Origin of the sequence: Bifidobacterium cebidarum, assembly GCF_009193305.1 — a bacterium.
Classification (GTDB): domain Bacteria; phylum Actinomycetota; class Actinomycetes; order Actinomycetales; family Bifidobacteriaceae; genus Bifidobacterium; species Bifidobacterium cebidarum.
In genome coordinates this window covers 1-57,671 of sequence record NZ_WBVS01000009.1, presented here as the reverse complement: position 1 = coordinate 57,671, position 57,671 = coordinate 1, and the positions used below count along the sequence as shown (strand labels likewise).

Here is a 57,671-nt window from a genome sequence, read left to right as displayed (position 1 = left end):
GCCGGAGACCGCGGCTGCGTAGCCCTTGGCGCGGAACAGCTCGATCAGTTCGGATGACGGCAGCATCAGCGGCGTGCGGTATGGCTGGTGCAGTCGATCCTGCGTGGCCGTGAACAGCAGCGCGTTGGCCTGTGCCGCCGCAGTGGCGAAGGCGGCAGGGGTCACCTGAGCCGCGCCGGTAGCACCGCCGCCCAACGCATCGGCGCCGCCCTGGGCCTCGGCTTGCGCCAGCGCCACCGGGTTCATCGCGGCCGGCAGCAGTCCAACGCGGGACACGTTGTATACGGCGTCCTTATGCGGCACCTCCTTAGGCAGCGCCTGGCGGGCCTTCTCGGTGGACAGCTCGTAGTCCGGCACGAACACGGCCGCGGTGATGGCCGGGTCGACCGGATAGTTGACCGTGTGGAAGCCGCCGTGCAGCGGCTCGCCGCCGGGGATGGCCACCGAGCCGACGCCCTCGGCCGTGGCGAAGTCCCAGGAGACGGTCAGGCCGCCGAACACGGCCGGCGCCACATTGTCCGGATGGCCTTCGATCTGCGCGGCCATGTCGAAGATGGCCGGACGGTTGAGCTCACCGGGCTGGGCGAAGGCAGCGGCGGCCGCGATACCGGCCACGATGGCCTCGGCGGAGGAACCCATGCCACGAGCCTGAGGGATGTTGTTGGTGGCTTCGAGTGTGAAGCCGATGCGGCCCAGACCGAATGTGGCGCAGGCGCGGCGGAAGGTGGAGACCACCAGATGTGTTTCGTCGCGCGGCAATGTGTCTTCGCCCTCGCCGTGAATGAACACGTGGGCGATGCCGTCGGTGGGGTCCGGGTTCAGCGTGAACGTGAGCTCGTCATGGTAGTCGAGCGCCAAGCCCACGGTGTCGAAACCGGAGCCGAGGTTGGCGGACGTGGCCGGCACGCGTACGCGCACCTGAGTACAAATCGGATTCATATTTGTCTCCATTTTCGGCTCCCTCTGACGAGGGAGCTGTCGAGCATAAGCGAGACTGAGGGGAGAGACAGTCAACTACTGCTACTGAAAAGCCCACTGGGCTTTTAGTCAGTCCAGTACGCGCAGGATGGACGGCTCGCCAGTCACGAAGTCGAGCGCCTGCACGGCCTTGACGGTTGCGCGCAGCGTCTCTTCGTCGGTCAGGTGGGTCACCACACGCAGCTGCTGAATCTCGCCGTCGTAGCCAGGGTCAATCATCGTGGGCTTCAGATCCTGGTTCACGCCGTTGATGGAGACGCCGTTCTTGGCGAATTCGGCGGCGATGGCGGCCAGCACACCCGGCTTGTCGTGAATCAGGAATCGCACGGCGAATGCGGCCTTGGACGCATTGATCGGAGCCTTGGGCAGATCCTTGTACAGCGGAATGGAGGGACCAGTGCAGCCGGCTGCGATATGGCGGGCCTCGGTCACCACGTCGCCGACCACTGCGGAGGCGGTCGGAGCGCCGCCGGCGCCGCGGCCGTAAAACATCAGATCGTCGGCGGCCTCGGCCTTGACGAAGATCGCGTTGAAGGATCCATGCACCGAGGCAAGCGGGTGGGATTCCGGAATCAGCGCCGGGTAGACGCGTGCGGAGACGCCGGCTTCGCCGTTCTCCACCACGGCGAGCAGCTTGATGACCTTGCCTTCAGCGGTGGCTGCGGCGATGTCGTCGGCAGTGATCTTGGTGATGCCTTCGACGGACACATCGTCGATGGTCACCGGCGTGTGGAAGCCGAGGGTCGCCATGATGGCGGCCTTGTTCGCGGCATCATATCCCTCGATGTCGCCGGTCGGATCGGCTTCGGCGTAGCCCTTGGCCTGGGCATCCTTCAGCACATCGTCGAACTGGAGACCCTTGGTGGTCATCTCGTCGAGGATGTAGTTGGTGGTGCCGTTGACGATGCCGAGCATGCTGGTCACCTTGTCGCCCACAAGGGATTCGCGCAGCGGGCGCAGGAACGGAATCGCACCGCCCACAGCGGCCTCGAAGTAGATGTCGACGCCCTTGGCTTCGGCGGCAGCATAAATCTCCGGGCCGTACTTGGCCAGCAACGCCTTGTTCGCGGTGACCACGGAGGCGCCGGATTCGATGGCGGCGAGCACGAACTTACGGGCCACGGTGGTGCCGCCGATCAGCTCGATGACGATGTCCGAGTTGGTGGCCACGCTCATCGTGTCGGTGGTGACGATGGACTGGTCGATCCACGGGAACTTTTCGGTCTCCTTCGGATCAAGGCAAGCCACGCCGGTCAGTTCAATCGGGCGGCCGATGCGAGCGGAAAGCTCATCCTGCTGCTCAACGATCAGTCGGGCGGTCTGGGAGCCGACCGTGCCTGCGCCCAGCAGGCCTACGCGGATCGGGGTTTCGTTCAGTTCTGCCACTTCAAATCCTTCCAAAACAAGCTTGTTATCCCACGGCCATTGTACGGAGTGATTCCTACAGCGGCCGGGAATCGTCCATTCGCTTCAGGCCCACGGGGCCTTGCTCAGAAGCTCACTCGCTGACGTCGAGGTCCAACAGGTCATCGATGGTCTGGCGGCGCATCATCACATGCGCACCGGCTTCGCTCACGGTCACGACGGCCGGAATCAGCGCCTGGTTGTAGTTGGACGCCATCGTACGGCCGTACGCACCGGTCACCGGCACGGCGAGCACATCACCGCGCTTCAAATCGGCGGGCAGACGCACCTCGTGCACCACGATGTCGCCGGACTCGCAGTGCATGCCGCACACACGGGCCAGCATCGTCTCATCGGAGCCCTTGCGGTTCGCCAAACGAGCGGTGTAGTCGGCACCGTAGAGGGCCGGGCGGATGTTATCGGACATGCCGCCGTCCACGGACACGTACACGCGTTCGCTGATCGGGTTGCCGGCGGAATCCTTGGCGTCGCTCAGGTGCACATGCTTGATGGTGCCCACGCGGTACAGGGTCACGCCGGCCGGGGCCACGATATAGCGGCCCGGCTCAAAGCTGATGGCGGGCGCCGGCATGCCGAGCGCACGGTTGGTGGAGGCCACGGCGTCGGCGAGACGGGCGAGCTCCACATCGATATCCATCGAGTCTTCGCCGTCCGTGTATGCCACGGAGTAGCCGCCGCCCAGATCGATTTCCGGCAGCGTGAATGCATCGGTGGCGTACAGGGTCTTGCGCAGCAGCATCATGCGCTTGCCGGCCTGGATAAAGGCATCGGCATCGTGGATGTTGGAGCCGATATGCGAATGCGCGCCCACCAGTTCGAGTACGTCCTGATTTGCCAGGATGGTCTTCAAGACGGCGATGGCCGGGCCGTCCGCAATCGCGGTCATTGCTTCGGCCAGCGCCTTGTCCTTCTCGGAAACCTGCTCGTGGGAGAGGTCGTACGGGTACTTCAGGTCGTACTGCAGCTTGCGTTCGCCCTTGTGACCGACTGCGCCGGCTTCCTCAGTGGATTCGGCAGCGTCGGCGGCAGCATCCGCATGCTCAGCGAATCGCGCATTGGTAACCGCAGGGGTCACATCCGCAAGATTCTTCAGCGCAGTATCCAGTACCGCGGCATCCGCACCGGCCGGCAGCAGCGGTACACCGAACTTCTGGTCCTCATGCGCAGTGGAGATGTACTCATGACCGCCCGCGTGCACGCCTACGGTGACGCGCAGCATCACACGCGCACGCTTGCCGAGCTTTCGTGCGATGGCAGCGATGCGCGCAGGCTCCTCGGGCTCATCGACCACGATTTTTGCGAAGCCCTGCTCAATGGCCAGTGCGATTTCCTCATCCGACTTGTTGTTGCCGTGCAGCACCAGTCGGCGGCCGGGAGCACCGGCGGCGAGAGCAATTTTCATTTCGCCCATCGTGCAGGTGTCCACATACATGCCGGCGGCGAGCACAAGGCGCACGATTTCCTTGGAAAGGAACGCCTTGCCCGCGAAGCTCACATGCGTGGTGGAGTTGTTGAATGCGTTGGCCGCCGCGCGCACGAAGTGATGCGCGCGCGCGTTGACCTCGTCGGTGTCGATAAGGTAGAGCGGCGAACCGAATTCATCCAACAAGGATTCGGCGGTACGACCATGGAATTCAATGGCACCGTCAGCGTTGATGGCCGTAGCAGCCGGCCAAATCGGAGTAATAGGCATAATTATTCATCACATTTTCTCGGGACGGACAGTCCAGTGGACTGTCCGTAGCAGCGAACAGCGATAGCGTCGCGAGCGTCGCGAAATACTGCGATGGCCGTAAGGCCATCACATTTTCTCTGGGGAGGACACACCGAGCAGGTCGAGGCCGGCGGCGATCACGTTGCGCACGGCATCGTTGAGCTTCAAGCGGGCCGCGGCACGAGCAGGCTCCGGGTTCTTGGCAATCTCCAGGGCCTTGCGAGCCTCCTCATCACCGCGGGTTTCCGGATCGGTCAGGGCCATCGGCACCACGCGCTCGACGTTGTACCACTTGTGGTATGCGGCGGCCAGATCCTCAAGGTAGTGGGCCACGCGGTGCGGAGCGCGGGCATCGCCAGCCAAGGTAACCAGGGCCGGCCACTGGGCGAGCGCGGCGAGCACTTCGCCGTCAGCCTCAGTGTCGAGCAGCGAGAGGTCGGCACCTTCGTACGAGATGCCTGCGGCCTCGGCATTGCGGTCCACGTTGCAGGAGCGGGCGTGCGCGTACTGCACGTAGTACACCGGGTTGTCGTTGGAGTGGGAGGCGAGCAGGTTCAGGTCGATGTCCACCGGGGAGTTGTAGTCGGTACGAGCCAGCGAGTAGCGGGAGGCGTCCACGCCGATGGCTTCGACCAGATCGTCGATGGTCACCACGTTGCCGGCGCGCTTCGACATGCGCACGGCTCTGCCGTCCTTCAGCACGTTGACCAGCTGGCCGATCAGGATCTGCATGTTCTCGCCGGGCTTGTCGCCGAAGGCGGCGCACATGGCCATCATGCGGCCGATGTAGCCGTGGTGGTCGGCGCCGAGCATGTAGATCGCCACGTCGGCCGGGTCGGTGGCGCGGTGGCGCTTGTTCCAGTAGTAGGCGATATCGGCGGCGAAGTAGGCGAATTCGCCGTTGGACTTCAAGATCACGCGGTCCTTATCGTCGCCGTGCTTGGTGGATTCGAACCAGGTGGCACCATCCTTCTCGTAGATATCGCCACGCTCGCGCAGCACTTCGATGGCGCGGTCAACTTCGCCATCCTGGTACAGGCTGTTCTCGTGGAACCACACGTCGAAGTTCACACGGAAGTCCTTCATGGACTTGCGAATCTCATCGAACATCATCGGCACAGCACGCTTGCGGAATTCCTCGCGCACTTCGGAATCGGACTCGCCAATCGGCTCGCCGTCGGCGTTCAGGCCCTGATCCTCATGCTGCAGGGCGGTGAGGTCCACGCCGTCGGCCTTGGCCTCGGCCTCAACACGGCGGGCGATCTCGTCGATGTAGGCGCCCTTGTAGCCGTCGAACGGGGTTTCGGTCTGATAGCCGGCATCGCCAAGGTTGTTGTCATGCGCCCAGGCGGCGACCAGCGACTTGGCGAAGCGGTTGATCTGCTCGCCGTGATCGTTGAAGTAGTATTCACGCACCACTTTGGCACCATTGGCTTCAAGCACACGGGCCATCGAGTCGCCGGTGGCGGCCCAACGGGTGCCGCCGATGTGAATCGGGCCGGTGGGGTTGGCGGAGACGAACTCAAGGTTCAGGGTCTTGCCGGCCAGATGAGTGTTACGACCGTAAGTGGAGATGCCGTGCTCGTCGGCGGGAGCGTTCAGCACCTGATCGACCACGGCCGCGGCGGATGCGGAATCAAGGGTGATGTTGATGAAGCCGGGACCGGCCACTTCCACGGACTTGATGCCATCCGCTTCGGTGAGCGCCGCGGCGAACGGCTCGGCCAGGTCGCGCGGTTTCATGCCGGCCTTCTTGGCCAGCTGCATGGCGATGTTGGAGGCCCAGTCGCCGTGCGCGCGATCCTTCGGGCGCATCACGGTCAGCTTGTCGACGGGCGGAATCAGCTCGTCGGTCAAGGTGCCGGCCTGACCGGCTGCGACGAGGTTATGGGCAATCTTGGAAATCAGTTCACTTAACGCTTCAGGGCTCATTCTTCTAAGGATACCGAGAACACCGACAGTACCTGCGGCACTCGTCGGGTGGTTAACCGTCAAGTACAACTCAATATTTCCCATATGTACGGTATGGGCCAAGGCGATGCTTCAGACATTAGGCCTGCAAGCGTGCATTGCTGCGTCACCTATAAATCAATACTCCGTAGAGCCGCCCAATCATACATACCGCCGCATCATGGCGCCCGCTCACTCGTTGCGCCGTACATGGGCTCGCCGCACACCTATACATACCGACCGACGGTATGTATAGTGCGAGCCAAGCAGGGCAGGCAGCCCGCGGAAAGGACGTCGCACATGGCACGCAACGCACATCCGGAAATCACCGAGCGGCGCATTCTCGAGGCAGCGCGCGACCTTTTCATGGAAAAAGGCTACGAGAGAACCTCCATCCAAAACATCGTGGACCGGCTCGGCGATCTTTCCAAAGGCGCGATCTATCATCACTTCAAATCCAAGGAAGCCATTCTCGACCGGCTCAACAGCGCAGATTGGGACTACAGCCAGGGCGAGCGCGAGCGCATCATGACCCGCAACGATCTCACCGGACTGCAGAAGTTGCGCGCGCTCTTTACCCTCGCCATCGGCAACGAGGAGCATCAAAAGCTCAATGAAGTCGGCCTTCCTTTCCTTGACGACCCCACCACGCTCGCATCAAACCTGAATTTCTGGGCCACCGAACTGCCCAAGCATTGGCTGCCCATCATCGAGGAAGGCATGCGAGACGGTTCCATCCCCACCGAATACCCGCAGGAAGCCGCAGAACTTATTTCCCTGCTTGCCAACTACTGGCTGCTTACCCGTTTCTACCCGGCCAATCGCACCCAACTCAGACATCGCATCCAGTGCCTCGCCACAATGCTCGACGCCATCAACATCCCGGTGTTCGACGATGAGCTCATTGACCTCACCGCCGACTTTTACGCCCAGCTCGACGAACAGTCCGACGAACAAGGTCCCTATGACTGATCCAACATGATCCAGACCATCCCCAAACCACCCCACACTGATCCAACATGACCCACACCACCCCCACACACTGATTCAACATGACCCACACCACCCCAAACCACCCCTCACTGATCCCAACATCTCCATTTCCCCCCACTCCCACTCCTCCCAATACGTCTTCCTTCCCTCCTCCCATATCCTTGTCTTTTCCCCCACTCCTCCCAAATTTCTTGCACTCAGGAACACTCAGTGCAAGAAATTCAGGAAATCAGGGCATATTTCCCGAATTCTTTGCACTGGCATCCTCTCAGTGCAAGAAATTCGGGATGATGCGGCTGCTCTCCCGAATTTCTTGCGATAACGGTCGAGATAGGCCGCGTCCCCACCAAAGTCGCTTATTCTATCCACCCAACTGCCACCGGAGAAGCCACCATGCCACTTCATTTACCCCACACCCAGTCTCGACAGCCTCAAGTCGCTCACACTCCACTCGCAAGCCGCGACTTCATCCTCCTCGTCGCCGGCCAGGGCATCTCCCTATTCGGCAACCTGATGCTGCGCTTCGCGATGGCCATGTGGGTTCTGGATGAAACCGGTTCCGCAACCGTATTTGCCTCGATTCTGGCCATATCCATCGTGCCGACCATCATTCTCTCCCCGTTCGGCGGCGTGCTGGCCGACCGCGTGAACCGCCGCACCATCATGGTGGCGCTTGACGCCATTTCAGCCGTGCTCGTGCTGGCGAGCGCGCTCGTCTTCGCCACCATCGGTTTCAGCCTCGCCGCCATCGGCACCATGCAAGTCCTGCTCGCCGTGCTGGGCGCGTTCGAAACCCCAACCGTGCAGGCCGCACTCCCCCAAATGTTCCGCGAACATGGGCAAAGCACATTGCGGCAGGCGATGGCCGTCGTCAATCAGGTGCAGCAGGTGGGCTCGCTGTTGCCGAGTTTCCTTGGCGGTGTGCTCTATTCACTGACCGGCATCCAGCCGATGTTGGTCATCGCCATGATGAGCTTCGCCGGTGCCGCCACGCTCGAATGTTTCATTCGGCTGGCCCCGCCCGACCGTGGCGACGAGGCACTGCCGACGCCAATCGAGGATCTCAAGGCAGGCATCCGGTTCCTGATCAAAGACCGTCCGAATGTGTTTGCGCTGTTGCTGTTCGCCGCCGGACTGAACTTTGTGATTATCGGTAATGCCGCCGTCGGATTCCCCTATGTGATTCGCACGGTGCTGGGTTTTGATGCCACCGTCTATGGCATCGCCGATGGTCTGGTCGGCGTTTCCGGGGTAGTTGGCGCGTTTGTTGCCGGCTGCTTTGCTGCAAAGCTCACGATGCGCAAGTTCCCGATTTCGATGGTCGCTCTGGCACTGTCGCTGCTGCCGCAAGGCTTGGTATTCCTACTGCCGGTGTCCGCTTGGACGAAGCTGATTGTGCTGGTCGGCTGTACATTCGGCACGATGATTGCCAGCTGTTTCTCGAATCTGATCGCGCTGCCCACCATTCAGCTCAATACGCCGGATGCGATGACCGGCAAAGTGATGGCGATGGTGGCGGCCATCAGCATGTGGGCGCAACCACTCGGGCAGATGGCATACGGCTGGACATTCGATCATATGCCGGTAGCCACGGTATTGCTGATTTCAGCGGGGCTGCTTGGACTTGGCGCGGTAGTATCCGCACGGCTCGCCAAACGATTCGAGGATTAAATACAATGGTGGCTCCCTTCCGAAGAGGGGAGCCACCATCCATAACCAACAGGGATCAAGCCGATATATATATCAGCTCAATCCCAACGTATTAGTCGAAGTCGGCGCCGAGGGCTTCAAGCTTGCCGCGGAAGTCAGCGTAGCCACGGTCAATCAGGCTGATGCCTTGCACGTTGGACGGACCCTTGGCGGCGAGCGCCGCAATCAGATGGCTGAAGCCGCCGCGCAGATCCGGCACATCGATGTCTCGGCCGGTCAGCGGAGTCGGTCCGAAGATCACGGCGGAGTGCTTGTAGTTACGCTGCTGGAAGCGGCACGGCAGGGAGCCGAGGCACTCACGGTAGAGCTGGATGGTGGCGCCCATCTGCACAAGCGGCTTGGTGAAGCCGAAACGATTCTCATACACGGTCTCGTGCACGATCGACAAGCCGTTCGCCTGGGTCAGGGCCACGACGAGCGGCTGCTGCCAATCGGTCATGAAGCCGGGGTGCACGTCGGTTTCGATGGCCACCGGGTGCAGATCGCCGCCCGGATGCCAGAAGCGGATGCCCTTGTCGGTCACGTCGAATTCGCCTCCGACCTTGCGGAACACGTTGAGGAAGGTCATCATCTCCGGCTGGGTGGCACCCTTGACGAAGATGTCACCGTGCGTGGCGAGCGCGGCGGACGCCCAGGAGGCGGCCTCGATGCGGTCGGTCAGCGAGGTGTGGGTGAAGCCCTTGAGCTCCTTGACGCCTTCGATGCGGAACGTACGGTCCACGTCCACGGAGATGATCGCACCCATCTTCTGCAGCACGGCCACCAGATCCATGATCTCAGGCTCGATGGCGGCGCCGGACAGCTCGGTCTTGCCCTCGGCGAGCACGGCGGCGAGCAGCGTCTGCTCAGTGGCGCCCACGGACGGGTACGGCAGGTGGATCTTCGCACCATGCAGGCCGTCGGGAGCGGTGATGTGAATGCCGTCCTTATGCTCCTTGTCCACCGTGGCACCGAGCTTGCGCAGGGTCTCCAGGTGGAAGTCGATCGGGCGCCCGCCGATCGCGCAGCCGCCGAGCGCCGGGATGAACGCCTCGCCCAGACGGTGCACCAGCGGACCGGAGAACAGAATCGGAATACGGGAGGAGCCGGAGAGCGTATCCACGTCGGCCACGTCGGCCAGCTGCACATGGGAGGCATCGATGGTCACGATGCCGTTCGCGCCGTCCACGTCCACGTCCACGCCGTGCAGGCGCAGCAAGTCGGACACCACATGCACATCGCGAATCTCCGGCACGTTCTTCAGCACGGACTTGCCCGGCGCAAGCAGAGCGGCCACCATGGCCTTGCTCACGAAGTTCTTCGCACCACGGACCTTGATAGTGCCGTTCAGCGGCTTGCCGCCTTCAACATGCAGCACATCATTCGTATTCTCAGCCACGCCACTCTCCTATGCAATAACTTCAATCATGCGAGTCAAAAACGCTAGAGTCTAGTTTGCCATAACCCATGTGCGCACTCGGTGAAATGCGCCTGGAGCCAAACTTTGCAAAGCTTTGGTGAGCATTCAGCCCCATTGTCGTCGGCAGCCCACAGCACATCCAATGTAATCTACGTCACATTTTCGACTACGACATTCTCCAGCCCCCTACGCTACGATTCGAGGCAGGGCAATTGACGCCTAGGCCACAAGCAAAGGAGCATTTATGACCACCGTCGCCGTCATCGGCTGCACGCACGCCGGCACGTTCGCCGCCACGTCCATTCTCGCCGAACATCCGGATTGGACCGTCCATGTCTTTGAGCGCAATGGCACGCTCTCCTTCCTCTCCTGCGGCATCGCGCTGTGGGTTGGCGACCATGTCTCCGACCCGAAGAAGATGTTCTACTCCTCCCCCGAAGCTCTGGCACAGGCCGGCGCGACCATGCACATGCGCACCGACGTGACTTCCGTGGACCCGGTGGGCAAGACCCTCACCTACCGCTCGCTCGAGAACGGCACCGATGGCACCGACGCCCCCGAGGAGACGCTCGCCTTCGACAAGCTCGTCGTGACCACCGGTTCCCGACCGGTGATTCCGCCGATCCCCGGCATCGACAGCCCGCATGTGCTGCTGTGCAAGAACTGGGATCACGCCATCGCCATCAAGGAAAAGGCGAAGCTCGCCAAGTCCGCAGTCGTGATCGGCTCCGGCTACATTGGCGCGGAGATCGCCGAACAGTTCAGCTTGACCGGTGTCAAGACCACGCTGGTGGACGGCTTGGACCGCCCGTTGGCCAACAACTTCGATAAGTCCATCACCGATCAGGTGGCCGCTGCATTCGAAGAGCACGGCGTGACGCTGGCGCTCGGCCAGAAAGTGGTGGAATTCCGCGATAATCCGGACAATACCGTGACCGTGGTCACCGAAAAGGGTGAGTACACGGCTGAGATGGCGATTCTGGCCGTGGGCTTCCTGCCGAACACCGACCTGCTCAAGGGCAAGGTGGACATGTTACCGAACGGCGCCATCATCGTTGATGATTACATGCAGGCATCCGTGCCGGATGTGTACGCCGCCGGCGACTCCGCCACCGTGTTCTACAACCCGACCGGCAAGCATGACTACATTCCGCTGGCCACCAATGCAGTTCGCCAAGGTCTGCTCGTGGGCCGCAATATCGAAAAGCCCACCGTGAAGTACATGGGCACACAAGCCACGTCCGCCGTGCAGCTTTATGACCTGTCGCTGGCTGCTTCGGGCCTTACCAAGGCCGGCGCCGAACGTCGTGGCCTTACCGTGAACGAAACCGAGCTCACAGAGGATTACCGACCGGACTTCATGCTCACCACCACCCCGGTCACTTCGATTCTGACCTGGGATCCCGAGACGCGTAAGGTCAAGGGCGGCCAGTTCTGCTCCAAGGCGGATATCTCGGGTGCCGCGAACGTGATTTCCATGGCGATTCAGGCCGGCTTCACCGTCGACCAGTTGGCCAATGTGGACTTCCTGTTCCAGCCGAACTTCGACAAGCCGGTGTATTACGTCGGCGCCGTGGCCATGAAGGCCGCCGCCGAAGCGTAACACGCAATATGATGAGCACCCACCGCCCCCGTGCTGCCCATACATTTCGATGTATCTCGCTTACAAGGGGTGGTTTTTCATCTTCCGGAACATCTATCTGCGTTACGAGGGGTTGGTGAGGGCTTGTACATGCCGTATACAAGCCCTCGCCACACCGTCATTCCGCCATTCTTGAGGCCTGTCTACTTAGCAAGGAACCCCTCGTAACGCAGATAGACCTCCCGAACGGCCCAAATCAACCCCTTGTAAACGAGTTTGCCTTGGCTGAAGCAATTTTCAGCCAAGGCAAACATGAATTACGCCTATAAACTCGCCTTAATCTTGTGGGCCAATTCGGCATCCCACATGGCTCCGGTTGCGGACATCACCGAATCCGCACCAGCTGCCTTATAGGCCGCATAATCGGCGGCTGACACCACACCGCCCACGCCATTGATGGCGAAATCCAGTCCAAGACGATCACGCAAGGCCGCCAAACGGCGCACCATCTCAAGACCAGCCCCACGAATTGCGCTGCCGCACACACCCGAGCGATCGCGACCGGCACCGGGCAGTGCCTGATTGCCATCCTTATCCACAAGACGAGCGGAAATCGTGTTGATGGTGCTGAAGCCCTGAACTGTGCCACGTCTCACGGTGGAACGCACCATGAGTTCCAAATCATCGTCGCTCGGAATGAACGCCAGCTTAATCATCAACGGCGTATCACCAATCTCATTCTTCACCGCCTCAGTAATACGGCCTACGAGCAGTGGATTGTGGCACAGCAAACGATTGTGCCCTTCGTTCGGGCAGCTGGTGTTCATCACCATCAGCTTCGCGCCGGTCTCCTTGACCAGACGTGCAGTGGTGGCGTGATCGGCGATGTAATCCTCTTCGCTCATGCCGTCCACGCGCGAACCTTGGAAGCTCGGCACTAACACCTGTCCCGGGCCTGCGGCCGCAATGGCGGCGCGCATGTCTGGCTGCCATACATCAGGTTCCTTCGAGGGAACACCGAAACTATTGGAGATGGAAATCGGCTGCTCGTAATTGGTATCGGCCAGCACGCCTTCGTCCAATTCCGCACTGCCTGGGGTCAACGAGCCGTCTGCGGAGGCGGGGTGCACGGCCAGTACGTTCGGGAACGGGTTGCAGCCCCATGCACGCGAGCGCACGGTCTTGTAGGTAGCCAGATCAAAGCCCATGCGGAAGGCCGCCGTGGTGTAACGGCTGTTGAGCAACGGACCGGCAGGAATGCCAAACGCCAGACGCACCGGCTGGCCAAGGAAGGACTCACCTGTCTTCCCGGGCTCCCCCTCGCCTGCGATATCGGATTTCAGCGCTTCGGCAAACGCCCCAAACGGCCCTTGGGCATAGTTGTCTTCATAGGTGCGGTTCACATCATAGAACGGCTCAAAATCACTCATGTTCCAACGATAAGCCATACCGCGAACGTCCCTTATCCGTCGCGATCATTTGACTGTAGGTTTTTCAACACTGACTGTAGGAATTTGAACGAAATATGTTGAAAAACCTACAGTCAGCGTTCGGATTCCTACAGTCCGAGTCCAAAACCCGACAGCCAATTAGCGGCGATTGAGTCTTGGCGCCGCAAGCAGTCCATACTACGAGGCCATCGCTTCCGCAAGCAGCAGCGCGGCCATGCCAAGGTTCACTATCACAAAGGCAATAAACACCGGTGATGACCATCCGGCATACGTATCCGGAATGCTGCGATTCTGCATGCGGTATTGCTTGAGTCCGCGACCGTAAAGCGACAGCGCCACCACAGCTCCAACTATGCCGATCGCCGTGAGCACCATTGTGTACACCGCGTATTGCGCATCATTGAGCTGACCGGCGAACCATGTATCGATCACGCCGGAAAGAACAGCGTTGTTGAAAATGTGCAGCGCAATCGACCAAACCAGCGAATATTCCATGGCGATAAAACCAAGAATCAAACCGAACAGGAAAGCAAACACGCCTTGCACGAAGTCATCGTGGAACAGGCCAAACGCGAATGCCGAGGTGACGATGGCGAAATTCTTGCCGAGCGGCTTGAGTTCCTTCATCAGCACGCCGCGGAACATGACCTCCTCGCAAATCGGCCCGAACAAGCCGACGTACAGCCACATGGTCACCGTATTGGAGGATTCGCTGAGGCTTTCGGATGTGGGTGAAATCAGGTCGCCGCCGAGCATGGAAACACCCATTTGCGCCAACGTCACCACGCTTTGCACGCCAAGGCCAAGCAGGATGAATATCAGGAACCACTGCGCCCGCATGCGTCCGCCACCATATTGGCTGATTCGTCCAAGCTGATTCGGCTCGCCATACGTATCCCGATGCGGTCCGCTTAGCCAGAATTCACGGGTCAGAATGTCGCGGTTGCGCATGATGAGCAGAAAACCCATGGCGAACACGAGCGAAACAAGGCTGATGAGGCCGTCTCCTTTTGTGGAATCCGACCAACTGGGCATGATGACGCCGATCGCGATGGCGGCCACGATACTGCCCACATACATCATGGCTTCATAAATGAAGGCGAGTCCCATCGCACGGTTAACCACGCGTCTACGCCAGGTTTTCCATAATTGACGTGGATTGATTGCCATGACCGGAGGCTGCGGAGGCACGTATGCATATGGCTGCGGCCCCGACTGCATCAAAGGCTGTGGCGCAACATATTGTGGGGCAACGGGCTGCGCGGCGATCGGCTGAGGCTGGGACTGTTGCCACATCTGCTGATACTGCGGCTGCTGTACAGACCGGTACTGCGACTGCGGAACTGCATAATATGACGATGGCTGAGATTGCGGCACCTGCTGCGGTACGCCTAACTGGGATGGCGCAGCATATGGGTGAAGATGTGATGTCTGCTGGTACTGCGGCTCCGGAGCTGTGTAATACTGCGACGGCGGCACCTGTGGCTGTTGGAACGGATACCGGGGAGCCGGAGCCATGGGCACCGGAGGCATCGGCATCGCCGGAGATGCCTCATACTGTGTTTGCGACTGCAGCATCTGTGGCTGTGACTGAGGTACCTTCGCCTGCTGATTGTCGTACCGCGGCTGCGATTGCGACTGAGACACCTGCTCATATGGCTGTTCCCCAAGCGGCTGATGCCCCTGTGGCCGTCCTGGCTGCTGCTCATTTATGCTCATGCTGCTCAACCTATTCGCCGTTTCTGAACAATTCGTGACTATGTCCACAAATATTGACGAATGCCGCTTGCCACCCGAATTACGCACAAGTGCATGAGGCGAATACACGCATATACAACGAATGAGGCGGGTTGCCATTCGAACTGTTTTCGAATGGCAACCCGCCTCATGTTGGGCGTACGACAGTCATGCACTCATAGCGCAATGACCACCATAGATTCAAGCGCTTCGAGCGTTCACTGCAAAGTACGCTTGTTCTTAGAGATAACCAACATACCTACAGCCAGAGCAAGAAGCACAACTACGGCTACAGCAACAATTGCGATATTCGACCCGGTATTGGTCAACTTGTTCTTGTTGGAATTCTTGTCAGCAGTATTGGTCTTGTCCTGCTCAACAGTCGTCTGCTTCGCGGATACCGTCACCTTGGCGACAACCGTGTATGCCACGTCATCGGTCGGGTTCACCTTGCCGGCAATCTTGAAGGAGCCGACCTTGTTGAGCAGCTTGGCGTCATAGCTATCCCAAGTCACGACAGTGGCAACCTTGTCGCCATTGGACCACACCACGTCCAGCTGTTCGGGAAGGTCAAGCTTGCCTCCCACCTGAATAGCCTGGATGACGGTATCGTCCACCACCTTGACTGGTGTGGCCGGGTTTACAGTCACCTGAACAGTGACGGTCTTGCCCTTCACCGTGCCGTTGACAGTGAACAGGCCACCTTCGCGCTTGGTGTAACCGGTGAACTTCTCCCATGCAATGGACTCGGTGGAATCTGCCCCATCGTCGCTCCAGGTGAGCTTGGCGTTCTTCGGGAACTGAGCGGACGGATCCTTACCGGAATCCGTAGTGACAGTGGTCTTACCGTCGACCACAGCATTGGTGACTACAGCGCTGTGCACAGTGACGGTAGTTTCCACACCGTCATTCCAGCCCTGTACCGCGCCCTTGACCTTCACGGTCTTGTCGGCACCGGAGCGGTTGGAGAAGTCCACGCCGTCGGTCTTCCAGGTCACAGCAACCTGAGAAGTGGAGCCATTGGACCAATGAGCGGTGGCAGTGGACGGAAGCGCCGCAGCGGTACCCGCTTCAGTGGAAACACCTTCCGGAGCGTCCACCCCAGTGAGCGTTGCCGCGACTACATACACACGCACGCTGACAGGCATGCCCTTTACCGTACCGTTGACCACGATAGGAGCATTTTCTGCAGTGACCTGACCATACACGGAATCATCCGGCTTGGTCCAAGAAACCTGTTCGTTCGTGGTCTGGCCATTGCTCCATGTGACTTTGACAGTAGTCGGAAGCGTAGGCACAAGTTTGACCGGAGTGCTGAGATCGGCAGGATTTTCAGCTGTTTCCGCAGTAGCTGCTTCAACAGTGACGGAGAAAGGAATGTCCTTTGCCCACCCCTCGGTACGACCGGTAGCTGTAACTGTATGCTCGGCGATGTCATGGTTCCACCCGTCAGGCAAAGTCAGTGCTACATCGCGAGCCTCGGTTGCACCGTCGTTCCAAGTCACAGTTACCTTGCCGGTAACACTTGGCGTAGAATCAGTGTCTTTTGCAGTCGGAATGCTGATTGCGTCCGTTAATGGAGTAACGGCAGTAATCGCGCGCGGCTTGACGGTAACGTTCAGCGTTACGGTAGCAGCCTTGCCATCAATGCTGACACCCTGGACCATACCGGTCACCGGCACGGTAGCAGCCTTGCTGACATCGATATCGGCAGGCCAATCGACGTCCACGATCTTGGTGGAACCGTTGGAGTACGTGACGGTAGCCTTCACGCCGCTGAGATCCGGCGCATGCGTGGCGATGGTCTCGATCTCAGTCTTGGTCGGGGCAGCCTTAACCGCAACAGGATCGGTCACAGTGACCGGAACCGTTACCGTACCGGTCTGACCGTCCACATTCACCGTGCCGGTAGCGTTGAATGCACCAACTTCGGCATATGCGGAATCAGCGATCTTGCTCCATTGGACTGCCACATTGCCCTTGGTGCCAGTGTTGTTGGACCACGTGATGGTTACAGTCTTCGGCAGCTTGTTCGTGGGGTTCACACCCGCCGGAACGGATACACCGGTAAGCGTCTGCGGCTCAATGGTGGCGTGCTTCACGGCAATGGTGAGCGTTACGCGCTTATCGGCCTGACCGTTCACGGTGCCCTTCAGCGTGATAGTGCCACCCTGGTAGTTCTTCCAAGTGTCCGGCAGAGCATCCCATGCCACGGATACATTCTGTTTCTTCTGGCCATTGTCGAGATCAGCCTGAACCGTGCTGGGCAGCTTATCAGTCGGGTCAACACCAGCCTCGGTAGTCATCGGAGCCGGGTCGTAAGCCTTCTCGACCTTTGCGGCCACGACTTCGACTTCCCAAGTCACCGGTTTGCCTTCAGCAGTACCGGCGAAGGTTTGCTTGCCGACAGCGCCAAAGGATGCATCAGCGGGGTTCTTGCCGTTATCCCAATAGATAGTGGCATCAGTGGTATCGCCATTGGACCAGTGGGCCTTGACCGTAGTCGGAATCGTCGGCTTGGTCCCCTTGCTGATGGAAGCCTTGGCGGGCTGATCAATCGTGGAAACAGTGGCCGGTTCCACAGTGATGGTGGCGGTCACGGTCTTGCCTGTGCTACCGATAGTGCCGGTAAGCGTGTATGGCCGGGGCGCACGCTGCTTGTAGGTGTCGTTGGATGCCCACTTGATGGCAACGTTCTTGTCCTCACTGCCGTTCGACCATGCAACGGTAGCGGTCTTCGGCAGCTTGCGCTCCGGGTTAGTGCCGGAAGGCGTAGTCACCGCAGTGGATCCATTGGCGGTGGCACTAGTAACGGTGGCGGCCTTAACGGTGAGATTCAGCGAAGCCTTCAAAGTAGTACCGGCCACCGTACCGGTCAGGGTCACAGTATGCTGATCGCGGTTCTTATTCCAGTCATTTGGAACATTCCACGTCACAGCAGCGCTGCCGGTAGTGCCATCGTCATACTTCACACCTACAGTGGTCGGCAGACCAGCAGGAGTTCCAGTGCTGGACTCCACCGTCTGCGCAGCTGGATTGGCGACCGACTGGATGCTGCGCAATCCAGCAAGAGCTTCTTGAACACTCTGAGTCGTACCCTTAGCATTCCAGCTGTTGCCGACCTCAAGCACGGAGACCAAAGCGCCTTTCCAACGACCGCTGGAAACCTTCGCCACACCGAATCCGGCGATATTAGCGTAAGGATTTACTTCTGTGAGGTAATGGCCATAGCCTTGCCGCTCTTGTGAAAGAATATCGGCATCCGTCCAGCCCGGATATTGCTTACGAAGCTCTTCAAGATTATTCTCAGCATTCAATTCGCTGTACCAAGCGGCAACCGGTGCCATATTGGAGTCATAATCAGGGTATCCAATTGCCAACGCCTCAGGACCAAAAGTAAATGTTCCCGGCTGAACTCCCGGCGCATTTGTCAAAGTATTAATCGCCCAGTCAGGGCGGCCATTAGCAGTATTCGCATGACCATCGAGCGGGCTTTCGGTATCGCTCACGCTTTCAGCGCGCTTCGCCAATTCATTGGCACGGGTCTGAGCCCAAGACATCAGCTGATCATTAACCTTCAGCGCCACAACTGCACTGCCATCGGCAGCTTTGGGATCGATATAGCTCGATGGATAATTGGCATGCTCATCAGCATTAATCGCGTCGATAATCTGCTGTGCAGTCAACGGACGGCGCTTCGTACTTGCACGTAGCGCATTCAAATCCTGCACGTATTCCAAAGCCTGAACCACGTTGGCCTTTGCTGCGGCGTCCGAGCCCACGGTGGAATAATCCACCGCCTGCGCAGGCAAAGCACAGAACAGCATGGCGAGGCTTGCCACGGCAGCTGCTACTCCAGCCAATCGTTGTGTGATGTTCTTCGACATCGTCTCTCTCCAACCTATGTCACGATTATCTCGGTCAGCATACCGAGGCATCTTTGCATACGGAGTTAAGTATAAGGCCAACTATTGATGCCTGGAAAAAATATTCCCTCCCTCGAGAAGTCCCTTATCCTAGAAAACAAAATCCTCTCATTGGACGTATTTATGTACCGTGCAGTGGACATATCGATGCAAGGGGGAATCACGATGGACGATCATCACACGGCTCGGCCGACGCTGCCTGGGGAGCAGCCCAATAGCGATTTACAAGAGGCCATAGTTGTTACCGATGTCTCCGGTGAATCACCCGCAAACGGCAATGCCGAAACAGCACTCCGCGCCGCTGATAATCAAGGCTGGCAACCACTGCCGCCACGCGTGCGTACGGTGTGGCTGATCAATGAAGCAATCCAGTGTGTCATTTGGCTGGCGGTATGCGCCGTGGTCGCAGCCGTATGCATGGCAAACGGCTGGTGGGGGTTCTGGCAACGGTTGATCGTCACGCTAGCCGCAGCATACTCGGTACTGGATCTGGCTTCGCAACCGCTACAGACCAAATATATATATGCGTTCACGCGGTTTCGCATCGGCGAGCGCGACCTTGCCACACGCAAAGGGTGGCTGTTCCGTCGCTCCACCACCACGCCGTATACGCGCGTGCAGCATGTGGACACCAAGCAGAATCCGGTGCAGCGACAGTTTGGACTGACCACCGTGGTGGTGCATACCGCAGCTGACGAGCATGAAATCGCGGCGCTAAGCGCCACCGAAGCCGAGCACTTGGTGGCGCTGATCACTGAGCGCGTAGCCATAGCCAAGGATGATCTGTGATGAACGCCGAAGCCACCAGTCGCTCAGACGGCACCACAACTGCGATCAGGACCGCGGTTAACACACCTACCAACACCGGCTGGCGCAGACTACACCCAGCTTCCCTGATCATCGGAATGATTGAAACCACTCGGGGAATTATCGGACTGTTCTTCGCACTGCTATTCATCGCGCGCAAAGAACTGTCAGTTTTAACCATCACATTGATATTGCTCAGTGTTATTGTCGTCGCGCTCTGCCAACCCATCATCAATTGGCTGACCACCCGATACCAACTGGAATCCGACAAACTTGCGTTCAAATCAGGCCTGTTCTTCCGCAAAAACAGAACAATCAGCTATGGCTCGATTCACGCCATCAATAGTTCGCAGCCCATCTATCTGCAGCCGTTCGGAGTGATACGACTGACTGTTTCAGCAGCCGGCGCAGCAGACACCGATATTCGGTTGGACGCGGTACCAGCCTTGCTACAACTCGAGTTGGAGGGTCTGCGCGCACGATCCCAGGCAGCAGCATATCCGAACATCACCCTATCAAGCGTTCCACAGGCTTCAGTGCCTTTAACAGCCTCAACACCTATAGATATCCCAAATACCTCATCACTGCCGCCATCACCACGCAGCCCATCGAAAACGCCTCTATTCCGCGCCTCCGTAAGCGATATCCTGCTGTTTGCCATTACGGATATCGGATTCCTGGCCGCCGCGCTCGTGGTGTATGGATTTGTGCAGCAAGTTCAGGATGTGTTGCCACGCAGCATGATGCACGAGGCCGAGCGCTCGGTGCGGAACGCGCTCACCGGTGGATTGGCCTCGGCAGCAGCACTGATATTAGCATGCGTGACGCTGCTGATGGCGGTGAGCATCGTCACCTCGCTGCTGAGGTTCTATGGATTCGAAGTATGGCGTCGCGGTGATGATTTGGTGGTGGTTCGCGGACTACTCACCCGGCATACCACGACCATTCCGGCCCGTCGCATCCAAACAGTGACCATCCGGCAATCGATGCTGCGCCGACCTTTTCACCTCTGTTCGGTTGGATTGGGGCTAAGCTCGTCAACCGCCAACAGCGGGAGCAAGGAAAACGGAACGTCGGCGGCGCGAATTCTACCGGTAATCGGCACCCGACGCGTGTACGCGGTGTTGCATGAGATATTACCTGAGTGGGGGCTGCAGGAAGTATCCACGGCGCTCGGGCAGCACCGAACTGCGTCGTCAATGTCGTCATCGTATGAATCGCATGAACCGAACGCCACGGGAGCATCTGAACATGCGCCGCAGCTGCACCATACCGGGCGCGGATTGTTGCGGTATTACCTCACACTGCCTGCGATTGCAACATTGGCAAGCACTCTTGCAGTGTGGCTGGGTTCTGATGCGCATGTCGCAGCGGCATTGCGCACTCGGTGTGCCATCCCGGACTTAGGTTGGCCCTGGTGGCTGTCGATTGTGCCTATCGCATTGGGATCGTGGTGGATGATGTGTCGTTTGCTCAAAGCGCAGGCTGAAGGCTTTGCATTGCTCGACGCTGATTCTGCCGCCCATTGCTCGTCGCGCATTCTTGTCACCGGTGCGATTCGGCTCACCAGATTTGTTGCGGTGACGCGGCGCGCAAGAGTGCAGTCGATTACACGATACACGGCATTATGGCGCGAATCGCGCGGCATCGAACGCGTGCAAATGTCGTTATTTGTGATGAACGGAATCGATGAATTGCGATTCATGTTCTTGCATCGCTGCGATGCCGAGGCTTTAGCCGGCTGGGTGGAGGGAACCTCCCTTCAGCCGCTAGAGACAAAAGCTCCCCTCAACGAGGGGAGCCTCAACGATGCTGCAGTCTGATCACGACTCAGATAATGCCTCGATCAGCCAACGGACCAGGTCCAGCAATTACAGACTCGCTCTGACGAGCGAGATTCAATGTTGGCCTCGCCGCTGTCGCAGCTCGGCGCGGGTCCTGTTGAGAGTCCACCGGACTCTCAACAGCCCGATCGAGGCTAGATAATGCCTCGATCAGCCAACGGACCAGCCCAATCAGAAGTCTCCGGCTCGCGGGCGGACTGGATTTGCTCTTCGGGCCAGTGCTTGGCGGGGATGGTCTTGGGCTTGAATGGGAACTTTTCGGCGCGCATCTTCTCGTAGGCGGCGATATCATCCTCGTGCTGCAGCGTCAGGTCGATGTCGTCGTAACCGTTCATCAGGCGCCAACGGGTGTAGTCGTTCACCTCGAACGGGAGGGTCACATCGCCACAGGTCACGGTGCGCGTCTCAAGCGACACGGTCATTTCACGGCCGGGTTCCTCTTCGAGCAGCTTCCACAACAGTTCCACGGATTCCTGCGGCATGATTGCGGCCAGCACGCCATTCTTGGCGGTGTTGCCGTAGAAGATGTCAGCGAAGCTCGGGGCAATCACTACGCGGAAGCCATAATCATGCAACGCCCACACGGCGTGCTCGCGGGAGGAACCGATGCCGAACTCCGGGCCAGCCACCAGAATCTGACCTTTGCCGGCATATTCCGGCTGGTTGAGCACAAAGTTCGGGTCGCGGCGCCAAGCATAGAACAGGGCGTCATCGAAGCCGGACTTGGTCACGCGCTTCAGGAACACTGCCGGAATGATCTGATCAGTATCCACATTGGAGCGGCGAAGCGGCACGCCCACGCCGGTCAAAGTAGTGAGTTTTTCCATAATCTAAAGTCCTTTACAGATCAGCCGGGCTGGAAATCGTGCCACGGATCGCGGTGGCGGCGGCAACGGCCGGAGAGGCCAGATGCGTGCGCGAACCCTTGCCCTGGCGGCCTTCGAAGTTACGGTTCGACGTTGAAATCGAGCGCTCGTTCGGCACCAGCTTGTCCGGGTTCATACCCAGGCACATCGAGCAGCCTGCGTTACGCCATTCGGCACCGAAGTCCTTGAACACCTTGTCAAGACCTTCCTTCTCCGCTTCCAGACGCACGCGAGAGGATGCCGGTACGACCAGCACACGATGAATCGAATCGGCCTTGTGGTGACCCTTCATAATCGCGGCGGCCTGACGCAAATCGTCGATGCGGCCGTTGGTGCAGGAGCCGATGAACACGGTATCCACAGCAATGTCCTTAATCGGCATGCCAGGCTTCAAGCCCATGTACTTAATCGCGCGCTCGGCGGCGGAACGCTCGGTGGCATCGGCGATCTTGGCCGGATCCGGCACATCGGCGGTAATCGGCAGACCTTGGCCGGGGTTGGTGCCCCAAGTCACGTACGGACCGAGTTTGGTGGCGTCGATATCCACCACCTTGTCGAATACGGCGTCGTCATCGGTCTTGAGCGTCTTCCAGTATGCCACGGCCTTGTCCCACATCTCACCCTCCGGCGCATGCGGGCGGCCCTTCAGATATTCGAACGTGGTCTCGTCAGGCGCAATCATGCCGGCGCGGGCACCGGCTTCAATGGACATGTTGCACACGGTCATGCGCTCATCCATCGTAAGGTTGCGGATGGCCTCTCCACGGTACTCAATCACGTAGCCCTGGCCGCCACCGGTACCGATCTTGGCGATAATCGCGAGAATGATGTCCTTAGCGGTAGCGTCAGCCGGCAGCTTGCCGTTGACATTGATGGCCATGGTCTTGAACGGCTTCAGGCTCAGGGTCTGCGTGGCCATCACATGTTCGACCTCGGAGGTGCCGATGCCGAACGCCAGAGCGCCGAACGCGCCGTGGGTGGAGGTATGCGAATCGCCGCACACGATGGTCATACCCGGCTGGGTCAGACCCAGAATCGGGGCGAATGCGTGCACGATACCCTGATCGGCGTCGCCCAACGGGTGCAGGCGCACACCGAATTCCTTGCAGTTCTTCTCCAAGGTGCTCAGCTGCAGGGCGCTCGTTTTGTCCGGGTTCGGTCGATCGATATCCACGGTTGGGGTGTTGTGATCTTCGGTGGCGATGAGCTGGTCCACGTGGCGCGGCTTACGGCCGGCCAAGCGCAGGCCTTCGAATGCCTGCGGACTGGTGACCTCATGCATGAGCATCAAATCGATGTACAGCAGATCGGGAGCGCCGTCGCCGCCCTTGCGCACCAGATGATCGGCCCAGACCTTCTCGGCCAGTGTCGTTCCCATAGTGTTCCTCCAAAAAATTCCGCGCGAGGTATTGTGTTCGCGCCTTGTTCGTGGTATAAGCCTATGTGCTTGTGTTGGCTGCGGCCTTACTCAGGCCGGATATTGAGATAACCGCGTTAATACTTGTTTTTCGCCGTGCTTCGCGCTGTCCGTAGACACCTTATATACTGTGTCGAGTTGCTCGCGCGCAGTGATTTCTAACATCGTGGATGATGTCGTAAACAACGACCACCAAGTGAGACACTTCCTCGATTTGGTATTTCACTATGTGAGATGGCATAATCACATATATTATGACTGATTCCCAAGAAGAACCTTTAGAAGCCGGCACTGCCGCGCCAGAATCGCTTGAGGCCACCCCTGCAGCAGCATCTGCCCCTGCATCCGATGGGGAGATTCATTCCGGCGTCGGCGTGCTCGACAAAACCGTGAAAATCCTCGACGCCCTCGAATCCGGACCATCCACGCTTGGCCAGCTCGTGGCCGCTACCGGTTTGGCCCGACCGACTGCGCACCGTTTGGCCATTGCGCTTGAGCGCCATCGTTTCGTACTGCGCGACCAGCACGGCCGTTTTGTGCTGGGCTCCCGTTTCGCCGAACTCGCCGCTGCAGCCGGAGAGGATCGTCTGCTGACGGCCGCCGGCCCGATTCTGCAGACCCTGCTCGACCGCACCGGCGAATCCGCACAAATCTACCGCCGCCAAGGCGATCAGCGCGTATGCATCGCCGCCGTGGAACGTGTCTCCGGCCTGCGCGATTCGATTCCGGTGGGCGCCATGCTTTCTATGGAGGCCGGTTCCGCTGCTCAGATTCTGCTGGCTTGGGAGGATTCCGAACGTCTGCACCAGGGTCTGCGCCACGCCAAGTTCACCGCCACCAAGCTGGCAGCCGTCCGCAAGCGCGGCTGGTCCGAGTCCGTGAACGAGCGCGAAGAGGGCGTGTGCTCCATCTCCGCCCCAATCCGCAATGCCTCCGGCCAGGTCATCGCCGCCATCTCCATCTCCGGCCCGACCGGCCGCATGGGCGCCGCGCCAGGCCGCCGCTATGCCCCGCTGGTCATGGCCGCCGGCAAGTACCTGACCGAAGCACTGGTTAAGGCCGTCCGCTAGTCTCCTCGGCAAATAACTCACTCATAGGCAAAGGGCTGTTCGCTGGAATACTCCGGCAAACAGCCCTTTACTTATGTGTCCAACCGCCCGCCCGTTGACTGTAGGTTTTTGAACACTGACTGTAGGGAATTGAACGAAGACTGTAGGTTTCTGAACGAAATACGTTAGATTTCCTACAGTCAGTGTTCAAAAACCTACAGTCAACGGGCTCGAAGACGGCATAACGCTCATCAAGGCATAACACAGCTCATAATCACGCAGATTCACCGGCAGAACAGGCCGCGAACCTTCACAGGCCTCAACTCATGGCAGATTAATGGCGATGTCATGGAAGACATCGGCCACCTTATTCCAAAACGGCCTGTTCCAGAACGATGGCTTACGCAGCAAATCATCGCCCTCGCCCTCACCGGGCACACTCTGATTCAACGCATAGGTGTAAGCCTGCTTGGATGAGCTGGGCTTGCCCACCAACTCGCCGAACTCAAGCAGCTGCGTGCGCGGCTCATATGGGTGGCGGATATCGAACTCAATCAGACGCGTCGCACGCTTCGCCGGAGCCGGACCATAGGTATTAAAGCCGCACGTCGGAGTGGCGATCAAAGTAACACCCTCATACTCCCCCACGAACCCGTTGCGATGGTCATGGCCCGCGGCCACGGCAAAGTAGCCGCCAGTATCCTGCAAGATCGCGAATTCATCCGAGTGATCCGGGCAAGAGATACCCTCACCCAAATAGCTTCCGGGCTGAGTTCGTTCCTCATCAAGAATGTAATAGGTATTGGCATGATTGCGATAGCCTTGCATCGCATAGGCCGTATTGGCAGGCACCGGCTTGAGCACATCGTAATATTCAGGCAGCGGCATGTGCTGGAATACCATCGATTGCACCGCAGCTCCATCCTGATTGCCTAGCAATTTCGGTACTTTGCGCAGAAAATCATGCGCACGCTCGGACGGCACGCCAAAGCCGCCGCCGTGTGCGTAATCACCGGAATCAAGTATCACTAGGCCCAGCACATTGTGACTATCCTCCACATCACGCACCGGCAGCGTCAACGTGCCCGGCTCACAGGAATAGATCGTCTGATCAGGCAGCAACGTATCGGCGGCATTGATGCACCCGGAAAACTCGCGGTAGATGGCATCGAGCTCGGCATTGCTCAGTCCGCACTGGAAATCATGGTTGCCGTACGTCACCACCCACGGCACTTTGCGCGTCTCCAATGGAGCCACCAGCTGGGCAGTCGCCTCACGAACCATGGTGCGGGTCTTCTCAAGAGCGATTTCGCTGATCGGCTCCTCACTCCAGCGGCGCTTGCGGAACGTGCCGGCAAATGAGGGGCCAAACCCGGCAATCTGGTTACCGGAAAAAACCACGAGATCAGGACGCGTGGCGTCGAGACTTGCTTCAAGCAAGGCAATAGTGTCCTTGGCGATTTTCGGACCGTCCTGAATGTCAGCGACTTGCAGCACGCGGAACTTGCCGGACGTATGGAATTGCAGCCTGCCAAGCCGCGCGGAGATAGAAACCGGGCGGTCATCACCGGCTTCGGCCGGCTTGATACGGGGTCTGAAACCCTCAGGAGCTCGCTGTGTTTCCGTCATGCACACCACTGTACACATGCAATCTTGGGACAGGTAGCAGGTGCGCCTCGCGCAACAGACACTATGTATGCGCTCCAACATACCTGCCGCATACATAGCGAGGGAAATAGGCCGCGAATCCTTACTATGTATGCGGGATCATGGTCCAACCGCATACTTAGTGAGTAAAACAGGTCCCAAACCTTCACTATGTATGCGGAACCTTCGTTGAGCCGCATACATCGTAAGAGCTCAGCCGCCGAACACCTACCGGACACTTTCCAAGGCAAAAGAAAAGGCCCACCGGAGTGGGCCTTTCTACAAGTTCAACCTCGCGAGCAGAATCTCTGCACAACATCATCGTTGCAACGGTAAGTCTTTCCAATGCCCGTCCAACGTAACAGTCCTCGTGACCATACACTATTTGTGGGCTCTGCTCTGTTCAGTTGTTCTTGTACCTCATAATCTATTCACATGACCTCGATACTGCAAGTCGAGCACTGCGGTTGTTCGATTTTTATCACAATTGTTCAATCAAACTTAGGTAAATCCAACAAACGAATCCTTACGTGCGATTCGAACCCGTACGATGTTCGCTTCTGTGTGATTCCGATGAATCCACGGCGTGTCGCACACAACTTCAACACCAATATGAACGGAGTCTGAACTCTGGCGCGTAACCCCGGAATCCGGCCACACCAAAGCCTACGATGTAAGCTATGGCACAGATATTTGACGCACCCTCAAAGGCAATTCTGCGCAGCCAAATCGCAGAGCACATTGCCGAAACAGACAAGAACGACCGCCGCGTCGACAAAGAAGGCGAAGCCCCACTGCCCAAGGATCGCTTCTTCGACCGCGAACTGAGCTGGCTCAAATTCAACCAGCGCGTACTTGAGCTAGCAGAAGATGAAGATGTGCCGCTGCTCGAGCGCGCCAACTTCTCCGCAATCTTCGCCTCGAACCTAGATGAGTTCTTCATGGTCCGCGTAGCAGGCCTGAAGCGCCGTATCGATTCCGGCATCGCCGTGCCCTCAGCCGCAGGCCTGAGCCCTCGCCAGCTGCTGCGCGCCATCAGCGAAACCGCGCATCGTCTGCAGGATGAGCACGCGCATTACACCATCAACACCATCCTTCCTGAGCTGGAGAAGGAGCACATCGTCCTGCTGACTTGGGACAAGCTCACCCCGTCCGAGCAGGAGCGTCTTTCCCGCTACTACCGTCAGCAGGTCTTCCCGGTGCTGACCCCGCTCGCGGTGGACCCGGCTCACCCGTTCCCCTACATCTCCGGCGGTTCAATCAACCTCGCCGTGATCGTGGAGAACCCGGCATCCGGCAAGTCCCACTTCGCCCGCGTCAAGATCCCGGGCAACCTGCCGCGTCTGGTGCCAGTGGACGACATGACCGATGAAGAGTCCAAGGACGAGCGCTACGGCTTCATCACCATGGAGAAGCTTATCGCCGCACACCTCGAATCACTGTTCCCGGGCATGATCATCAAGGAAGCCCGCTCCTTCCGCGTGACCCGTAACGAAGACATCGACGTGGAAGAGGATGACGCCGAGAACCTGCTCAACGCCATGGAGAAGGAACTGCTGCGTCGTCGCTTCGGACCGCCAATCCGCCTCGAAATCACCGACACCACGAGCCCATTCCTCTCCCAGCTGCTCGCTGACCAGCTTGGCGTGAGCCAGGATGAGGTGTACCGTCTGCCCAGCCCGCTGGACCTGACCGTGCTCTTCGAGCTCGGCAGCGTGGATCGCCCGGATCTGAAGAACCGTCCGTTCGTGCCGACCACGAACCGCCAAATCGCAGAAGTCGAATCCTCCCGTGCGCAGGACATCTTCGCCGCCATCCGCGAGCGCGACATCCTGCTGCACCACCCCTATGATTCCTTCTCCACCTCGGTTCAGGCCTTTCTGGCACAGGCTGCGGCGGATCCTAAGGTCCTGGCTATCAAGCAGACGCTCTACCGAACCAGCTCCAACTCCCCGATCATCGACGCACTGATCGATGCCGCGCATGCCGGCAAGCAGGTGCTCGCCCTGGTGGAGATCAAGGCTCGTTTCGACGAGGACGCCAACATTGCCTGGGCCCGTAAGCTCGAACGCGCCGGCGTGCACGTGGTGTACGGCATCGTGGGTCTGAAGACGCACTGCAAGCTCATCGAAGTCGTGCGCCAGGAAGCCGATGGCCTGCGTCGCTACTGCCACGTGGGCACCGGTAACTACAACCCGAAGACCGCACGTCTGTACACCGATCTTGGCTTGCTGACCTGCGACCCGGTGGTCGGCCAGGATCTGACCCGCCTGTTCAACCAGCTGTCCGGCTACGCTCCGAAGTCCAGCTTCCATCGCCTGCTGGTGGCTCCGCGTACCGTGCGCACCGGCCTCATCCAGCGCATCCGCCGCGAGGAGGACGCCGCCCGCGCCGGCAAGGAGGCGTGGATCAAGATCAAGGTCAACTCCATCGTGGACGAGAAGACCATCGACGCCTTGTACCGCGCCTCCCAGGCCGGCGTGAAGATCGACATCGTCGAACGTGGCATCTGCGCCCTGAAGCCGGGCGTTCCGGGACTCTCCGAGAACATCCGCGTGCGCTCGATCCTCGGTCGCTTCCTTGAGCATTCCCGCATCTACGCCTTCTGCAACGCCGATGGCCCGCAAATCGGCGAAGGACCGGCTTCCGGCCCCGAGGTGTATATCGGCTCCGCCGATCTGATGCACCGCAACCTCGACCGTCGCGTTGAGGCTCTGGTGCGCATCACCGCCCCGGAGCAGATCGACGAGCTCATCAAGTATGTGGACCTGCAGATGGCCGATTCCACCGTGAGCTGGCACATGCAGCCGGACGGCACCTATGTGCTGCACACCAAGGACGACGAGGGACGTCCGCTGGTGGACAGCCAGGAATACCTGATTCGCAAGCACACTCGCCGCCGCGCCGCACACAACTGACGCCGCACCTGACGCACACCCCATGTGAACGCTAACGAAAAACACTGGTAGACTGTTAGCGGACAGATAGTGATTGATGCCCGGTTTCCTGCATTCATGCACGGAGCCGGGCATCATCGTTTTCTACGCACAAACTACGTAGGGCAGTGAGTTTTGCCCTACAATAACCAGTGATGGGTAGCAATAACATGAGGCATGTCACAGAAGCCGCCGGCGGAATCATCTACCGGTGGAAAGCCGTCGAGAGCCCTGCAGCAGAACAGCACAGCACCCGAGAACAATCACAGCCAAACGAGTCCCTCAGCACCGCCGACGCGCAGGCGCTATCGGATTCATCGCACAACGTACTCAGTCAAATCGAACTGTGCGTGGTGCATCGCCCGAAGTATGACGATTGGAGTTGGCCGAAAGGCAAGCTCGATCCCAATGAATCGCATAGGCACGCAGCCGTGCGCGAAATGGGCGAGGAAAGCGGACTGCCGGTGGCACTTGGCGCATATCTAGGCGAAGTCACCTACCCTATCTCCGAAGAAGGCGCCAAGCATCGCCACACCAAGAACATCTCCGAGGATGGCAAGCACGTGCTGTTCTGGATGGCTCATCCAATCAGCGCGGTCGACAATCTGCACCGCACTCACGCGTTCGGCCCGGTGCACCGCGCGGATGAAGGCGAAATCGACCAAGTGCTGTGGCTGACCCCTCTTGAGGCCCGCAAGAAACTGACGCATTCCACGGACAAGGACATCCTCGCGCTGTTCGTCGATCGCGTGCAAGAAGGCGCACTGAACGCGCAGCCGGTGATCATCGTGCGTCATGGCAAGGCCGAAGCCCGCAAAATGTGGAAGGGGACGGACGCCAACCGCCCGATCACACCGCGCGGCGCCGCTGCAGCCTACGCGTTGAACCCGGAACTCGCATGTTTCAATCCGATTCGTTTGGCCACATCCCCATGGATTCGTTGCCAGCAGACCTTGGAAACCTTTGCATGGGAAACCAATAGTGAAATGGTCATGCTGAACGAGCTCACCGAAGACGCCTTTGCCGCCAACCCGGAGGCCGCATGGGAGTGCACACTCAGTGAAATCGATTTCGCCCTCGAACGCGAGCAGGGCACAGTGATCTGCATGCATCGGCCGGTGATCGGCGGCATGTTCGAGCATCTGCGCAACATGTGCCGACCGGCGGCGCTTGGCAAGCGGCTTATCGCAAAAACACCGTTCATGCCCACCGGCACAGCGGTAGCATTATTCGTTGTCAGCACTCCGGATGGCCCGGAGATCATCGATATTCAGAAGGTTCAACCGCTTGTCTACTAGGCCCGCTTCCCCTGATTCCTCCAACTCGTCCGCAGCTGCGGCAGCTGCACATGCCGCTGCGCATGGCGGATCCGGCTTAGGACCGGGTTTTGGCTCGTTACGTGCGGCCGGTGCCGCATTCGGCCCAGCTCGCATGGGCTCACTGAGACCTTCGCGCCCGGCCCAGCTCGACCCCGCCGTAGCTGATGGCTTGGCTGGCGGCATGGACCCGCAGGCCATCAGCGAGATGAGTCATCTGTCTGCTGCGGCGCTGCTCGATCGCGTGCGGCACAGCGAGGATCCGGAAGTCGTGCACCGTGTGCTCACCTTGGTGGAGACGGTCGGCGTGGACGAAATCGCGGAACTGTGGAGCGACGCCGAACCGGACTCGCTGCCGGGCGTGCTGTGGCGACTGTATATGCTACGTACGTGGATGCGCAATAATCGCGATTCCATCGCTCAACTCTGGCGACTCGGCGAACCGGTGGCCACGACGGCATCGGCGATCGCCGGTGTGGATCAGGCACCAGCCGAGGACGATATCGTACGATTGGCCGATTCGATTCTTTCCGGCGCATTCGTAGGCGATTTCGCCGTGGCCCTGGAGCGTGCCGCAGCGTTTACCGACGTAGTGGCACTTGGTTTGCGCGTTGAAGCGAAGCGACGTGTGCAGCGAGCCATGGCAAACGGCGGGCCGGTGGCTGGAAGCATGGATGAGCAGCGCGCACGATCTCAGGCGGCGAAGCTGATGCACACCGGGGCGAACCTGATGACCACCGCGCGCACGTTCGAACAAGGCGCGCATTTATGGCGCCGCGGGCGTCTGGAATAGCAAGGGACATCGAACGGCGTGCCACAATCAGCCGGCACGCTATACTAGGGATTCGCGTCGGGCCGTGCTTAAGCCCCGGGCTCCATTTTTTGCCGCCGCGAGCGGCCCTTGCGCCGACAGGCGCTTTCGCGGCTCGACGCTTCACACCTTCTTTCATGCACTACGCAAGGGCCGCGAGCCCCTCCGGTCCTGCAATTAAGGACTTCGTCCACGCGAAGACCCAACATCACCCTCGCTCGGCTATCGCCTCGCTCTTAGGTGAGAGTTATCTCACAGAACCGTTGATTTTCAGCGGGCTTTCAGTTTTCGTTTACTCCGCCGCCAGCATTGGGCGGATATCTTCGTGTGGTAGCAGGGGGTTTCTGCGCCCATCAGCATGTGGTATTGCATCGGCGCGCAACCAACCAACACGAATCAGATATTGTTTGAGGAGCAATCATGAAAACCGTGACTCGAGCGGCCATCGCGGCAATGGCCGGATTGGCCATCATCGCCGATGCGTTCCTACTGTTCGTCAAACCGCACCTCGCACAGCAGGACGCAGCCACAGGCTCAACGCTAGCGTCCGGCAGCACTGATGCCTCCACTTCGGAATCAAGCAGTTCGGACCAGTCACATACTTCCGGAACCGATTCCACGGATAATTCCGATTCCGGCACCAGCAATACGGATTCGACCAATGACTCCGGACTCACCGACGGCACCTACACCGGCGTCGCCACCCAGAACAAATATGGTGAAGTGCAGTTGCAGGTCACGGTATCCGGCGGCAAAATCACTACCATCACCGCAGTCAAAGCGCCCTCCACCGGCCGCTCACAACAGGTAAACGCGCAGGCAATTCCAGCACTCACCGAACGCGCCATCAGCGCTCAAAGCTCTGAAATCCAGTTCGTTTCCGGCGCCACAGAGACCTCCACCGCTTTCGTCAATTCGCTGCAGGATGCCATTAACCAGTCACTCAATGCCGGCAAATAATCCGTAACGCCGAAAGGAGCCAACATCGTGGCTGCCATCCAAGCTCGCGTCATCCATGCGATGACCATTCCGTTCACTGTGCAATTAGTCGGCAACGCCGAACAGTCCGCACAGCTCGCCACGGTTATTGACCAGGTGACACCTGAGATTGCTGATTATCTGCACCACATCGAAACCGCTTTCTCACCGTTCAGCGCCGATTCCCAGGTTTCCGCAGCGCGCCGCGGCGACTGGCGCGCGCTGATTTCCGCGCAGCCGAGCCAGACCAGTACACAACCGAACACACGCCATGCGCCCAACGAGCCCAGCGCCGCCCATCGCCTGCCACACACCGATTTCGCGGAAATCTATGCCCTCGTCCAGCAAGCCAAGCAGTTGACACACGGGCATTTCGATCCGATGCACGCGGGCCAATACGACCCCACTGGCATCGTCAAAGGATGGGCCATCGAGCAGGCGCATCAACGTTTTCTCATGCCGCTCATCACAGCCGGCACGTGCGAAGCTGCAGCATTGGGCGGAGGCGGCGATATCCAAGCAGCAGTAGCCGACACCAGCGATTTCACCTGGCACATCGGCGTGCAGGATCCCGCCAACCCGAACGCCACAATCCGCACCATCACACTGCGCAATGGCGCGGTCGCCACCTCCGGCACCAGCAAACGCGGCGAGCACATCACGCGCAGCGCACACGACCTCGCCCAAGCTACCGTGGTGGACGACCACCTCACCTTCGCCGACATGTGGGCCACCACGGCAATCAGCGCCGGCGAGCAGACGTTCCGCGGCATCGTCGCCGGCAATCCTGTCGCCCAATCGAGCCTGATGTCCGTATTCGTGCGTCCGGACGGCAGCATCACGCAATTCGCGCCCGGCGAAGTTCCCGCAAACCATGCATAATGGCACCCTCTGTGCAAGACAAGGAATCATCATGAAAACCATTTCCTCACACATCGCCCTCGCATGGGCCGTGGTGCTCTTCATCATTCCGCTGCCCTTCCTGGCCACACTCGTGGCCGGTTTCCCGGCGCTCTACAGCAGGTCGATGTTCGGCGCGGAAATCGGTGTCATCGCCTACACGTGGATGCTCACCGCCGTATACCTCGCCTGCCGCCCGCGCTGGGTGGATCGCACGGTGGGATTGCCGCATATGTACATGATTCATGGCGTGCTGGCAATCCTCGCCATCGTGCTGGCCTTCCTGCATCAGGCGCTGCTGCCCGGCGCGGGCGAGCTCATCGGACTCACCGGCCACTTGGGACTGTATCTGTTCATGGCAGTTGCCGTATGGTCGCTGGTATTCATGGCCGGTTGGCTCACCGCGCGCGTACCAGTCCTTGCGAGGGCCAAGCGCGCACTGGAGCAGATATTCCACCATGAGATGAGCGTTTGGCTGCACAGGCTCAACATCGTAGCCATCGTGCTGATTGTGATTCATGTGCATGTGATTGATTACATTGCATCCATCAAACCGTTTATCTTCCTGTTCGACGCAGTCACGATCATCGTGTTCGCGTATTACATCTGGAGCAGCGTGAACCGCGAGGCCTTTGCTATTCGCGGGCGGGTGGCGTCGGCAAGGCCGCTGGCCGATCGCGTCACCGAGCTGACGGTGGCGATCGACAGTACCGGCACTAGCGCAAGCCAAAGCACCGCGAGCATTCGCTGGAATCCGGGCGATTTCGCCTTCATCGCGTTTCCCGGCAAGCGCGGCATGCATGAATATCATCCGTTCTCGCTGACGAACTCCTATCCCGCGCCCGAGAGCGCATCATTCGCCGCCGCCAACGCCGCACACGCCAATACCGTGGTACACACCACCTCGGCGGCGGGCACCACCATTACGACGCCACACCCCGACTCCCCCACGATGGCGTTCGCGATTCGCGCGGACGGTGATTTCACCGCGCGCGTGGCCTCGCTTAAGCCCGGTGATGCCGTGCGGATCGTTCCCCCATACGGCCGCTACGCCGAATTCATTCGCGAACACGACAGTCACGCAACCACCAAGGCCGACCAAACCGCCGTGCGGCAGGGACGCAACATCGCAACGGCAAGACAGCGCACGCCACTGGTATTGATCGGCGGCGGCATCGGCATCACGCCATTGCTCGGTGTGCTCACCGCGTACGCCGACGGCAATCGTCCGGTTGATTTCCTCTACACCGTGCGCTCCGCACGTGATTTCATCTACCGCGATGAACTGGAGCAATTCGGCCGCACCACGCCGGCCACTCGCGTGCGTCTACAAGCCGGACGCGCGGATGAGGCAACCATCGCGCCGATGATTCGGCCCGACGCCGCCTACCTCATCGCCGGGCCGCAACCGATGATGGAGGCCGTGCGCGCGGTGCTGTTCAGGCATGGCGTGCATGCGGACGATATCTACTACGAGCCGTTCGCCATGCAGCAGTGCAGCCATGTACGGTGCGACAATCGAGGCGTCGCGGTTTGCCAACATTGATTCGGCGGGTCGGCCATCATGGACTAGGCTTGGGAACTATGGAACTTCACGTACTAAATCATCCGCTGGTCGAGCACAAGCTCACCGTGCTGCGCGACAAGAACACCCCCTCCTCCACCTTCCGCGAGCTCGTCTCCGAGCTTGTGATGCTTGAGGCCTACGAAGCCACCCGCGATCTTTCCGTGGTCGCCACCCCGATTGAGACCCCGGTCGCCCCGATGACCGGCAAGAAGCTCGCCTCCCCGCGCCCGATTATCGTGCCGGTGCTGCGTGCGGGCCTCGGCATGCTCGACGGTATGACCCGACTGATTCCAACCGCCGAAGTCGGCTTCCTCGGCATGAAACGCGATGAGGAGCACCCCACCCAGCAGATCACCTATGCGAACCGTCTGCCCGATGACCTTTCCGGCCGCCAGTGCTTCCTGATCGACCCGATGCTCGCCACCGGTGGCACTCTGGTTGCCGCCACCCATTATCTGGCTGAGCGCGGCGCCAAGGACGTGACCGCCATCAACATCATCGCCGCTCCTGAGGGCATCAAGTACGTCGAAGAGCATATCGATCCGTCCATCGACTTCAAGGTCGTGGTGTGCGCGGTCGACGAGAAGCTCAACGACAAGTGCTACATCGTGCCGGGGCTTGGCGACGCCGGCGATCGCCTCTACGGCGTCATCGACTGATGGAGCGTATACCGACTTTTCTCAGCGCTCGACGCACCTCAGTGCGCCTTCAGCTTCGAACGTCGGCCTCCGCACACATCAGTCGACTCCACCACTCATCTGATTGAATACGCGCCGGCTGCGCCTTGCTGCCACACTCGTTAATCAATTCCTCGTCATCGACTGATTGTTATGGCTCCTCGTTATGGGGAGCCATATATGTTTAAGGACTTTATGCAAATTGACATTATTGCGCCGGGACGCGTGAAAGAACGCTATCTTCGCGACGCCATCGACGAATATTCCAAGCGCCTTTCCCGCTACTGCAAACTCAACATCATCGAAGTGGCGGACGAGAAGACACCGGAGCATGCCTCCGAAGGCGTCGAGCGGCAAATCAAAGCCAAAGAAGGCGAACGCATCGCCAAGCATGTGCGCGATAATGCCTATGTCATAGCGCTTGCCATCGATGGCAAACAGCTCTCCAGTGAGCAGCTTGCCGCAAAAATCAATGATCTGGGATTACGCGGCACCAGTCATATTCAGCTGGTGATCGGCGGGTCAATCGGCCTTGATGATGCAATATTGCGCCGGGCCGATTTTAAGCTCAGTTTTTCAAAGATGACGTTCCCGCATCAGCTCATGCGCGTGATTCTGCTTGAGCAGATTTATCGCGCCTACAAAATCAACGCTGGCGAGCCGTACCACAAGTAGAGCAACGGCGCACAGCAATAGTCCCTCTCAGTCTGCGTCGCGGCCAGCTCCCCTCACAGAGGGGAGCCAGGAGATCAACCCAGCGGAAATCGAGAATCACTGGGCATCAGGAACGAACGCCTCGAAGATGTGGCGGTCGAAGTACTGATCGCACTGGGCCAGTTCGTCACTGCTGCGCACAGTCCAGGAGACCGGCATGGCACCCATCGCACGAGCCAGACGCACTTGCGGAGAGGCGCCACCGGTCCAGTCATAGGCCACGAAATCAGGACGGGACATCCAGTCGAATGCCAGTAGACCCGCCGCCCATTCCACCGGACCGTCCTTTTGCAGCTTGGCCGGCCAGCTCAACTGTCCACGGCACACTTCCGGGTGATGTTCCTTGTACCAGTTCACGGCGCCAGGGTGGAAGGATTCGATCACATACGGACCGTCATACGCCTCAAGCAGCGCATGGCCCTTCTCCATAAGTTCCTCAGTGCGAGCATCCCATGCGCTGTTGTTGCTGAACTTGTATTCCACGATCAGCGGAGCACGTCCGGCGACCACCTTGAGTACGTCGGAAAACAGCGGCACATGCTGGTAGTAACCGTCAGGAGCCGCGGACGGCGTGACCACCAGCGGCGGATTCGCATCGGCACCCGGCAACGGCTTGGCCTTCAAATCGCCAGGCTTGGAACCGTGGAACAGCGGGATGCGGGTCAACTCGTCGTACGTAAGGTCTTCCACACGACGGGGGTCGCCGGCCACGCGCAGCAGGTCGGCGTCATGCACAACAACCACCTGACCGTCGAGCGTGAGCTGCAGGTCGAGTTCGATGCCGTAGCCGGCCTCGCACGCGGCGGCGAATGCGGCCAAAGAGTTCTCGGGGGCAATCGGACCGGCGACATCCGGGTTGCCGTAGCCGGCCTTCATCGCCATGCGACGAGCCAGCGCCACATAATCGGCGTTCTCGGCGATGGAGCCGCTCGCGCTATCAGCTTCGGCGCTGACGGGATTATCGCCGGAGTAATCCTCCACGTCACTCGGATTCACCAAGCCGGAACCGGCATCATGCAAGCCACGGTGTGCGTACCACACCTCCGGAATGGACGGCACGAAGTTACGACGCTTGTCGTTGAAGGTTCGAGGTGCCACGGCCCATGCGGCGGCGCCAGCGGCTGCGACGCCTGCCAGCACAACATTTCTCAACAGTTTTGAAGACATAGGAATCCTTCCCGTTAGTGGTATCAGATTACCGCTGTACGGGTGCCTCGTGAGGCTGGTTGTCCATGAACTTCTTGTGAAATTGACTGCGGGCTTACAGCGCGTCCGCCAGCCACTGAGGAGTATGGGAATCCGTGGGATCCAGCGCTCGATCAGGATGATTGGCCCGCAATGGCTGCCAGCTGAAATCATCCAGCAACTCAGCCGCGGCAACTGGCTCGGAAGTCGGGCGCAGCCGCAGCAGCCAAGCACAGAATCCGATGATCTGCTCAGGAGTGACCCCACGGGCGCGCAAAGCACCCATGTCCAGCGAACGCTCGCGCTTGGCAAGGCGGCGGCCTGCGGCATTGTCGATGAGGGGTAGGTGCGCATATGTTGGAGCGGCGATAACAGTGCCGCATTCCGGTTCGAATCCGCCGGCCAGCAGACAGCGCCGAATCCACATCTGCAATGCAGTGGAACGCAGCAGATCACGCCCGCGCACAATATCGTCAACGCCCATGTCCAAGTCATCGACGACTACGACCAGCTGATAGCCGAACAATCCGTCGGCACGGCGGATTACCGAATCGCCGACTTCGCGCAGCAGATCGTACTGTTGCGGCCCGTAGACGCAATCCTCGAAATATGCATCCCGCTCTGGCGAGGACTGCGGCATGGCGATACGCATGGAATGCTGATCGCCGCGGTCCAGGCGCGCCTGGACCTCCTCGGGGTGCTCGTGCAGCAGTCGGCGGCAGGTTCCGGGGTAGACCATGAATCCATCGCCCTCGTTCGGCGCAGATGCGGCGCGAATGTCGGCGCGCGAGCAGAAACAGGAATAGAGCACGCTGTGCATCACAGATGACCGTGAAACAGCATGTGAAACATGCTCATGCTGCACAGCCGGCGATACGGATAATGAGTCGCCGATGTTCACACGGCTCAGGCATTTCAGCGCATATTCATAACGCTCGGTTCGACGGGACTGATACATCGGCGAGGAGGCGTTGTCCCAGTCGAAGCCCAGCCAACGCAGGTCGTCCATCATCAGCTGGTCGGCACCAGCGACGACGCGCGGCTTATCCACATCCTCGATGCGCAGCAGCATGCGTTCGCCACGGGAACGGGCGGATAGCCATGCCGCCAACATGGCATACACGTTGCCGATGTGCATACGGCCCGAAGGCGTGGGCGCGAACCGTCCGGTCATGGCACTCCTCTCTCACACGAACATGCGAAGCGTTTTCGAATCCCCGACCACAGTATTCATGGGCTCGTACCGTTCCAACATACGCTCGGCGACTGCGCGATATCTCGCTTGGCAGGGGTACATTTCGCACTCTTCAGACATCTATCTACGTTACAAGGGGTACGTCGAACGCGAAATCTCATCTATCAGCGGCATCACCGCAGCATTATTTCACCATTCGGTACCCCTCGCAACGCTGATAGGTGTCCTCACAACCCGAAATGTACCCCTGCCAAGCGAGATATCGACCAACACATAAAAATGGTGGCTGCGGCAACCCGCAACCACCATTTTCAGGGCTTATGCCCATGTCACAGCGTCAAGCGTCACTTGTCTTCGGAGACGTTGCCGACCTTCACGTCCGGGTCGTCGCCGATGATCTGGTCGCTGGCCCATGCGGAGAGCTCCAGATGCTCGCCGCCGGTCTGGTCGACCAGCACGGTGTCGCCGTCATGAACCTTGCCGGCCAGCAGCATACGTGCCAACTGATCGCCGACCTCGGTTTGCACCAAGCGACGCAGCGGACGAGCACCGTACGCCGGGTCGTAACCGGTGTTGGCAAGCCACTCGCGGGCCGAGTCGGTCACGTCGAGCGTGATGCGGCGATCGGTCAGGCGCTGAGCCACGCTGTTGACCTGGATGTCCACAATGCCCCCCAATTCCTCGCGGGTGAGCGGGTGGAACATCACGATGTCGTCCAGACGGTTCAGGAACTCCGGCTTGAAGTTCATGTGCACGGCGTCCATCACCGCCTTCTTCTTGGCGTCCGCGTCCAGGTCCTCGTTCACGAGGAACTGCGAGCCAAGGTTGGAGGTCATGATGAGGATCGTGTTCTTGAAGTCCACGGTCCTGCCCTGGCCATCGGTCAGACGACCATCATCGAGCACCTGCAGCAGCACATCGAAAATCTCCGGGTTGGCCTTTTCGACCTCATCGAACAGCACGACGGAGTAAGGACGACGGCGCACGGCCTCGGTCAGCTGACCGCCCTGCTCGTAGCCCACGTAACCAGGCGCGGCACCAATCAGACGGGACACGGACGCCTTCTCCATGTACTCGGACATGTCGATGCGTACCATGGCCTTCTCGTCGTCGAACAGGAAGTCCGCGAGCGCCTTGGCCAGCTCGGTCTTGCCCACACCGGTCGGACCAAGGAACAGGAACGAACCGGTCGGACGGTTCGGGTCGGAGATGCCGGCACGCGAGCGACGCACAGCGTCGGACACGGCGGCAATGGCTTCCTTCTGACCAATCACGCGCTTGCCGAGGTAGTCCTCCATGTGCAGGAGCTTCTCGTTTTCGCCTTGCATCAGGCGGCCCACAGGGATGCCTGTCCAGTCGGACACAATCTCGGCCACGGAGTCGGCGTCCACACGGTCCGGCACCATCGGCTCCTGAGCGGGGTCGGTGGAACCAGTGCCCTTGGATTCGGCGTCCGCGTTCTCGGCGGCGTCGAGCTCCTTCTGAATCGACGGAATCTCGCCGTACAAGATCTTAGAGGCTTCGGCCAGGTTGCCCTCACGGGTGAACTTGTCCGCCTGCACGCGCAGGTCATCGAGCTTGGCACGCAGGTCACCGACCTTGTTATGGCCGGCCTGTTCAGCATCCCAACGCGCCTTGAGGCCGCTGAGCTTCTCACGGGTGTCCGCGAGTTCGGCCTGCAGCTTGCCCAAGCGTTCCTTGGATGCCGGGTCTTCGGCCTTCTTGAGCTGCATTTCCTCCATCTCGAGACGGGTCACCTTGCGCTGGAGCTCATCGATCTCCTCCGGGGAGGAGTCGAGTTCCATACGCAGGTGCGCAGCGGCCTCATCGACCAAGTCGATGGCCTTATCAGGCAGCTGACGGCCGGAAATGTAACGGTTGGACAGCGTTGCGGCGGCGACCAGCGCATCATCGCCGATCGTGACCTTGTGGTGCGCCTCATAACGCTGCTTCAGGCCACGCAGAATGGCGATGGTGTCTTCCACGGACGGCTCGCCGACGAACACCTGCTGGAAACGACGCTCCAGAGCCGGGTCCTTCTCGATGTTCTCGCGGTACTCGTCCAACGTGGTCGCACCGATCAGGCGCAGTTCGCCGCGGGCCAGCATAGGCTTCAGCATGTTGCCGGCATCCATCGAGCCCTCGGCAGCGCCCGCGCCCACGATGGTATGAATCTCATCGATGAACGTGATGATCTGGCCGTTGGCGTTCTTGATCTCGTTCAGGACGGCCTTCAGGCGCTCCTCGAATTCGCCACGGTACTTGGAACCGGCCACCATCGAGCCCAGATCAAGCGAAATCAACTTCTTGCCCTGCAATGTAGTCGGCACATCGCCGGCCACGATACGCTGGGCCAAGCCTTCCACGACTGCGGTCTTGCCCACGCCAGGCTCGCCGATCAGCACCGGGTTGTTCTTGGTACGACGGCTCAGGATCTGAATCACACGGCGGATTTCCTGATCGCGGCCGATCACCGGGTCAAGCTTGCCTTCCTTGGCGGCGGCGGTCAGGTCGGTGGAGTACTTCTCCAGCGCCTTGTACGAGCCTTCCGCGTCCGGGCTGGTGACCTTCGCGCCACCGCGTACGCCCGGCACGGCCTTACGCAGCGCGGCGGCAGTCACGCCGTTCTTCTCCAGGATTTCAGCCGACTGGTTCGGCTTGCTGGCCGCGATGCCGATGAGCAGATGCTCGGTAGAGACGTATTCGTCGCCCATCTGCTGCATCTCCTTCTCAGCCTGGGCGATGGCGGCGGTCAGCTGACGACTGGCCTGCGGCTGCGAGGTAGTAGAGCCAGATGCGCTCGGCAGCGCGACCAACGCGTTGCGCACGGCGGCACCGATGGCTTGCGCATTGCCACCCGCAGCCTCAATCAGCGAGCGCACCACGCCGTTTTCCTGGCGCAGCAGCGCATCCATCACATGCAGGGTCTCGACCTGCGCGTTTCCAGCGGCGGACGCACTCTGAATCGCGTCGCCGACGGCCTCTTGGGCCATGGTGGTGAACTTCTGTTCCATGATGTGTTCCTCCAAAGTCTTCTTGTATGCCTGTCTGCGACCGCCGGCATCGATATCCGCCGCACGCCCGCAGTCAGGCATTCGTGTCATGTTCTGACTCGTTCAACCGACCTGAAGTCCATTCTATTCCCAAAACTTGAGCGAAGGTGACTCAAGTTTTGAATTCATCGCGAATTGAGCATGGCAGCTCCTATTGTGGGCAACGTTCGTGCCACTCAAACTGCGCGCAGCATTCCCCGAGGGACAAGAAGAAACTTCATGATTTTCCAATCCGGCGCGCTGCTGCTCGCCATTCTGGGCCCATACGCACTGAAACACCTGCACATCTTCGGCGAGCGCGACTACAAAGTCGCCCAAGGCCTGGTGTTCAATCTGACGCTCCCCTGCGCCATCATCCTGTCGTTCGCCACCAACAAGCACGACATGCGCATGCTGTGGATCGTGCTGTTCGGATTCTTTGCCTGCGCGACCCCACTGTTCATCGTGTATCTTGGTTCGCACGGCGACGAGCGCAACTATCGCGCCTTCCAGATGCTCAACGCATCCGGCCTGAACCTAGGCGCGTTCTGTCTGCCCGTGGTGCAGACGTTCATGGGCGCATCCGCCGGCCTGCCCATCATCATGCTTGACATCGGCAATGCCACCGTGGCCACCGCAGGTTCGCTGACCATCACGCGCACATTGCTCAAGATGGACGAAAACTTCAAGTCACTGCCGTTGAGCCTGCGATTGCGCAACATCGCCCATGACTTCCTGGGTTCGATTTCGTTCGACATCTACATGCTGATGCTGGTGTTCATGTTTCTGCACATCACGATTCCGCAGCCCATCGTGACGCTGATCACCCCGTTCGCCAATGCGAACGCGTTCTGCGCGATGGCCATGATCGGCCTGATGATGGAGATTCCGGACAATCGCAAGGACCGTATGGAATTGCTGAAGGTGATTGGCTGGCGCGCATTGTTTGGCGTGATCATCGCAGTGGCCGCATGGTTCCTGCTGCCGTTCGATATGCGCATTCGCGAAATTATCGTGCTGGGCGCATTCGCCCCGATCACGATTTTCTCCACCAAGTTCACCGATTCACTGACCGGCAACGCCAAGCTCGCCGGCTTCTCACTGACGGTGACGGCCATCATCAGTTTGGCGGTCATGACCGTGCTGCATGCCCTGCTGCCGGGGGCGTAAGCGCGGTTTCGCAACCTCTGGAGCCGCCGGAGAATCAACGCACCGGCAGTAACTGCGCGTACGAACACAATACACACGCAGTTACTGCCGCTTCAGCGCCCTCATCCGACAGTAACTGCGCTGATTTACGAGCCCCTCGCGCAGTTATTGCCTGTTCATAACGCAAAAGGGGCAGTAACTGCGCTCGGCATTTGTCCGAACGCGCAGTTGCTGCCCCTTAAGCACATGGCCGGTCAGGCGCGCACGATCACGTTGCGCAGGTCGCCGATGCCTTCCACGTGCACGATGGTCTCGTCGCCCGGGTCAAGGTGACCGGATGCGTTCGGGGTACCAGTCATGATCACGTCGCCCGGCAGCAGCGTGGAGAACGAGGAAATCGCGGCAATCTGCTCCGGGATGCCGTGGATGAGGTTCGCGGTGGTACCGGACGCCATCGGCACGTCTTCACCGTTCAGGGTGAAGGAGATCTTCGCGTCCTTCCAATCGAGGTCATCGCGCATCACGATCCATGGGCCGAGCGGGCAGGACGTGTCGAAGCCCTTGGCGCGCGTCCAAGTCGGATCGAGACCCTGCAGATCGCGCAGCGTCACGTCGTTCACACAGGTGAAGCCCAGCACGTAATCCATGGCCTTCTCGACCGGCACGTTTTTGGCGATGCGTCCCATCACCACAGCCACTTCCGGCTCGAAGTTCATATCCTTGGAGCAGGCCGGATACACAATCGGATCGTCCGGGCCGATCACCGAGGTGGACGGCTTGGTGAAGATGACCATGTTCTCCGGCGCGTGCGCGATCTCGGAGTGGCCGGCTTCGTGCATGAACTGCGCATGGGCCTCGTAGTTCTTGGCCAGACCGTACACCTTGGAAGGAATGACCGGAGCGAGCAGCCGCACACCGTCCGCATCCACCGCGTAACGGTTGCCCGTGGGCTTGACCTGATCACCGGCCAGCGGGTGACCGTCCAGTTCAATGAGGTAGTCTTTGCCGTCAACCGAATCCTTCTGCACGAAGGCATAGCGCGGCGCATCATTCAGAGAAAATCGTGCAAGTCTCATAGGGCCAACACTACTACGGCGTTTCAGGCCGGCATGACCATTTTTGCGTGAAACGTACTTTTCTTGCCCCGGCATCAAGGGTGCGCCGCAACACACGGAGGCATCTGGTCGGTTCAGCTATTGCACGAAGACAGTGATGCTGTTATTGCCTTGGTACTGATATTCGAACAGATCATCGGAGTCCCCCTTGGAGTCACCATGAGACCCGGAATCAAGGTCAAAGTCGAAATCAAAGCCATCGCGTCCATCGGTACCGCGGTCGCGATTGCCGCTATGGCTACTATCTAAGTCGCCAAAGTTGTACTCGTAGGAGTAGCTATCGAATCCACCGTTGCGCGACTCCTGTTCGATCCAGGAAACCGCACCGATGATCACAACAATGATGAGAATGATTTCGGCAATGATTTTGACTGCGCCAATGATGATTCCGGCAATGGCTAGGCCGCGCCCTTTGCCGCCCTGTTTTCTGATTTCGCTCAGGCCGATGACGCTCAACACAATGCCGATTATCGAGACGAAGAACGATGCGACGAAGCCGCCCACGGCAAAACTGTTGTATCGCTGGGCGGTATGGGGATTGGCGTACGGATTCGCATATGGGTTGCCCTGCGGCATGCCTGGAGCCACATATGGTGAATATGGAGCCTCTGCATTTGAAGCCGTATTCTGAGAAGTCGCAGCCGGATTCTCATGCTGCGTTTCGGGCTGATGCCCTTCGTCAGAAGCCCCGCCTAAATCTTCACGCTTATGCAACTCGTTCATCGAATTCCCCTTCCGCAAAGTACCGTCCGGCATCTCATATCACCGCGCTTCTTTGTGCGCAATTGCCATCCAGCACCAGCATACCTATACAATGCCACGACGCATAAGCTTCATGCCCCCATGACGCCAATCAAACACTCAGCATACAAAAAGGCCGGCCAGCTTCCCCCGTCAAGGAAGCGGCCAGCCTGGTAGAGAATGGGCACCTAGCTGTTACACTGTTACTTTGCCAGCAGCGGGGCGACCTGCTCTTCGTATGCGGTCAGGGCGGTGTCGATCACCTGGTGCATGTCGTAGTACTTGTACGTGCCGAGACGGCCGCCGAACACGGTCTTCGGCTCGGCCGCGGCCTTTGCCTCGTACTGTGCGTACAGGGTCTTGTCCGCGTCCGTGTTGATCGGATAGTACGGCTCGTCGCCGCGCTCAGCGAAACGGCTGTATTCCTCCCACACCACGGTCTTGTCCGGGTTCTGCTGATCAGCGCGCTCCGGGTTGAAGTTCTTGAACTCGATGGCGCGGGTGTACGGTACGTCCGCATCGGAGAAGTTCATCACCGGGCAACCGAAGTGGTCACCTTCGTCGTAACGGACCTCCTTGAAGTCCACCGTACGCCACTTGAGGTCGCCCAGCTCGTAGTCGAAGTAACGGTCGATCGGGCCCGTGTACACCACCGGTACGCCGGCGGCCTGCAGAGCCTTCTTGTTGTACGGCTGGGACTCATCGAAGAAGTCCACGCCAAGTTCCACGGTGATGCGCGGGTCGTCGATCATGCGCTCGAACCACTTGGTGTAGCCGTCCGCGGGCAGACCCTCCCACGTGTCCTTGAAGTAACGGTTGTCGTAGTTGAAGCGCACCGGCAGACGCTTGATGATGGAGGCCGGCAGCTCGGCCGGGTCGGTCTGCCACTGCTTGCCCGTGTAATTCTTAATGAATGCCTCGTACAGCGGGCGACCGATCAGCTGGATGCCCTTGTCGTTCAGGTTCTCCGGATCGGTGCCGGCCAGCTCGCCGGCCTGCTCGGCGATGAGCTTCTGGGCCTCGGCCGGTGTGTAGTGCGCATGGAAGAACTGGTTGATGGTGCCGAGGTTGATCGGCAGCGGGTAGACCTCGCCGTCATGCGTGGCGTACACGCGGTGCACGTAGTTGGTGAACGAGGTGAAATGGTTCACGTAATCCCATACGCGCTTGTTGGAGGTATGGAACAGGTGCGCGCCATACCGGTGGATTTCCGCACCGGTTTCCGGGTCGAAGTAGGAGTATGCATTGCCACCGATGTGGTCGCGCACGTCGATGATGTGCACGCGAGCGCTCGTATGCTCCACCGCCTGCTGCGCCACAGTCAAGCCAAACAGTCCCGCACCAACAATCACCAGATCTGGGTATTCGAATGATTCAGTCACGTGTAAAATCCCTTCTGGTTTTAGCATCGATTGGCAAACACGCCAATCAATCATGAATAATGTTCAATTCACATAAATCCTACTGGCACACTCACCCATACAGCAGTCGGCCCCTATCATTACAAGACCAATGACATTCCCGCGTTCGGCCACAAAAGCATTCTCGTCACCGTAGACGACCAATCGATGCTTGACATCGGCCCCTATCGCAGGAGCGAAATCTTCGATATTCGCAAAAGCCGTTGGTTGATATGTAGAAGAAGCTTCCACCTCGATGGCGTATTGCGGCTGTCCGCAGAGCCGCTAACCGACATAACAAGCATTATGGCCGATTGCGAGAACAGTACCCTGACGGCTCTGACACCTTCCATGCTGCCTTTATGCCACATAAAATTCTAGTAGCGGGTGACGCTGGTTTTATTGTCGCGAATCTTGCGCATTGGGGTCGCGTACAATCAGCCTCAAGTGCATATCGCTCAGATGCGCTGACTTACGCTGGCAATAAAGACAATCTGGCTGGAATTCCAGCTAATCAATTGTTTTACATGGAAATATTTGCGATGCAAAGATAGTCGAATTACTGTCCGAGCAAAGTCTCACGGCCAGCGGCACTCCGCCAATCGATACCATCGTCCGCATTCGGCGGCCAAAGCAGACAGCGACAATCTTGTCCGAACATGGCCTCGAACATATGGCTTGCAGAGAACCATCAATCAGTGCACCATCCACAAAGGCTGTCAGCGTCCGAACAAGTCAGCCATCGAAGGACACCGTCATCGACAAGGACGACAGGACCGGAACCGGATATGTCCAACGCATACTGGACACCCGTCCGCCTCCCAGCGTACTCTGATAAATCAGTTAAAGAACACGACCGAAAGGACAGTATAGAGAATGTCTGGCTATATCACAATTGCTGAAGCCGCAGAAATGACCGGAAAAACCGTGGAGAGCCTTAGAAAACGTATATCTCGCGGAACCTTGAAAGGTGTCAAACAGGGAGATAGGTGGCTTATCCCACGAGACGCTGTCACGCCCGACACAATATTCTCCGGCGCCCGCAAGACCGGCGAACACCATGCCGCCGATTCCGACATTGCCGACCATGACAGCAATACTGACCAGCCGGGCGTCACCACCACTGGCACAGTAGAAACCAATCCAGCTTCCATTTCCGGAGTAGATCACACTGTCGATTCTCCGGAAATTCGTCTTCTCACATACTACGTTCAGGCAAAAAAAGACCAGCTTAAGGCCATCAATGAAAGCATTGCGCTGGCCCAAGAGCTCATCGAAGAAAAACAGCGGCAATACTCTCGACAGGCGTCCGACAACACGAGGTGAGCCTAGATATGACTCCGACAGCATACGGGGACGAAAGCGTCCACCACAGGCATGTCATCATGCCGATGTACCTCATTGGCGTCTGCATTACATCTCTTGCGGAGTCTGAAATCCGTCGCATATTGGAGCCCCTAAAACACTCTGGTGACAGCAAACTCCACTGGTCGACACTGCGAACAGCTGACAAAATTCAGGTTATGGACATATTGTCTAGTCTGTTTTCCAATCAGCGCATAACCCCAATCATTATTCAAGCTTCGCCATTGCCAACGTCAGGCAAACAGGAGGAACATGCCCGAAGAAAATGTTTAGAACAGCTTATCCCAGGACTTGAAGGACAGCATGATATTCATAATCTGCTTTTGGAAAGCCGTTCAAAAGCGCAGGACGAAAGAGAAGTGCAATTCGTTAAGCAGCTTCGTTGCAAGCATTGGATTCCCAACGATTTTCGCATATCTCATCAACCGGGACACTCCAATGCTGGACTTTGGCTCCCGGATCAGATACTTGGAGCTTATGGCGACGCTGCCGAGCTATTGCTCAGGCCACAACTCACCTATGCAGAAAGAAACTTCTTAGATACACTGAATCAGTTCAATGAATGCATAGACGTAATCCATTGTGATTTATGACGCCTATGGAAATGAATGTTGCCGGATAGCGCAGGAGCCGGGCCCTGCTCCTGCAGGGTGTCTCCGGCTCCCACTTCCAGTGCAACCGCAGAAGCACTGGCAAAATTCAACAGCAACTGAATGCTGTACTTATAAGGATAAAGCTTGTATGAGACAACCGAACATGTGTCACAATTGTCTTTGACTCTTGTCCGGCTACAAAGACATTAGTTTCTTTTTGGCCGCTATCAGTTCTTTCAGCAGAGCCACCTGTTCTTCGATGGCGGCAATTTCCTCGTGCTTGTGCTCGATTTCAAATTGCTTGAGCTTGAGACGCTGCTGCAAAACACCTAGCTCACCGGTAGCATCCGCAGTATCTGACTCATCCTCCAGCTTCCTCGACATCGCTTCTTCAAGCAAAGACTTGTTAACCTGCTTTTTTTCCAGCTTTCGATAGGTCTCCTCGTCCACAATCCAACGCCCGCTTGCATCTTTGGTGGCAGGCAATCGACCGCGACCGATACGTTTGGCCAACGCCGCTTGGGAAATGCCGGACATTTCAGACACTTCATTCAATGTGTATGTTCGATTAGCCATATTATCCTCCGACACTCAATAACTAGCTATATAATACTATTTATTAAAATCTGCTTTTGTATACTTGTCCGTCCACGACATAGCCGGACAAGTGATGACTTCATACAAGGAATATGAGGAATCATGCCGCAGTCTCAACCGCTCGTCTCCATCATTGTGCCGGTGTATAACGCCGAGGAATACCTGCATTACTGCGTGGATTCGATTCTGGGGCAGTCGTATACAAATCTGGAAGTGATTCTGGTGGACGATGGCGCCAAGGATTCCAGCCCAGCCATCTGCGATGCCTACGCCGCTCAGGATCCACGCGTGACAGTGATTCACCAGACGAATGGCGGTATTTCCAAGGCACAGAATGCCGGTTTGGACGCGGCTCATGGCGAATACATCGCCTTCTCTGACAACGACGATATCCTTGACCGCCGCAACATCGAATACCTGCTGCACGCGCTCGTAAGCACCGGCGCGGATATGAGCAAGGCACGCTGGCGTCAGTTCGGCGTCTCCCAGCTGGAGACGGTGGCCGCCGAAGCTGCTCAAGGCGCCAAAACACCCGGCAAGATCACCGTATTCGAGCATCCGCTCGCCGCCTACCAAACCGTGTTCTGCAAGAGCTTGCGCCTGATTGGCGATAAGCTCGGCCGCAATACCGAGGCCCGCTACTTCAATGAAGCCAACTGGTGCCGCCTCTACAAGCGCGAACTCTGGGACGGCATCCGCTTCCCGGAAGGCATGTATGCGCAGGATACAGCGATTGCAGGAAAGCTATATGTTCGGATAAATAAGGTCGCAGATATCGATATCAATCTCTATAACTGGCTGCAGCACCCGGAATCTGTGACGCATCAAAAAAGTGACTTCTCGTTCCATCATGATCACATCACAGCTTCCGCAAGTAATTTCAAGCTCTGCTTACGACATGGTGTAACTCCGATGCGCAGCTACTACACACTAGTCAGTGAATTCCACGCCGAAGCGAAAGCTCCACACATCCATGAACCGCACAATCATCAGCAATATGAATCCGATAAAATTCTTGTTCAAGAGCTTATTAGACAACTCTCTAATTCAAACAGAATCAAATGCGCAATGATACGCCAAATTCGCCTATCGGAAAAAGCTATTTACGATAGGCGAATTAAGAATATGAAATAAACATAAGATAGGTATTGCACAATCACTCCATGATTACACAATACCTATCTTATACAATATCTATCTTATGTACGAAAATCAGTTCACGATAGGAATTGCAAATTATAAAGCTTTTTATTAGACTCTAAAAAAGTTTTATAAAGCAACATCCCGATACAAATATCAACCATTTTTAAAGTCAATATCCTGATGTTGATTCTTTATATTAGGAGAAGCAAACATGAGAACAATAAACATTAAAAGACTCATGATAGTAATTGCAGCATCTTTATATGCATAAAATTCCATATGAATTGCAGAATGATTAGCTAAAACTGCATACCACACAATAGGAGCGACGCCAATAAGCAGAACAGGAAGCCCCGACAATATATTACTCCCCAATATCCTAATATTGCCTCCCTCTTTTATGAACTTCAAGCACAGCAGAGAAACAATTACAAAGAAAAACAGAAAAACCATTCTTTTCGGCACGTTACTCATAATGCAGTTATAGTTATTTTGAATAATCTCCGCTTTATTAAAAGTCACACCATGGGCCTCATTAACTCCACCGGTATCACTTCTAACCATAATACTGTGAATTGCATCTGAAATGACATTTTCACGAATAACAAGACTAGAAATAACCCATTTCATTATCCATGTTGAAGAATATCCAATTAGCCACATTAAGCTAGAATAAATAACTGTAAAGAAACGACGGAATAAAGTTGTTGTATCACATAACGCATCATGCATCACGCAAAAAATGAGCGGAATACAAAGTGTCAGAAGAGGGAATGTCAAAAAATCAACATAGTTAGTGATTGCACCAACTACCATGAAAGCAAGAACACGATAATCTTGTGAATCAAAAATCCGAATCATACATATACTGGACAATGTAATATATGTAACAGGACTAAACACCAACGACATCGGTACAGCAAATATATTAATCAGAGACAGCGTAGTTGTAAAACAAAGAGCAGCGATAATTCCGAATCTTTCTTTTACAACGCCAAAAGCAATACAAATTAAGAAAGCTAAAATAATAAAAGAAATAATACGGATAGCACTATAATTGAAAAAAACTAGTAATGGTTTTAAAATAATAGCATATCCGTGCCAGTATCTGGGATATCCTTGATTTGCGAAAGCGGCATAAACCGGATTATGTATAGCGCTACTTTCCAAACTCACCCATTTTTCTCGATTAGTAAAATATGCTGTTACTGCATTCCAATTACTCGTTCTTTGCGACTGCTGCAGCATAATGCTATCAGTAAAACTATCAAGTTGACTTTGCGGTGTGAAGAAAATCCATGGGTGTGCCCCTTCTGTTTTTATCTGGGCAATCCCTGACGCAATAGATCCTTTTACCAATCGATCCGGAATACAATTTACAAGCACATTCAGTATTGAAAATAGTACCCATAATAGTGGTAAAACCGTTATGGGCCACCGCCTGAGGAAATTATCAAGTTTTTTCATTATCCTCATCCTTTTCATCACAACGAAATCATTGTTTCCCGTGAGCAATTGCCTCATTACTTTCCAACGACTGCTTTACAATCGTTTGTTCATCGTCCAGATCAACGGCGATTGCAGCACGGACGCCTTTCCACTTTTCAATAACAAACAGCGGATTGAGAGCCAACCAATAGAGCTTGCGCTTCCACGTATACTGGTGATCTTTCAGAATGAACAGACTTCCTAGTGTTACAGCTCGAATGACTTGTTTAATGACAAACGGGATAGAAATAGGATCCATCGTTTTACCCACACGACGGACACCAACGATTTCGTCGAACATGCGCTTCTTGTAGTCACGAAGTTTGATTTCATTCGTATGCCATACGTTTGCACGCGGCGCGTACGCTTTCATATAACCATGACGAATAAGATCTTCACCAAATTTCTGGTCTTCGGCATATGGAATGTCTTGATACGGCACATCACCAAGCAACACAGACTTACGTGCGGCGGAGTTCACGTCGGAATAGAACGTTACCAAATCGAACAGCTGCTGCGAATCAATAAAATCATCCTCATAAAACAGCGTAGTGCCAAAGTCCGGCCCGAACTGCTTGAAGGTACGAATGATTTCCTCTTTTAGCAGAGGCAACGCAGTAGCACGGGGGTCCTGCTTGCCCATGACACCAACAACCTGCGGGAAACGTTCTAGAGGCTGAATGATTTCATACAGCCATCGGTCATGAGCTGGCGTCGCATCCTGAGTGAGGTAGACAACATATTCGCCACGAGCCTTCTCAGCCGCCTGCTGGCGTACTCGACCATGCGAGAATTCCGGCTTGGTAATGGTCTCATACCGGAAATGTTTAAACTTTGGCTCCCAAGACTTAATGATTTCAGGAGTACGGTCCTTGGAACTGGTATCAATCACCAGAATTTCGTATTCGAAATCAACTTTCTGCGTGGACAGCGCAGTGAATAACTCATCCAAATTGTCTTCGCCGTAATACGTGGGAATAAAAACGGTGGCTTTGATATCAGTCATGATGCTGAGTGGTGGCCTCTCGGAGAATTATTTGTTCGAACTTATCGTACGAGGCATCCCAAGAGGAGCTTTCCGCTCGCTTGGAGATGCGCTGACAACGTGCTTCGATATCCGGATCGTTAACAACCTCGTCGAGCCCGTGAGCAAGTTCAATCGGAGAATCAAGCGTATATACGATATCAGGGTTCTCACCGATGACCATGCGATTATTGTCGCCGTCATTCATTACCGGCACACATCCCGCGGCAAGCAGCTCAAGCGGCAACAGAGAAGCATTGGTTAGGGAAAGCACAAGGCATGCTTGGGATTCGTGGTAAATCTGTGCAAGTTGCGCAGGGTTGACGATGCCACGATTCTCGTAGGGGAACGGAATGTCGTAGTCGGACACATCCCATCCAAAGAATACAATCTTGTACTCGGGATGCATCTGGTGGAATTTCGCCAATGCAAGTACACCGATTTCGAAAGCACGACGCTCGGTGACCGGTCGACCGTAGAAGCAAATCTGCTTCTTTTTAGGTGTTTGGATCTTAGGCTTGTAGATGTCAAGATCGGCCCCAAAGTCGAAGTAATCGGCCGGCATACCGAACTCACCAACTTTCTTGGTCAACCAACGACCAGCGGTAACGCCATAGAAACCGAAGCGGTATGTGTTTTCGGCGAGAACTGATTTAGATCCCATGCCATAGAACAACGGCTCATAGTCCTGCACAAAATACATCTTGTGTGCATTGGTCTTCATATTGAATACCGGATATGCGGTTTCCCAGCCGGTGGCAAACAGCACATCGAGATCAATCTTGTCGATATCTTTGACAGGCACACATTTCACATCAATATCAAAATGCTCTTTAAGGAGCTGATGCGAATACTCTGCAGGCTGCTTAGCAATACTCTCATAGATAAAGAATGTGACATTATGGCCACGTTCTTGCAGAGACTTGGCAAAACGCGCAATGGTATGCTGACCGCCGCTGCCAATGCTGATAGGAGACAATACCCAACCGATATTGAGTTTATCTTTCGCTACCTTGGCAGGCGCTTGATACGGATGAGCGACAAAATCTGCTGCTACAACATCCTCAGCAGACGTCATCACGTCAATAGGACGCTTGACAGCAACATTTTGGACCACAGGAGTACGTTTGATTTTACGTTTGACGAAACTAAAAGTACGAGCCACTGCTACTTTTAGCCCATTATGTCGAAGATACTGGAAAAAAGCTACAATATATCTCATATTCACTTCCCAATAATTTTTCTGGCAAAACGAATGGGCGCTGATACCATCCGCCCTGCTTTCCAAGTTCGAGATTGGTAAATCGCATCAATTTGTGCCCGTAGCATACTGCTCTCATTCGCATCGCGTTGCTGCAAAATATCATAGCGAACCTGCAAATCAGCATAGCGGGCCTGCAAATCATCATACTTTTCTTGCAACCAAGCTTTATCTCCTGCTAATAGCAATGCCTCATTCAGGGAATGGAAACCACGCGTAAAAAGACGCACATATGCTGTATTGGTCGCTATGTTTGAGAAGTCGACCGTGCGGAATGTTATATCATTGTTAAAGCCGGTGAAGGCAGACGCGTTAGCTATTAGTTTCTCTCGCAATGAGAGATATTCATCAGGATTTGCTGGCGGATTATCTACATTGAATAATTCATAATTATTCAAATAATCCACATCTGTAGCTTTATTAACAAGATTATCGAGTCCTGCATACCGTCGAGAATCATATTTGAGATGATCCATAATCAAAAAAACAGGTGTTCCCAAAGCAAGCGATGGCAGCATGGCATGAAGACGAGTAGTGACAACTGCATGCGCAGACTGGTACAGGAATAGGAAATACTCCGCCAACTGAAAACGGTCATCTCGACTCATATTGGCATCAAAATATGGAGACGATTCGATTACGGGACGGTTTGTCTTCTTACGCAACATTTCAACTACAGGCTTCGGCAAATCAACCGCTAAGACAAAATCCTGCTTCTTTACTTGAGGATCAGCCTGCAAGGTCAGCGTCATGCAACCCGAAAAATATGAATCGATTCCATGCTTCTTCAGAAAATCCAATGTCGACAAATCTCTTGCGCCAACAGGTCCATGACTATTTAAATAAGCAATACTTTCACTTGAGAAAAATGCATCACCCACTCGTTGATCAGCCTGATCAATATACATCGAAATCAATAATGGGTCTATCACCGAAGTTTTAGGCGGCCATGCATATGGAGAATGCATATACCATCCATTCATGATGATTTTGATATCATCTTTCGGTTCCCATTGACCTACATAATCGCGATCAACATAACTATCTACGCGTGGCAAAAATCTTCTGGCTGCAATGCTCTGAATCTCATCACCGATGTTTTCGGTCTCATAAGAGAAAAGGCCGTACTTCATAATCAGTCCTTTTTCGGAGTAACAGCGAACCGGAAAGGAGGCTTCCAATTCTGGCTGACATCAACAGGTGCATGTACCTCAAAAAGAAGCACATTATTAGCCATCAGATAATTGTCACTACGGTCCGCTTTTTTGACGGCAACCTGTACGGAAAAGATTCCGTTGGGGAAGATATTATCGACTTCAAGATGAACGTGCGAATCGTGGCCTTCAGTGAAATCTATAGGTTGATTGACGTTTTTATCATCTGACGCCACACGAAAAACAATTTCACCCACTTCACTATTAATCACAAACGTCAGCACGGCGTCTTCCAAGGTACGCTTCGGTATCAAATCAATATCGAATATAAGCTTGTCGGCACTAATGCTATGAGAAACGGCTATATCCACATTTTCTCGACGCTGCCGATTAGCTTCTTCTAGCTCATGATTACGTCCTGATTCATCACTAGCACCAGAGAATTGCGACTCCAAATCCGCAAGATCAAGACGTTGATTGTTGAGCTCTTGATACGCTTGAGCAACCTCCAGTGGAGATCCATCAATTTTTAAATCACCATCGTGAATCAAAATTGCACGATTGCAGAAACGCTGAACTGAATCCATGGAATGTGTCACAAGAATAACGGTTTTCTTCTCGCGACGAAGCTTAGCAAAATACGCATAACACTTGCGTTGGAAAGCCTCATCTCCAACAGCAAGAATTTCGTCGAGTAGAAGGATGTCTGATTGAGCTCTAATCGCCATGGAGAACGCAAGACGGACTAACATTCCACTGGAGTAATTCTTGATTTTCTGTTCCATGAACTCGCCCAGCTCAGCAAAATCGACGATATCGTCATACATAGCATCGATTTCCTTTGTGGAAAAACCCATCAAAGCACCATTGAGGTAGACGTTATCGTGACCAGTAAGTTCAGGGCTAAAACCAACACCAAGCTCAATGAACGGCACGAGAACACCATTAACGGTAATATCACCTTTTTCCGGGTAATAAATCTGTGCCATCAGTTTCAGCAACGTGCTCTTGCCACTACCATTCCTGCCGACAATACCAATGAAGTCGCCCTTGTTAATGGTGAAACTAATGTCACGAAGAACCTGATGTTCCTCGTATCCTTTTTTCCCACTTATTGCATTAAAAATAGCCTGTTTCAGGCTAGATGCTCTTTCCAACGGAAGTTTAAAGCTTTTGGAAACGTGAGAAACCTGGATTGCAACTTCTTTATTATTCTTAGAATCGATAGACATCGTCACATCACCTCAGCAAACTTTTTAGAGCTCTTTCCGAAGTACCAAGCTCCAAAAGCTAATACAATCAGCACAATACCTACAGGAATCAAGCCAATAAGCGGAGTCCCCCACATAGACCACAACGTTTGTGTGTAATCCGTCACTAAGTTGTATCGGATATCTTGAATAACCTGCGCCATCGGACTCAGCATCAGTAACTTTGCCATAAACGGATGCGTAGCACTTACCATCGTAATTGGATAAATAATAGGCGTTCCATAGAAGAACAGCTGCAGGGCCACTTCCCAGAGATATCCTACGTCACGATATTTCACAAACAGAGATCCCAGCAATAGGCCAATGCCCAATGCGAGTAAGTACATTTCAAGAATGTTGAATGGAAGCAACAAGATAGTCCAGCGGAATTTCACTCCTGTCAGTACCGCGAATACCAGCACCACAAGAAGGTTAAAGAATAAGTTGATAAGCGCTGAAATCGTTCCAGAAAGAACGATAATATACTTAGGAAAGTTAATTTTACGGATCAAATCACCACGCGACACAATAGCCTGAAGACCTTGTGTCGTTGCTTCAGCGAAGAACGTCCAGAACGAGATACCAGCCAACAGGTAGACAGCATAATTGGGGATGTCTCCGCCCATTGCCAAGAACTTGGCAAACACGACGTACATCACAGCAAAAAGCATGAGTGGTTTAAGAATTGACCACAGGTAACCGAGTGCAGACTGCTGATAGCGCAACTTGAAATCGGTGACCGTCAGCTCATGCAATAGCACACGGTTCCTCTTACTAAACAGCTTCAACGTTCCTCCCTTGTGCAACAGGCCTGAAGCATTGGCATAGTAGTCTTACCCTACTAGTAACCCTGCCGAAACAGATTGTTACAGCGATACTTCAATACTTATCGAACTGCCCACATATCACAGTCAAAATCAATCTTGCCGCTTTACAATGACTTTGCCGTCGGCGACGTCTTTGAGGTGTTTGCCGTAGGGGCTCTTGCCGTAGCGCTGGGCGGATTCGAGGAGCTCGTCCTTGCTGATCCAGCCGTTCTCGTACGCGATCTCCTCAGCAACAGCGATGGGCAGGCCCTGGGCGCGCTGTACGGTGCGCACGAACTCGCCGGCCTCGTACAGGGAGTCCATCGTGCCCGTATCCAGCCAGGCGTAGCCTCGTCCGAGGGTCTGTACGTTGAGGGAGCCATCCTCCAAATACATGCGGTTCAAATCGGTGATCTCCAGCTCGCCACGAGCGGATGGCCTGACCCGCTTGGCGAACTCGGTGACGCGCTCGTCGTAGAAGTAGAGGCCGGTCACCGCGTAGTTGCTGGCCGGATGCTCCGGTTTCTCCTCGATGGAGACGGCCTTTTTGTTCTCGTCGAACTCCACCACACCGTAGCGCTCGGGATCATCCACGTAATAGCCAAACACGGTGGCACCATGTTCCACGGAGGCCGCCTTACGCAGCGTGCGGCCGAGGCCGTTGCCGTAGAAGATGTTGTCGCCGAGCACGAGGGCGCAGGGCTCGCCGGCGATGAACTCCTCGCCGAGGATGAACGCCTGGGCCAGGCCGTCCGGACTGGGCTGCACCTTATAACTGA

At 56.8% G+C, this 57,671-nt stretch carries 44 protein-coding genes (1 of these 44 running past the window's edge); 19 read left to right on the top strand and 25 right to left on the bottom strand.

What is annotated here, in order from left to right:
- The 4 genes from F7D08_RS08315 to argS all read right to left on the bottom strand — a co-directional run.
- Nucleotides 1-939, bottom strand: the 5' portion of a protein-coding gene (locus F7D08_RS08315; RefSeq protein ID WP_152210178.1) for a homoserine kinase. Its footprint begins 144 nt before the window's first position; 939 of the gene's 1,083 nt are visible here — the first part of the coding sequence; it begins with the start codon at nucleotides 937-939; its stop codon lies beyond the left edge, outside the window.
- 108 nt (nucleotides 940-1,047) lie between these two features.
- Nucleotides 1,048-2,364, bottom strand: coding sequence for a homoserine dehydrogenase (locus F7D08_RS08310; RefSeq protein WP_152210177.1), 1,317 nt, complete (start codon nucleotides 2,362-2,364; stop codon nucleotides 1,048-1,050).
- A 112-nt stretch (nucleotides 2,365-2,476) separates the two neighbouring features.
- Nucleotides 2,477-4,096, bottom strand: a complete 1,620-nt coding sequence (locus F7D08_RS08305; protein WP_152210176.1) for a diaminopimelate decarboxylase family protein — start codon at nucleotides 4,094-4,096, stop codon at nucleotides 2,477-2,479.
- Nucleotides 4,097-4,204: 108 nt separating this feature from the next.
- Nucleotides 4,205-6,049 carry an arginine--tRNA ligase gene (argS, locus tag F7D08_RS08300; RefSeq protein WP_152210175.1) on the bottom strand — a complete coding sequence of 615 codons (1,845 nt, stop codon included), beginning with the start codon at nucleotides 6,047-6,049 and terminating at the stop codon, nucleotides 4,205-4,207.
- A gap of 318 nt (nucleotides 6,050-6,367) precedes the next feature.
- On the opposite strand from argS, the gene F7D08_RS08295 reads away from it, so the two are divergent.
- Entirely contained in the window at nucleotides 6,368-7,039 is a 672-nt protein-coding gene (locus F7D08_RS08295; protein WP_152210174.1) for a helix-turn-helix domain-containing protein, read from the top strand.
- A gap of 414 nt (nucleotides 7,040-7,453) precedes the next feature.
- On the top strand, nucleotides 7,454-8,731 hold the full coding sequence (locus F7D08_RS08290; protein WP_152210173.1) for an MFS transporter: 1,278 nt from the start codon (nucleotides 7,454-7,456) through the stop codon (nucleotides 8,729-8,731).
- A gap of 91 nt (nucleotides 8,732-8,822) precedes the next feature.
- Here the strand turns inward: F7D08_RS08290 and murA are convergent, their stop codons facing one another.
- Nucleotides 8,823-10,148 (bottom strand): UDP-N-acetylglucosamine 1-carboxyvinyltransferase, encoded by a 1,326-nt coding sequence (gene murA / locus F7D08_RS08285; protein WP_100494718.1) that lies wholly within the window; start codon nucleotides 10,146-10,148, stop codon nucleotides 8,823-8,825.
- Nucleotides 10,149-10,413: 265 nt separating this feature from the next.
- Here murA and F7D08_RS08280 point away from each other — a divergent pair, with 265 nt between their 5' ends.
- The gene (locus tag F7D08_RS08280) at nucleotides 10,414-11,772 is read left to right on the top strand and encodes an FAD-dependent oxidoreductase (protein ID WP_152210172.1); all 1,359 of its coding nucleotides are present in this window, start codon (nucleotides 10,414-10,416) and stop codon (nucleotides 11,770-11,772) included.
- Nucleotides 11,773-12,074: 302 nt separating this feature from the next.
- On the opposite strand, the gene F7D08_RS08275 is transcribed toward F7D08_RS08280, so the two are convergent.
- The 3 genes from F7D08_RS08275 to F7D08_RS08265 form a co-directional block, all read right to left on the bottom strand.
- Nucleotides 12,075-13,181: a beta/alpha barrel domain-containing protein gene (locus tag F7D08_RS08275; protein WP_152210171.1), complete on the bottom strand. Its 1,107-nt coding sequence runs from the start codon at nucleotides 13,179-13,181 to the stop codon at nucleotides 12,075-12,077.
- Nucleotides 13,182-13,379: 198 nt separating this feature from the next.
- Nucleotides 13,380-14,921, bottom strand: coding sequence for a CPBP family intramembrane glutamic endopeptidase (locus F7D08_RS09855; RefSeq protein ID WP_226803445.1), 1,542 nt, complete (start codon nucleotides 14,919-14,921; stop codon nucleotides 13,380-13,382).
- Nucleotides 14,922-15,157: 236 nt separating this feature from the next.
- The gene (locus F7D08_RS08265; protein ID WP_193316259.1) at nucleotides 15,158-18,826 is read right to left on the bottom strand and encodes an Ig-like domain-containing protein; all 3,669 of its coding nucleotides are present in this window, start codon (nucleotides 18,824-18,826) and stop codon (nucleotides 15,158-15,160) included.
- Nucleotides 18,827-19,030: 204 nt separating this feature from the next.
- On the opposite strand from F7D08_RS08265, the gene F7D08_RS08260 reads away from it, so the two are divergent.
- Both F7D08_RS08260 and F7D08_RS08255 read left to right on the top strand, forming a co-directional pair.
- A complete protein-coding gene (locus F7D08_RS08260; RefSeq protein ID WP_193316258.1) occupies nucleotides 19,031-19,654 on the top strand; it encodes a PH domain-containing protein in 624 nt (207 codons plus the stop codon).
- The gene (locus tag F7D08_RS08255) at nucleotides 19,654-21,495 is read left to right on the top strand and encodes a PH domain-containing protein (protein ID WP_152210168.1); all 1,842 of its coding nucleotides are present in this window, start codon (nucleotides 19,654-19,656) and stop codon (nucleotides 21,493-21,495) included. The genes F7D08_RS08260 and F7D08_RS08255 overlap by 1 nt, the downstream gene beginning before the upstream one ends.
- 155 nt (nucleotides 21,496-21,650) lie before the next feature.
- On the opposite strand, the gene leuD is transcribed toward F7D08_RS08255, so the two are convergent.
- Together leuD and leuC are read right to left on the bottom strand one after the other, a co-directional pair.
- Nucleotides 21,651-22,343 carry a 3-isopropylmalate dehydratase small subunit gene (gene leuD / locus F7D08_RS08250; protein WP_152210167.1) on the bottom strand — a complete coding sequence of 231 codons (693 nt, stop codon included), beginning with the start codon at nucleotides 22,341-22,343 and terminating at the stop codon, nucleotides 21,651-21,653.
- 13 nt (nucleotides 22,344-22,356) lie between these two features.
- Nucleotides 22,357-23,760, bottom strand: a complete 1,404-nt coding sequence (leuC, locus tag F7D08_RS08245) for a 3-isopropylmalate dehydratase large subunit (RefSeq protein WP_100494732.1) — start codon at nucleotides 23,758-23,760, stop codon at nucleotides 22,357-22,359.
- A 293-nt stretch (nucleotides 23,761-24,053) separates the two neighbouring features.
- Between leuC and F7D08_RS08240 the strand changes: the two genes are divergently transcribed.
- Entirely contained in the window at nucleotides 24,054-24,869 is an 816-nt protein-coding gene (locus F7D08_RS08240; protein ID WP_152210166.1) for an IclR family transcriptional regulator, read from the top strand.
- Nucleotides 24,870-25,172: 303 nt separating this feature from the next.
- Here F7D08_RS08240 and F7D08_RS08235 read toward each other — a convergent pair whose 3' ends face one another.
- On the bottom strand, nucleotides 25,173-26,477 hold the full coding sequence (locus tag F7D08_RS08235) for a metallophosphoesterase family protein (RefSeq protein ID WP_152210165.1): 1,305 nt from the start codon (nucleotides 26,475-26,477) through the stop codon (nucleotides 25,173-25,175).
- Between the two features lie 698 nt (nucleotides 26,478-27,175).
- Here F7D08_RS08235 and F7D08_RS08230 point away from each other — a divergent pair.
- From F7D08_RS08230 to rlmH, 8 genes are all read left to right on the top strand, one after another.
- Nucleotides 27,176-29,413: an RNA degradosome polyphosphate kinase gene (locus F7D08_RS08230; protein ID WP_152210164.1), complete on the top strand. Its 2,238-nt coding sequence runs from the start codon at nucleotides 27,176-27,178 to the stop codon at nucleotides 29,411-29,413.
- 188 nt (nucleotides 29,414-29,601) lie between these two features.
- Nucleotides 29,602-30,729, top strand: coding sequence for an NUDIX hydrolase (locus F7D08_RS08225; RefSeq protein ID WP_152210163.1), 1,128 nt, complete (start codon nucleotides 29,602-29,604; stop codon nucleotides 30,727-30,729).
- Complete coding sequence (locus F7D08_RS08220) at nucleotides 30,719-31,540, top strand: hypothetical protein (protein WP_152210162.1); 822 nt, start codon at nucleotides 30,719-30,721, stop codon at nucleotides 31,538-31,540. Before F7D08_RS08225 ends, F7D08_RS08220 begins: the two co-directional genes overlap by 11 nt.
- Before the next feature lie 438 nt (nucleotides 31,541-31,978).
- On the top strand, nucleotides 31,979-32,518 hold the full coding sequence (locus F7D08_RS08215) for an FMN-binding protein (RefSeq protein WP_152210161.1): 540 nt from the start codon (nucleotides 31,979-31,981) through the stop codon (nucleotides 32,516-32,518).
- Nucleotides 32,519-32,545: 27 nt separating this feature from the next.
- Entirely contained in the window at nucleotides 32,546-33,418 is an 873-nt protein-coding gene (locus F7D08_RS08210) for an FAD:protein FMN transferase (RefSeq protein ID WP_152210160.1), read from the top strand.
- Nucleotides 33,419-33,449: 31 nt separating this feature from the next.
- Nucleotides 33,450-34,982 (top strand): hypothetical protein, encoded by a 1,533-nt coding sequence (locus tag F7D08_RS08205; protein ID WP_193316257.1) that lies wholly within the window; start codon nucleotides 33,450-33,452, stop codon nucleotides 34,980-34,982.
- A 38-nt stretch (nucleotides 34,983-35,020) separates the two neighbouring features.
- Nucleotides 35,021-35,662 (top strand): uracil phosphoribosyltransferase, encoded by a 642-nt coding sequence (gene upp, locus F7D08_RS08200; protein ID WP_152210158.1) that lies wholly within the window; start codon nucleotides 35,021-35,023, stop codon nucleotides 35,660-35,662.
- A gap of 213 nt (nucleotides 35,663-35,875) precedes the next feature.
- Nucleotides 35,876-36,355, top strand: a complete 480-nt coding sequence (gene rlmH, locus F7D08_RS08195) for a 23S rRNA (pseudouridine(1915)-N(3))-methyltransferase RlmH (RefSeq protein ID WP_152210157.1) — start codon at nucleotides 35,876-35,878, stop codon at nucleotides 36,353-36,355.
- A gap of 96 nt (nucleotides 36,356-36,451) precedes the next feature.
- Here rlmH and F7D08_RS08190 read toward each other — a convergent pair whose 3' ends face one another.
- The 3 genes from F7D08_RS08190 to clpB form a co-directional block, all read right to left on the bottom strand.
- On the bottom strand, nucleotides 36,452-37,561 hold the full coding sequence (locus F7D08_RS08190; protein ID WP_152210156.1) for a glycerophosphodiester phosphodiesterase family protein: 1,110 nt from the start codon (nucleotides 37,559-37,561) through the stop codon (nucleotides 36,452-36,454).
- A 94-nt stretch (nucleotides 37,562-37,655) separates the two neighbouring features.
- The gene (locus tag F7D08_RS08185) at nucleotides 37,656-38,753 is read right to left on the bottom strand and encodes a glutamyl-Q tRNA(Asp) synthetase (RefSeq protein ID WP_152210155.1); all 1,098 of its coding nucleotides are present in this window, start codon (nucleotides 38,751-38,753) and stop codon (nucleotides 37,656-37,658) included.
- 365 nt (nucleotides 38,754-39,118) lie between these two features.
- Nucleotides 39,119-41,788 carry an ATP-dependent chaperone ClpB gene (gene clpB, locus F7D08_RS08180; RefSeq protein WP_152210203.1) on the bottom strand — a complete coding sequence of 890 codons (2,670 nt, stop codon included), beginning with the start codon at nucleotides 41,786-41,788 and terminating at the stop codon, nucleotides 39,119-39,121.
- 258 nt (nucleotides 41,789-42,046) lie between these two features.
- On the opposite strand from clpB, the gene F7D08_RS08175 reads away from it, so the two are divergent.
- Nucleotides 42,047-42,976 (top strand): AEC family transporter, encoded by a 930-nt coding sequence (locus F7D08_RS08175; RefSeq protein WP_152210154.1) that lies wholly within the window; start codon nucleotides 42,047-42,049, stop codon nucleotides 42,974-42,976.
- Nucleotides 42,977-43,209: 233 nt separating this feature from the next.
- Here the strand turns inward: F7D08_RS08175 and F7D08_RS08170 are convergent, their stop codons facing one another.
- The 3 genes from F7D08_RS08170 to glf form a co-directional block, all read right to left on the bottom strand.
- Entirely contained in the window at nucleotides 43,210-44,031 is an 822-nt protein-coding gene (locus F7D08_RS08170) for a fumarylacetoacetate hydrolase family protein (RefSeq protein WP_152210153.1), read from the bottom strand.
- A gap of 117 nt (nucleotides 44,032-44,148) precedes the next feature.
- Nucleotides 44,149-44,793 (bottom strand): DUF4190 domain-containing protein, encoded by a 645-nt coding sequence (locus tag F7D08_RS08165; RefSeq protein ID WP_193316256.1) that lies wholly within the window; start codon nucleotides 44,791-44,793, stop codon nucleotides 44,149-44,151.
- A 221-nt stretch (nucleotides 44,794-45,014) separates the two neighbouring features.
- Nucleotides 45,015-46,220 (bottom strand): UDP-galactopyranose mutase, encoded by a 1,206-nt coding sequence (glf, locus tag F7D08_RS08160; RefSeq protein WP_404979668.1) that lies wholly within the window; start codon nucleotides 46,218-46,220, stop codon nucleotides 45,015-45,017.
- A 353-nt stretch (nucleotides 46,221-46,573) separates the two neighbouring features.
- On the opposite strand from glf, the gene F7D08_RS09850 reads away from it, so the two are divergent.
- The 3 genes from F7D08_RS09850 to F7D08_RS08145 all read left to right on the top strand — a co-directional run bounded on the left by F7D08_RS09850 (nucleotide 46,574) and on the right by F7D08_RS08145 (nucleotide 48,169).
- A complete protein-coding gene (locus F7D08_RS09850; RefSeq protein WP_152210150.1) occupies nucleotides 46,574-46,765 on the top strand; it encodes a hypothetical protein in 192 nt (63 codons plus the stop codon).
- 322 nt (nucleotides 46,766-47,087) lie between these two features.
- A complete protein-coding gene (locus F7D08_RS08150; protein ID WP_152210149.1) occupies nucleotides 47,088-47,537 on the top strand; it encodes a helix-turn-helix domain-containing protein in 450 nt (149 codons plus the stop codon).
- A gap of 8 nt (nucleotides 47,538-47,545) precedes the next feature.
- Nucleotides 47,546-48,169, top strand: a complete 624-nt coding sequence (locus tag F7D08_RS08145; protein WP_152210148.1) for a hypothetical protein — start codon at nucleotides 47,546-47,548, stop codon at nucleotides 48,167-48,169.
- A 195-nt stretch (nucleotides 48,170-48,364) separates the two neighbouring features.
- Here F7D08_RS08145 and F7D08_RS08140 read toward each other — a convergent pair whose 3' ends face one another.
- The gene (locus F7D08_RS08140) at nucleotides 48,365-48,745 is read right to left on the bottom strand and encodes a MerR family transcriptional regulator (RefSeq protein WP_152210147.1); all 381 of its coding nucleotides are present in this window, start codon (nucleotides 48,743-48,745) and stop codon (nucleotides 48,365-48,367) included.
- A 123-nt stretch (nucleotides 48,746-48,868) separates the two neighbouring features.
- Here F7D08_RS08140 and F7D08_RS08135 point away from each other — a divergent pair, with 123 nt between their 5' ends.
- Complete coding sequence (locus tag F7D08_RS08135; RefSeq protein WP_152210146.1) at nucleotides 48,869-49,900, top strand: glycosyltransferase family 2 protein; 1,032 nt, start codon at nucleotides 48,869-48,871, stop codon at nucleotides 49,898-49,900.
- A gap of 162 nt (nucleotides 49,901-50,062) precedes the next feature.
- Here F7D08_RS08135 and F7D08_RS08130 read toward each other — a convergent pair whose 3' ends face one another.
- From F7D08_RS08130 to F7D08_RS08100, 7 genes are all read right to left on the bottom strand, one after another.
- The gene (locus F7D08_RS08130; protein WP_152210145.1) at nucleotides 50,063-51,376 is read right to left on the bottom strand and encodes a hypothetical protein; all 1,314 of its coding nucleotides are present in this window, start codon (nucleotides 51,374-51,376) and stop codon (nucleotides 50,063-50,065) included.
- A gap of 28 nt (nucleotides 51,377-51,404) precedes the next feature.
- A complete protein-coding gene (locus F7D08_RS08125; RefSeq protein ID WP_152210144.1) occupies nucleotides 51,405-52,403 on the bottom strand; it encodes a glycosyltransferase in 999 nt (332 codons plus the stop codon).
- Nucleotides 52,396-53,643, bottom strand: coding sequence for a glycosyltransferase family 4 protein (locus tag F7D08_RS08120; protein ID WP_152210143.1), 1,248 nt, complete (start codon nucleotides 53,641-53,643; stop codon nucleotides 52,396-52,398). The genes F7D08_RS08125 and F7D08_RS08120 overlap by 8 nt, the downstream gene beginning before the upstream one ends.
- Before the next feature lie 2 nt (nucleotides 53,644-53,645).
- Entirely contained in the window at nucleotides 53,646-54,815 is a 1,170-nt protein-coding gene (locus tag F7D08_RS08115; RefSeq protein ID WP_152210142.1) for a polysaccharide pyruvyl transferase family protein, read from the bottom strand.
- Nucleotides 54,816-54,817: 2 nt separating this feature from the next.
- Nucleotides 54,818-56,068: an ABC transporter ATP-binding protein gene (locus F7D08_RS08110; protein WP_193316255.1), complete on the bottom strand. Its 1,251-nt coding sequence runs from the start codon at nucleotides 56,066-56,068 to the stop codon at nucleotides 54,818-54,820.
- Nucleotides 56,069-56,070: 2 nt separating this feature from the next.
- Nucleotides 56,071-56,847: an ABC transporter permease gene (locus F7D08_RS08105; RefSeq protein WP_226803443.1), complete on the bottom strand. Its 777-nt coding sequence runs from the start codon at nucleotides 56,845-56,847 to the stop codon at nucleotides 56,071-56,073.
- Nucleotides 56,848-57,003: 156 nt separating this feature from the next.
- A partial coding sequence (locus F7D08_RS08100; RefSeq protein ID WP_152210140.1) for a sugar nucleotidyltransferase occupies nucleotides 57,004-57,671 on the bottom strand: 668 nt, incomplete at its 5' end.

Coding starts and splice junctions, on each gene's coding strand:
- F7D08_RS08305 (WP_152210176.1), bottom strand. CDS start 4,096: ATGCCTATTACTCCGATTTGGCCGGCTGCTACGGCCATCAACGCTGAC.
- argS (WP_152210175.1), bottom strand. CDS start 6,049: ATGAGCCCTGAAGCGTTAAGTGAACTGATTTCCAAGATTGCCCATAAC.
- F7D08_RS08295 (WP_152210174.1), top strand. CDS start 6,368: ATGGCACGCAACGCACATCCGGAAATCACCGAGCGGCGCATTCTCGAG.
- F7D08_RS08290 (WP_152210173.1), top strand. CDS start 7,454: ATGCCACTTCATTTACCCCACACCCAGTCTCGACAGCCTCAAGTCGCT.
- F7D08_RS08280 (WP_152210172.1), top strand. CDS start 10,414: ATGACCACCGTCGCCGTCATCGGCTGCACGCACGCCGGCACGTTCGCC.
- F7D08_RS08275 (WP_152210171.1), bottom strand. CDS start 13,181: ATGAGTGATTTTGAGCCGTTCTATGATGTGAACCGCACCTATGAAGAC.
- F7D08_RS09855 (WP_226803445.1), bottom strand. CDS start 14,921: ATGAGCATAAATGAGCAGCAGCCAGGACGGCCACAGGGGCATCAGCCG.
- F7D08_RS08265 (WP_193316259.1), bottom strand. CDS start 18,826: ATGTCGAAGAACATCACACAACGATTGGCTGGAGTAGCAGCTGCCGTG.
- F7D08_RS08260 (WP_193316258.1), top strand. CDS start 19,031: ATGGACGATCATCACACGGCTCGGCCGACGCTGCCTGGGGAGCAGCCC.
- F7D08_RS08255 (WP_152210168.1), top strand. CDS start 19,654: ATGAACGCCGAAGCCACCAGTCGCTCAGACGGCACCACAACTGCGATC.
- leuD (WP_152210167.1), bottom strand. CDS start 22,343: ATGGAAAAACTCACTACTTTGACCGGCGTGGGCGTGCCGCTTCGCCGC.
- leuC (WP_100494732.1), bottom strand. CDS start 23,760: ATGGGAACGACACTGGCCGAGAAGGTCTGGGCCGATCATCTGGTGCGC.
- F7D08_RS08240 (WP_152210166.1), top strand. CDS start 24,054: ATGACTGATTCCCAAGAAGAACCTTTAGAAGCCGGCACTGCCGCGCCA.
- F7D08_RS08235 (WP_152210165.1), bottom strand. CDS start 26,477: ATGACGGAAACACAGCGAGCTCCTGAGGGTTTCAGACCCCGTATCAAG.
- F7D08_RS08230 (WP_152210164.1), top strand. CDS start 27,176: ATGGCACAGATATTTGACGCACCCTCAAAGGCAATTCTGCGCAGCCAA.
- F7D08_RS08225 (WP_152210163.1), top strand. CDS start 29,602: ATGAGGCATGTCACAGAAGCCGCCGGCGGAATCATCTACCGGTGGAAA.
- F7D08_RS08215 (WP_152210161.1), top strand. CDS start 31,979: ATGAAAACCGTGACTCGAGCGGCCATCGCGGCAATGGCCGGATTGGCC.
- F7D08_RS08205 (WP_193316257.1), top strand. CDS start 33,450: ATGAAAACCATTTCCTCACACATCGCCCTCGCATGGGCCGTGGTGCTC.
- upp (WP_152210158.1), top strand. CDS start 35,021: ATGGAACTTCACGTACTAAATCATCCGCTGGTCGAGCACAAGCTCACC.
- rlmH (WP_152210157.1), top strand. CDS start 35,876: ATGCAAATTGACATTATTGCGCCGGGACGCGTGAAAGAACGCTATCTT.
- F7D08_RS08190 (WP_152210156.1), bottom strand. CDS start 37,561: ATGTCTTCAAAACTGTTGAGAAATGTTGTGCTGGCAGGCGTCGCAGCC.
- F7D08_RS08185 (WP_152210155.1), bottom strand. CDS start 38,753: ATGACCGGACGGTTCGCGCCCACGCCTTCGGGCCGTATGCACATCGGC.
- clpB (WP_152210203.1), bottom strand. CDS start 41,788: ATGGAACAGAAGTTCACCACCATGGCCCAAGAGGCCGTCGGCGACGCG.
- F7D08_RS08175 (WP_152210154.1), top strand. CDS start 42,047: ATGATTTTCCAATCCGGCGCGCTGCTGCTCGCCATTCTGGGCCCATAC.
- F7D08_RS08170 (WP_152210153.1), bottom strand. CDS start 44,031: ATGAGACTTGCACGATTTTCTCTGAATGATGCGCCGCGCTATGCCTTC.
- F7D08_RS08165 (WP_193316256.1), bottom strand. CDS start 44,793: ATGAACGAGTTGCATAAGCGTGAAGATTTAGGCGGGGCTTCTGACGAA.
- glf (WP_404979668.1), bottom strand. CDS start 46,220: ATGCTAAAACCAGAAGGGATTTTACACGTGACTGAATCATTCGAATAC.
- F7D08_RS09850 (WP_152210150.1), top strand. CDS start 46,574: ATGCCACATAAAATTCTAGTAGCGGGTGACGCTGGTTTTATTGTCGCG.
- F7D08_RS08150 (WP_152210149.1), top strand. CDS start 47,088: ATGTCTGGCTATATCACAATTGCTGAAGCCGCAGAAATGACCGGAAAA.
- F7D08_RS08145 (WP_152210148.1), top strand. CDS start 47,546: ATGACTCCGACAGCATACGGGGACGAAAGCGTCCACCACAGGCATGTC.
- F7D08_RS08140 (WP_152210147.1), bottom strand. CDS start 48,745: ATGGCTAATCGAACATACACATTGAATGAAGTGTCTGAAATGTCCGGC.
- F7D08_RS08135 (WP_152210146.1), top strand. CDS start 48,869: ATGCCGCAGTCTCAACCGCTCGTCTCCATCATTGTGCCGGTGTATAAC.
- F7D08_RS08130 (WP_152210145.1), bottom strand. CDS start 51,376: ATGAAAAAACTTGATAATTTCCTCAGGCGGTGGCCCATAACGGTTTTA.
- F7D08_RS08125 (WP_152210144.1), bottom strand. CDS start 52,403: ATGACTGATATCAAAGCCACCGTTTTTATTCCCACGTATTACGGCGAA.
- F7D08_RS08120 (WP_152210143.1), bottom strand. CDS start 53,643: ATGAGATATATTGTAGCTTTTTTCCAGTATCTTCGACATAATGGGCTA.
- F7D08_RS08115 (WP_152210142.1), bottom strand. CDS start 54,815: ATGAAGTACGGCCTTTTCTCTTATGAGACCGAAAACATCGGTGATGAG.
- F7D08_RS08110 (WP_193316255.1), bottom strand. CDS start 56,068: ATGTCTATCGATTCTAAGAATAATAAAGAAGTTGCAATCCAGGTTTCT.